This is a genomic window from Streptococcus hyointestinalis, assembly GCF_011039275.1.
Taxonomy (GTDB): Bacteria; Bacillota; Bacilli; order Lactobacillales; family Streptococcaceae; genus Streptococcus; species Streptococcus hyointestinalis_A.
In genome coordinates this window covers 861,641-919,311 of record NZ_JAAKGB010000001.1, presented here as the reverse complement: position 1 = coordinate 919,311, position 57,671 = coordinate 861,641, and the positions used below count along the sequence as shown (strand labels likewise).

The 57,671-nt window shown below is 42.1% G+C and carries 31 protein-coding genes, 2 tRNA genes and 14 pseudogenes (2 of these 47 running past the window's edge); 3 read left to right on the top strand and 44 right to left on the bottom strand.

The genetic code is table 11. From position 1 onward, the window contains the following. The 21 genes and pseudogenes from G5B60_RS04410 to G5B60_RS04310 all read right to left on the bottom strand — a co-directional run. A protein-coding gene (locus G5B60_RS04410) for a phosphate ABC transporter substrate-binding protein PstS (RefSeq protein ID WP_164682845.1) crosses the window boundary here: on the bottom strand, positions 1-797 show its 5' portion. The gene continues 70 nt to the left of window position 1, outside the view; the window shows 797 of its 867 coding nt (coding positions 1-797); the start codon lies at positions 795-797; its stop codon lies off the left edge, out of view. A 149-nt stretch (positions 798-946) separates the two neighbouring features. Further along, a pseudogene (locus G5B60_RS04405) lies at positions 947-2,257 on the bottom strand (RsmF rRNA methyltransferase first C-terminal domain-containing protein). Positions 2,258-2,349: 92 nt separating this feature from the next. Then, entirely contained in the window at positions 2,350-3,060 is a 711-nt protein-coding gene (locus G5B60_RS04400; protein ID WP_430523646.1) for an LrgB family protein, read from the bottom strand. Continuing rightward, the gene (locus tag G5B60_RS04395) at positions 3,038-3,418 is read right to left on the bottom strand and encodes a CidA/LrgA family protein (protein WP_164682843.1); all 381 of its coding nucleotides are present in this window, start codon (positions 3,416-3,418) and stop codon (positions 3,038-3,040) included. The genes G5B60_RS04400 and G5B60_RS04395 overlap by 23 nt, the downstream gene beginning before the upstream one ends. 72 nt (positions 3,419-3,490) lie before the next feature. Beyond that, on the bottom strand, positions 3,491-4,264 hold the full coding sequence (locus tag G5B60_RS04390; RefSeq protein ID WP_164682841.1) for an inositol monophosphatase family protein: 774 nt from the start codon (positions 4,262-4,264) through the stop codon (positions 3,491-3,493). Beyond that, positions 4,254-4,532 (bottom strand): UPF0223 family protein, encoded by a 279-nt coding sequence (locus G5B60_RS04385; protein WP_164684171.1) that lies wholly within the window; start codon positions 4,530-4,532, stop codon positions 4,254-4,256. Before G5B60_RS04385 ends, G5B60_RS04390 begins: the two co-directional genes overlap by 11 nt. Further along, entirely contained in the window at positions 4,522-4,938 is a 417-nt protein-coding gene (locus tag G5B60_RS04380; RefSeq protein WP_164682839.1) for a Spx/MgsR family RNA polymerase-binding regulatory protein, read from the bottom strand. Before G5B60_RS04380 ends, G5B60_RS04385 begins: the two co-directional genes overlap by 11 nt. 43 nt (positions 4,939-4,981) lie before the next feature. After that, entirely contained in the window at positions 4,982-5,914 is a 933-nt protein-coding gene (locus G5B60_RS04375; RefSeq protein ID WP_164682837.1) for a bifunctional riboflavin kinase/FAD synthetase, read from the bottom strand. A 12-nt stretch (positions 5,915-5,926) separates the two neighbouring features. Beyond that, positions 5,927-6,811, bottom strand: coding sequence for a tRNA pseudouridine(55) synthase TruB (gene truB / locus G5B60_RS04370; protein ID WP_164682835.1), 885 nt, complete (start codon positions 6,809-6,811; stop codon positions 5,927-5,929). 278 nt (positions 6,812-7,089) lie between these two features. Continuing rightward, complete coding sequence (locus G5B60_RS04365) at positions 7,090-8,511, bottom strand: flippase (RefSeq protein ID WP_164682833.1); 1,422 nt, start codon at positions 8,509-8,511, stop codon at positions 7,090-7,092. Next, complete coding sequence (locus G5B60_RS04360; protein ID WP_164682831.1) at positions 8,483-9,544, bottom strand: glycosyltransferase; 1,062 nt, start codon at positions 9,542-9,544, stop codon at positions 8,483-8,485. The genes G5B60_RS04365 and G5B60_RS04360 overlap by 29 nt, the downstream gene beginning before the upstream one ends. After that, entirely contained in the window at positions 9,534-10,760 is a 1,227-nt protein-coding gene (locus G5B60_RS04355) for a hypothetical protein (protein WP_164682829.1), read from the bottom strand. The genes G5B60_RS04360 and G5B60_RS04355 overlap by 11 nt, the downstream gene beginning before the upstream one ends. 32 nt (positions 10,761-10,792) lie before the next feature. Next, positions 10,793-11,761 (bottom strand): glycosyltransferase, encoded by a 969-nt coding sequence (locus G5B60_RS04350; protein ID WP_164682827.1) that lies wholly within the window; start codon positions 11,759-11,761, stop codon positions 10,793-10,795. Then, on the bottom strand, positions 11,748-12,740 hold the full coding sequence (locus G5B60_RS04345) for a stealth family protein (RefSeq protein WP_164682825.1): 993 nt from the start codon (positions 12,738-12,740) through the stop codon (positions 11,748-11,750). Before G5B60_RS04345 ends, G5B60_RS04350 begins: the two co-directional genes overlap by 14 nt. A gap of 92 nt (positions 12,741-12,832) precedes the next feature. Further along, a complete protein-coding gene (locus G5B60_RS04340) occupies positions 12,833-14,125 on the bottom strand; it encodes a glycosyltransferase (protein ID WP_164682823.1) in 1,293 nt (430 codons plus the stop codon). A 1-nt stretch (position 14,126) separates the two neighbouring features. Beyond that, positions 14,127-15,299 carry a beta 1-4 rhamnosyltransferase Cps2T gene (gene cps2T, locus G5B60_RS04335; protein WP_164682820.1) on the bottom strand — a complete coding sequence of 391 codons (1,173 nt, stop codon included), beginning with the start codon at positions 15,297-15,299 and terminating at the stop codon, positions 14,127-14,129. Continuing rightward, positions 15,300-16,682 (bottom strand): sugar transferase, encoded by a 1,383-nt coding sequence (locus G5B60_RS04330; RefSeq protein WP_164682819.1) that lies wholly within the window; start codon positions 16,680-16,682, stop codon positions 15,300-15,302. An 18-nt stretch (positions 16,683-16,700) separates the two neighbouring features. Then, positions 16,701-17,420: a polysaccharide biosynthesis tyrosine autokinase gene (locus G5B60_RS04325; protein ID WP_164682817.1), complete on the bottom strand. Its 720-nt coding sequence runs from the start codon at positions 17,418-17,420 to the stop codon at positions 16,701-16,703. Between the two features lie 13 nt (positions 17,421-17,433). Next, entirely contained in the window at positions 17,434-18,120 is a 687-nt protein-coding gene (locus tag G5B60_RS04320; protein ID WP_164682814.1) for a Wzz/FepE/Etk N-terminal domain-containing protein, read from the bottom strand. 8 nt (positions 18,121-18,128) lie between these two features. Further along, positions 18,129-18,860: a capsular polysaccharide biosynthesis protein Cps4B gene (gene cps4B / locus G5B60_RS04315; protein WP_164682813.1), complete on the bottom strand. Its 732-nt coding sequence runs from the start codon at positions 18,858-18,860 to the stop codon at positions 18,129-18,131. Positions 18,861-18,870: 10 nt separating this feature from the next. Beyond that, positions 18,871-20,346: an LCP family protein gene (locus tag G5B60_RS04310; RefSeq protein WP_164682811.1), complete on the bottom strand. Its 1,476-nt coding sequence runs from the start codon at positions 20,344-20,346 to the stop codon at positions 18,871-18,873. Positions 20,347-20,619: 273 nt separating this feature from the next. Here G5B60_RS04310 and G5B60_RS04305 point away from each other — a divergent pair. Next, positions 20,620-22,308 (top strand): annotated as a pseudogene (locus G5B60_RS04305) (phospho-sugar mutase). Positions 22,309-22,408: 100 nt separating this feature from the next. Here the strand turns inward: G5B60_RS04305 and G5B60_RS04300 are convergent. From G5B60_RS04300 to G5B60_RS04260, 9 genes and pseudogenes are all read right to left on the bottom strand, one after another. Then, a pseudogene (locus tag G5B60_RS04300) lies at positions 22,409-23,146 on the bottom strand (hypothetical protein). A gap of 11 nt (positions 23,147-23,157) precedes the next feature. Continuing rightward, complete coding sequence (locus tag G5B60_RS04295) at positions 23,158-24,069, bottom strand: magnesium transporter CorA family protein (protein ID WP_164682809.1); 912 nt, start codon at positions 24,067-24,069, stop codon at positions 23,158-23,160. A gap of 21 nt (positions 24,070-24,090) precedes the next feature. Continuing rightward, positions 24,091-27,714: pseudogene (gene addA / locus G5B60_RS04290) on the bottom strand (helicase-exonuclease AddAB subunit AddA). Then, a pseudogene (gene rexB / locus G5B60_RS04285) lies at positions 27,704-30,949 on the bottom strand (ATP-dependent nuclease subunit B). The pseudogenes addA and rexB overlap by 11 nt, the downstream one beginning before the upstream one ends. A 117-nt stretch (positions 30,950-31,066) precedes the next feature. After that, positions 31,067-32,926, bottom strand: a pseudogene (locus G5B60_RS04280) (bifunctional homocysteine S-methyltransferase/methylenetetrahydrofolate reductase). Between the two features lie 88 nt (positions 32,927-33,014). Beyond that, positions 33,015-35,255, bottom strand: a pseudogene (gene metE, locus G5B60_RS04275) (5-methyltetrahydropteroyltriglutamate--homocysteine S-methyltransferase). A gap of 218 nt (positions 35,256-35,473) precedes the next feature. Next, positions 35,474-37,450: pseudogene (locus tag G5B60_RS04270) on the bottom strand (PTS fructose transporter subunit IIABC). Further along, positions 37,447-38,358: pseudogene (gene pfkB, locus G5B60_RS04265) on the bottom strand (1-phosphofructokinase). Before pfkB ends, G5B60_RS04270 begins: the two co-directional pseudogenes overlap by 4 nt. Continuing rightward, a pseudogene (locus G5B60_RS04260) lies at positions 38,355-39,098 on the bottom strand (DeoR/GlpR family DNA-binding transcription regulator). The pseudogenes pfkB and G5B60_RS04260 overlap by 4 nt, the downstream one beginning before the upstream one ends. A 246-nt stretch (positions 39,099-39,344) precedes the next feature. Here G5B60_RS04260 and G5B60_RS04255 point away from each other — a divergent pair. After that, positions 39,345-40,467 (top strand): annotated as a pseudogene (locus tag G5B60_RS04255) (ISL3 family transposase). A 42-nt stretch (positions 40,468-40,509) separates the two neighbouring features. Here G5B60_RS04255 and G5B60_RS04250 read toward each other — a convergent pair. The 9 genes and pseudogenes from G5B60_RS04250 to G5B60_RS11605 all read right to left on the bottom strand — a co-directional run bounded on the left by G5B60_RS04250 (position 40,510) and on the right by G5B60_RS11605 (position 54,580). Further along, positions 40,510-41,514 (bottom strand): annotated as a pseudogene (locus tag G5B60_RS04250) (NAD(P)/FAD-dependent oxidoreductase). 24 nt (positions 41,515-41,538) lie between these two features. Further along, positions 41,539-42,005, bottom strand: a pseudogene (locus G5B60_RS04245) (GrpB family protein); the annotation flags it as partial. Positions 42,006-42,055: 50 nt separating this feature from the next. Next, positions 42,056-42,790, bottom strand: a complete 735-nt coding sequence (gene trmD / locus G5B60_RS04240; RefSeq protein ID WP_164682807.1) for a tRNA (guanosine(37)-N1)-methyltransferase TrmD — start codon at positions 42,788-42,790, stop codon at positions 42,056-42,058. Continuing rightward, complete coding sequence (rimM, locus tag G5B60_RS04235) at positions 42,780-43,298, bottom strand: ribosome maturation factor RimM (protein WP_164682805.1); 519 nt, start codon at positions 43,296-43,298, stop codon at positions 42,780-42,782. Before rimM ends, trmD begins: the two co-directional genes overlap by 11 nt. 57 nt (positions 43,299-43,355) lie before the next feature. Further along, positions 43,356-43,427: transfer RNA gene (locus G5B60_RS04230), tRNA-Glu, on the bottom strand. Between the two features lie 12 nt (positions 43,428-43,439). Further along, positions 43,440-43,511, bottom strand: a tRNA-Gln gene (locus tag G5B60_RS04225). Between the two features lie 207 nt (positions 43,512-43,718). Then, complete coding sequence (locus G5B60_RS11615) at positions 43,719-49,847, bottom strand: LPXTG cell wall anchor domain-containing protein (protein WP_164682803.1); 6,129 nt, start codon at positions 49,845-49,847, stop codon at positions 43,719-43,721. 133 nt (positions 49,848-49,980) lie between these two features. Next, entirely contained in the window at positions 49,981-50,163 is a 183-nt protein-coding gene (locus tag G5B60_RS11610) for a hypothetical protein (RefSeq protein ID WP_164682032.1), read from the bottom strand. A 142-nt stretch (positions 50,164-50,305) separates the two neighbouring features. Beyond that, on the bottom strand, positions 50,306-54,580 hold the full coding sequence (locus G5B60_RS11605; RefSeq protein ID WP_277423789.1) for a DUF445 family protein: 4,275 nt from the start codon (positions 54,578-54,580) through the stop codon (positions 50,306-50,308). On the opposite strand from G5B60_RS11605, the gene G5B60_RS11600 reads away from it, so the two are divergent. Further along, positions 54,568-55,329, top strand: a complete 762-nt coding sequence (locus G5B60_RS11600) for a hypothetical protein (protein ID WP_277423788.1) — start codon at positions 54,568-54,570, stop codon at positions 55,327-55,329. The genes G5B60_RS11605 and G5B60_RS11600 overlap by 13 nt on opposite strands. Before the next feature lie 22 nt (positions 55,330-55,351). Here G5B60_RS11600 and G5B60_RS11595 read toward each other — a convergent pair whose 3' ends face one another. The 5 genes and pseudogenes from G5B60_RS11595 to G5B60_RS04205 form a co-directional block, all read right to left on the bottom strand. Beyond that, positions 55,352-55,705 carry a hypothetical protein gene (locus G5B60_RS11595; protein ID WP_277423787.1) on the bottom strand — a complete coding sequence of 118 codons (354 nt, stop codon included), beginning with the start codon at positions 55,703-55,705 and terminating at the stop codon, positions 55,352-55,354. A gap of 144 nt (positions 55,706-55,849) precedes the next feature. Beyond that, positions 55,850-56,200: a hypothetical protein gene (locus tag G5B60_RS11590; protein WP_277423786.1), complete on the bottom strand. Its 351-nt coding sequence runs from the start codon at positions 56,198-56,200 to the stop codon at positions 55,850-55,852. A gap of 186 nt (positions 56,201-56,386) precedes the next feature. Then, a complete protein-coding gene (locus G5B60_RS11585) occupies positions 56,387-57,259 on the bottom strand; it encodes an accessory Sec-dependent serine-rich glycoprotein adhesin (RefSeq protein ID WP_277423803.1) in 873 nt (290 codons plus the stop codon). Beyond that, positions 57,248-57,304 (bottom strand): annotated as a pseudogene (locus G5B60_RS11580) (KxYKxGKxW signal peptide domain-containing protein); the annotation flags it as partial. The gene G5B60_RS11585 and the pseudogene G5B60_RS11580, both read right to left, overlap by 12 nt. Positions 57,305-57,623: 319 nt before the next feature. After that, positions 57,624-57,671: the 3' portion of a transposase gene (locus G5B60_RS04205; RefSeq protein WP_241154502.1), read on the bottom strand. 1,143 nt of this gene lie beyond the right edge of the window; 48 of the gene's 1,191 nt are visible here — the last part of the coding sequence; the start codon falls outside the window, past its right edge — the gene reads right to left on this strand; it ends in the stop codon at positions 57,624-57,626.

The following is a 57,671-nucleotide window of genomic DNA, read 5'->3' as shown; positions in this document are numbered from 1 at the left end:
TTTCTAACGATAGGATTTTGAACTTCATCGCTGAGCATAAAGTCGATGAACTCTTTGGTTAAGCCTTTGGCGGCACCTTTGGTATACATATGCTCATAAGACCATAAAATCCACTTATTGGTCGCAACATTAGCAGCTGTTGGCTCATAACCATTTAACTTCAGTGTCTGAACCGAGTCATCAACATAGGCAAAGGCAAGGTAAGAAATCGCTCCAGGTGTTTGTGAGACGATTGACTTGACCATACCGTTTGAATCTTGCTCTTGGCTACGAATAGCGCTCTTTCCGTCCATGATAGTCGTATCAAAAGTCGCACGTGAACCAGAACTTGCCGCCCGGTTAATGATAGAAATCTCTAAATCTTGTCCACCCAGCTCTTTCCAGTTGGTGATTTTTCCAGTGAAAATATCACGCAACTGCGCGGTTGTTAAATTATCAACCTTGACCTCACTATTGACGATAACAGCAAGACCAGCTACCGCTACTTGGTGGTCTTTGAGGATTTTGGCAGCAATACCCTCTTTTTCTTGGGCAAAGACGTCACTGTTTCCGATTTGAACAGCTCCTGACTGCACTTGAGAAAGACCAGTTCCTGAACCGCCACCTTGGACATTGATGGTTTTGCCGACGTGCTGAGAAGCAAACTCTTCAGCTGCCGCTTCTACTAAGGGTTGGAGAGAAGTTGAGCCAACGCTATTGATGGATTGCCCTTTATCAATCCACTTTGCACAAGCGCTAAGGGACAAAACGGATAAAGCCACTAAAGTCAGTGTCAAAATCTTGTGTCTTTTTTTCATAAACACCAATCCTATTCTAAGTTAAATCATATATATTATCTCAAATGAGATAAGCGAAGATACTCTCATGTTAAAATCTTCTCATGTCACTATATCATAAGAAAACTAGCTTGCCTAGTAGTCTTTTTAAAGATTGTATGCAATAACAGTTAGACCTGAAATCGCAAGCCTTTTGGGTAAAAATTCTTGAGTACGCCACCCGTTACTTTAGCAAAGCCCAAGCCATTCCATTGGCATAAGACTGGGTACCAACCGTTAGGAAGAGACCTGTCTAATTGGACGACATTTCCAGAGACATAGATAGCAAACTGTTCTATAGCAATTGCGATTGTATGGCTAACTTCGTCAGATGATAGAGAAAGTCAAAGTGCAAAAGATGGCTCAAAACGTCCTTTTTTGAAGGTTCCTAAATGAAGCCCGTTGCGAACAAGCTTCACCTTTTTCAGGTCAGGCAAGCCTGCTGGAAGCAGGTACAATTGTTCCCCCAACACCTGCAACACGCCCTCTAGAGGATGTGTTAAGTGCTGCGCCGCAAAGTCTTGCCAGTAGGTCTGCTGTTGCCTAGTCAGATTGCTTTTGGCTTGTTTACAAGTCACCGTCTCTTTTGGACGAGTATCCTGCAATCGTGCAACAAACTGCCCTTCACCCTTAAAATGATGCGGATACATGCGTGCCACCTCTGGCATATCAATCCCTGCGACCATCCCATTTATCTTGGGCACATCCACCAGCTCTAAGTAAGGATATTCTTCTAATAACCAGCTAACAACACCTTCATTTTCCTCTGGTGACAAAGTGCAGGTCGAATAGACGAGACTACCTCCAACAGCTAGCATTTTCAGCGCTTCTTGTAAAATCTCTTTTTGCAGAGTCGCACACTCACTAGGATCGTCACGGTGCCAATACTGCATGGCAGCTGGGTCTTTCCGAACCATCCCTTCACCCGAGCAAGGTCCATCAAATACAATCATGGCAAAATAGGCTGGGAAAGCCTTAGCTAAACGCTCAGAAGATTCGTTCGTCACGATGACATTGCGAGCCCCAAAACGCTCGATATTTTCAGCCCGTACCTTGCTACGCTTGGTTGAGATGTCGTTACTCACTAGGAGGCCTGTATTGTCCAAATAAGAAAGAAAGTGCGTGGACTTACCTCCAGGCGCTGCTGACAAGTCTAGTACCCGCATGCCCTTTTGTGGACTAGCGACCTGTGCTACCATTTGTGCAGCAGGCTCTTGAGAGTAGACGAGACCTGTCGTGTGAGCAGGCGACTTGCCAGAAATCTTGCCATAGTGCCCCCACGGCGTCTGAGGAATGGCTTGATCAAATGCGACTTGTGCTTTTTTGAGGGGATTTGTCCGAAAAGCGGCTACCGCTTCATCGTCAAAACTCGCAAAAAAAGCTGGTGCCTCATCGCCAAGCAATTGCTCGTATTTTTGGATAAAATCTACTGGTAAATTCATAGTTCTATTATACTATAAAATCCCCCTTTTGTGGGTCTTTTCCTTACTCTAATCTGAGCAAAAAAGTCTGTTAGCATGCTAACAGACTTCTCTCAAGTTAATACTAATTGTGCAATCAGTGGGCTGACAATCACATACATAATACCAGTGATACCAATAGCAAGCCCTGCCATAGCTCCCTCGACATAGCCGTATTTAAAAGCAGCGCCCGTCCCGATAGCGTGACCTGTACCGCCTAGTGCTAAGCCGATAGCAACAGGATCGTCAATCTTAAACCAGTTGAGCAGGGTCGGTCCAAGAACACTGGTTAAGATCCCCGTCACAACAACCACAACCAAGGTCACTGTCATAATCCCCCTCATCTTGTCCGTGATACCAATAGCCATGGCAGTAGTGACCGATTTGGGAAATAAAGAAATCGCTAGAAAATACTTCATTCCAAAAAACTTAGCGACCAAGGCAGTATAGAGTGTATTTATCAGCGTTGCTATTGTAATACTAATCAAAATACTTCTAATATGGTGCTTCATCAAGTGAAAGGAGCGGTACAAAGGAATACCCAGCGCCACCGTTGATGGTACTATCAGCATGTTTAGGTAAGCCCCACCGATATAGTAGTCATGGTAGGAAATATGCGTCAGCTTCAAAAAGATGATGAGCGCTATCGTAGCGACCAATAAAGGTGTCGTCAGAGGATGCGGAAACCGTCTAAAGACCAAAAGCCCTACTAAATAGCTCATAATAGACAACATAATCCCCAACATAGGATTGGTCACAAGACTACTCACGACTAGTCCTCCCATCTACATAATCGCCTTCATAACGTCTCTTAATCACTGGTACGACCAAACCAAGGGTTGCGATATTGAGTACAATAGCTCCCAAGGTAATCACGACAATACCGACAAGATTCGGGGCGATAACATCAAACTTATCCATGACCCCAACGGCTGCCGGAAAGAATAAAATCGTCATATTGCTCAGCAAAAACTGACCGACATCATAAATGTGGCGTAGTCTGATGATTTTAAACTGCAAAGAAAGAAAAAGTAAGACTAAGCCGATAATGCTTCCTGGTACGGGCAATGAAAAAGAAGTTGATAGACATTCTCCCAACAGTGAAAAAATCAAAATATACATCAACTGAACGTATAACTTCACAAAAATCCTCCTTGCGTTTGATACCTCTAGTTTACTACTATTTCTATTTTTTTCAAGAGAATTTCAAGTTTTTCACGAATTTTCAGGAGAGCTCATGGTTTTTTTGATGAGTGGTAATTTCACCTTGGGCACAAACATGACCTTTTGACGATGGGTAAAGTCAGGTTCAGTGCCATCTAGCGTCAAAAGGACATAACCAAGTTTATCACCTAAGATTTTAGCAGCCGCATAATCCCCCGGTTGTAGATAAGAAAAGTAGGCCATCAGCTTTCCAGTGAGAACATAGCCCATACTAATCCCTGCACCACCATAGACACGCAAGCCCAAACTTTGCTGGATAAAATCACGAATGCCGTGGTCATTTTGAGCATATATGCCGCTGTTGCCACCAATCAGACTTCTAGAGAGCGGTTTATCCTGATAAGGCGATAAGAGCTCATCGTTCATATAACCATCGAAAATACCGCCGCCGTGGATAAGTCGGTCAGTGATAACATCATAAATCAAGCCAAACTGACCCAAACCATCCTCATAATAAGCAATCAAAATGGCAAAATAATCCCTTTGCACGATGAAATTGACCGTTCCATCAATCGGATCAAGCACCCAAACCTTGCCGTCTGTCACAGAGTGACGGAGGTCATTTTCCTCAGCTAAAATCGCATCTGCTGGGTAGTGCTTGTGAATCTCAGTGACAAGAAAATCCTGCACTTCCTTATCTAGTGAAGTGACAAGGTCATCAAATCGCCCTTTTTCCTCAACCACAAGCTCATCAGACAAATGCTTTAAAATCAACTGCCCAGCTTCTCTAATCAGCTGTTTTGCAAACGCAAATTTACTTTCCAAGAGAAATCAGTCCTTTCCCTTTTGCTTTGGCTGCTTTGACCACTGGGTAGGTTGAGTAGCCACTGGTTTTTTCAAAGTCACGGTCTATTTGCTTTTCCTGTGCTTTGCTTCTAACGATGTGCTTAAAGTCTGCATAGCTGTCTAAAACAGCTTCTGCTTCTACTTTATGTTCATAAGCTTTTTCCACTTGATTTAAAAAAGAAAGCACTGTTGCAATCTCATCAGTGCTCCATGACAAATCAAGGGGATAGGCATAGTTATCTTTCAGTTGCTCCCGCAATTGCTGCTTCTATAGTTGCCTCTTGTAACTCCTGCATACGATAATCTCTAGGTAAAAAGGCTCTGATTTCAGCTTCATTAAAACCAATCTGCATCCGCTTGTTATCCAAAATAATGGGGCGACGCAAAAGACTTGGATTTTCAGAAATAAGGTCAATCAAATCAGAAACTGACAAATCATCCACATCAATCTCTAACCTCTGAAAAACCTTTGAACGCGTCGAAATAATATCCTCTGTGCCATTTTCTGTTAGTGCCAAAATGGACAGTAACTCTTCTTTGGTCAAAGGGCTTGTCACAATATTATGTTCTTTGAACTCGAGATGATGTTTGGTCAGCCAAGCACGTGCTTTACGGCAACTCGTACAACTAGGAGATAGAAATAAAGTAATCATGAAAGCTCCTCTTAATTTTACTCTAAGAATATTATACACAATTTTACGACTTTTGACTATTTTTTTTCCAATTTAGTGTAAATCCTCTATCTTTTTCGAGATGTAGTACTAATTCATCAATTCCTGAAAATTTAATCATTTCACGAATTTTATCCAACCAGATAATCTCGATAGTCTCTCCGTAAATGTCTTCTGAAAAATCAAAGAGATGGGCTTCTAACCTTAACTCTGTCCCACCAAAAGTGACATTTTTTCCGACACTGGTCATAGCGTCATAGAGCTTGCCTGCCACACGCACCTTGGTCACATAAACCCCGTCCGCAGGCAGAAAAGTCCTATAAATCGGCGCTAGATTGGCTGTTGGAAAACCGATAGTACGCCCTCTAGCATCTCCATGCACTACGATACCTCGTGTCGAAAAAGGATAGCCTAGGAGCTTATTTGCCTGTGCGACTTGCCCTTCGGCAATCAACTTTCGGATACGAGTGGAGCTGATCTTGTCCCCGCCCTCTGACACTTGCGGGATAGTGTAGACGTCGCCATCAAAATTTCTAGCCAGATAATCACTATTAGTGCGATTATGTCCAAACTTATAATCAAAGCCCACAACAACAGCCTTAGCATTCAGCCCTTTTATAAACTGCGTGATAAAATCATCTGAGGAAATATGTGAAAAAGCGGTGGTAAAGTCTGTCAGATACAGCCTATCAACACCATACTCTGCGAACTTTTCATAGCGTTTTTCAGGATAGGTCAGATGATTGAGTAAGTCAGGGCGAAACTTGGCAAAAGCTAGCTGAGGACTCTCATGAAAGGTCAGCACAACAATCTTGAGTTGCTCTTTTTGCGCAATCTCCCTTGCCTTAGCAAAAAAAGCCTTATGTCCTCTATGAAGACCATCAAAATAACCAAGCACAAGAACAGTCTCGTCTGCTCCATCAAGCTGACTGTAGTGCGTCACGTTATAAATCTCCATCGTTGCTCTTTTCTATAGCAATACTTTTTTCGGCTTGTACTGCTGACCATCTCTTCTCTCCAAGATGGCGATGACCTTGTCCTTATAAAAAGCCGCTAGCAAGTCAGCTTCCTCAGAAAGCCTAATAGAGCGCCCAAAGGACACATCTTCTTTCTGCGCTTGATTGAGCTCACATCTAGGAAGGTCGAGAACGCCGTACTCTATGGGCAATAAAAAGCTCATGTCATGTTGCTCCACCTTATCTGCTAACTGTGAGAGTGTCAACGCATCCTCTAGGTATAATCCTGCCGAAGCCGTACGAGTCAGGTGTGACATGTGGCTGCTATAGCCTAACTTAGCCCCTAAGTCCACTGCCAAAGTCCTAACGTACGTGCCCTTACTGCAGGCAACTCGGAAACGAAAGAGACAGCACTCACCATCAAACTCTAGCGGGCTTGTGCGGGTAAAGCTGTGAATGGTCACTTGGCGCTGTGGACGCTCAACGGTTTGCCCAGCCCGTGCATACTCATAAAGCTTTTTACCGTTGACCTTAACAGCAGAGTACATGGGAGGAATCTGCGTGATGTCGCCAACCAAAGAAGCAATCGCTTCATCAACTTCTGCTTCTGAGAGTTCCTTTGATACAGGCGTTTTAGCAACGAGCTCACCACTGCTATCTTCTGTGGTCGCTGAAAAACCGAGTGTCGCCTCTCCCTCATAGACTTTTCCACTGTCTGTCATGTACTCTAAAACCCGTGTCGCCTTACCAACAGCAATCGGCAAAACACCCACTACATCAGGATCCAGCGTCCCTCCATGCCCAATCTTTTTTTCCCTTAATAAGCGACGCAAACGAAACACCGCATCATGCGACGTCATCCCCGCTTCTTTCTTTAAAGTGATAATACCTGTAATCATAATTACTATTATAACATATATTACCCAGTAGTCCATATGTTCCAATATATATAAAGATTACTAAAATAATTGACAGATTCTGAGTTTAGTGATAAATTTAAGTTAGTTGATATCTTTGATGATAGGGATATCTATACTTTCCTCTATGCTGGTTTCTACCGCAATGATAGTATCCCTTACCACTTTAATCAGTGGTTAAAAAAGCAATTTTAACTCTATCTAAAATCCCTTAGATTAATCGCTATCTAAGGGATTTTAATATTAGTATATAAGAATTCCTAATTTCTTGATATTACATAATGTAATATATTATGTATAGATTTAGGTCTTAATAGCAGAATAGCTCCACCATAAACTAAACCACCTGTAATAACTTCTACTATAACCTGCAGCAAGTTGCTTAACACGATGCTCCCCACCAATTTACAAGCTATTAACATTATTACACTTGCTATGAAATAGATTGGAACTTCTTCAAAAAGGCGCATAACAGCCGTAAACTTTTTGACATACCATAACTGCACTAAGACAATTGTGAATTCGCCTATAACAGATGAAATAGCTGCTCCTACCGCTCCATATGTAGGAACCAAATACATCGACAAGCATAATGATACAACGACTGAACATACTATTGAAACAGTCAAGCCTTTTGTCCTATTAATAGCCACTAAAAATTGATTTCCTAATACAGATGACCATCCCATAAAGATTAATTCGATTACTAATAAAGCTAATACAATATCGATACCTTTAAAATCACTTCCAAAATATATTGATGAAAATGGGCTACTAATCGCAATAACTCCTGCCACAACTGGAAATGATATTAAAGTGACCATATTAAATGATAAACTGAGGTATTTATGAACCGACTCATGATCTTTTTTAGCAAAACTATTAGCAATTCTAGGAAATATGACCGTTCCAATAGATGTAATGAAAGAAAGTAGAATACGTACAACTTTAGCCGAATTAGCAAAATAGCCCGTTTGTGACAAGGTTGATAAATCTCCTAAAACTATTTTATTCAAAGTCATAAATACACTGGTAGCCAATTGAGGAACAAACAATACCATACCAGGTGATAAATGAGGGATTAAATTTAAATCTTTAAACTGGAACCTAGCAACATATTGACGTAAATAAGTCCAAAGGGTTAAATTTCCCAATAAAGTTGAGACTGCTAACAAAAGTATATATAACCCTAAATCTTTGGGAGAATGAACAAATAAAAAGATAGCGACAGTTGATAAGAGTTTAACAATCATGTTTCTAACAACTGTTTTCTTAAACTCTTCTAAGCCAGCAAAAAACCAAGATATGTCAACTGCTGTTGCTAAAAGTTGTACGGATGGTAGCATGAGGTAGTACTTATAATCCTGATAAATCTGAATAAAAATCATCAAAGCTATAAAGGATAAAAACGCCATTAAAAACTGGATGGCAACAATCTCCCAGAATTTCTGACTTCTCGCTGCTTCTGAATCACGACTATAAGATATAGCTCGATTCCCATATACAGTCATCCCTAAATTAGCAAATAAAACAAAATAAGTCATAATCGAATTAGTATAAGAATTTATACCCACCGATTCAGGACCTAGGGACCTCGAAATATAAGGTACTGTTATTAAAGGGATAATGATAGCTATAATTTGATAAGTTGCATTATAAAAATAATTTTTTAGAAGTTTCAAGAGTCTGAATCCTTTTTATATAATTCTGGTTTCGTCCAAGAGAGTATCTGATGAGAAAGGTAAGAATGGTCGTCCATTGATGTTTTACTAACCAAAGCATAAGATATGTTTTACGAGCTAACTTTGTAATAGGATATTGCTTTAAGACCTCACTAACTACAGAGTCACTGGTAATTTGTTTAATTTCAGTTGACATTGCCTTGAAAGATTTAGAAGTTGGCTTATTAACAACTTGCTGCAAACACTTTTTTACAGTAAACAGATAAAAACGCTGCGAACGTAAAATAGAAGTTTCATTATTTTCAAAACGATTACATAAAAAAATATAATAATCATTTACCTTAGCTAATTTATCCTCATCATATTTTGTTGATGTCGACTCGAGATTCAAGCTATAATTATACGCTGTACTATCTATTAAACAAACCGACTGACAATGTGCGATATAATCTAAATTAAAAACCGTATCTTCTGAAAAAATAGAACGCTCGGATAAAAAAGTAACATGATTTTTTTGTAAAAGTGACCTTTTGTATAGACTATTCCAGACTGTTCCTTTAACACTATCTTGCTTATCTGGTAAGTCTCCTAAAAATCTTAATTGAAAGTGTTCTAGTGAATAGGAACATATGCCTGCACTGTATTTCTCAACATAGGTGATTTCTCCTGTATCCAGTACTTTTTTATATCCACCAATTACCAAATCACTTGATTTACTAAGTCCTAAAACAAGTTGTTCAATAGAATCAATATCATAATAATCATCAGAATCAACAAAAGTTACGTAATCACCAGTTGCTAACTGAATTCCTAAATTCCTACAAATTCCTTGACCTTCATTATCTTTATTAATTACTTTCACTCTAGTATCTTTAGTTGCAAAATTTTGACAAATGGATAAGCTGTTGTCCGTTGAGCCATCATTTATAATAATAATCTCCAAATCTTTATAGGTCTGATTTACAATAGACTCTAAGCACTGTTCCAAATAATCTTCAACATTATAACCAGGGATAATAATACTAATTAACATCGTACACCTCACTTTTATTCGTATCTAGCAGCATCACACTTAGAACAAGTAGAGGAATATAAAAATAATTAACTACATTTCCAATCCCAAACATAGTAAACATAGAAAGAAATAAAAGATAACGTCCATTAAAATAACCTAGCATCTTTTTATACAAGGCAAAAATAATACCAACACCTAATAAACCTATATCTGCAAAAATTTTAAACACTTCATTATCTAAACTATAGCGAGTCACTTGATTAAAATATACTAATCGACTACTAAAATTTTGACCAAATATAATCGTTATCGGATTAAAACTTAGATTTTTCATAAAGTAAACTAAGCCTTCGAATCGAGACAGTAAGGTGTCAAATTCAGAAAAAATACTAATAATATATACCGTCCCTGCTGAAAATAATAGTAAACCTTGTAAAGTAATACCAACAGTAAACCAACATGTTTTCATAAACGGAAGTAATCGTGTCAATTCTAACCTAGCAAGAAATAGAGTAATAAAATAAAGTATAACAATCAACCAGACTACACGTGTAACTGAATAATAGATAGAAAGTAAGTAAATAGATGTTAAAAGGTATGAAAGAAATTTATGTTTCAGCTGACTAACCAATAGTATCCCTAAAAAAGCAAATAGACCTAATGTCAGACCGGAATCTGTCATCCCAAATGCTCGTACCTCAGCACCTAAATCTAGGAAATAAGGATTTTTAGAACTTATACCATTAAGATAATAAATTGTATTTACAATAGATTTTCCTGTACTATCCACAACAGGAACAATCGGACTTCTTGCCACATGCTGATAAATTCCTAGAAGCGATTGGCATAAAGTAAAGATAATAATTAGGACTCTTGCTTCCTTTTTGTACTTTAACCTCATACCCAGCATGTTAACTACACACAGCAAGAGAACTCCTACATAGGCAAACAGAAGGTTCCTAAGTTCAATCAATAAACTGAGTCCGCTAGGTGAAAAAGCTACACTAATCAATACCCCTAAAAGGAATAAAAAGAGAATAAACGCACAATTCCCGTTGACGGATTGCTGGTTGATAAAACGAATCAATACTAGCCAGAGAAATAATACGATGATAAAAATATATAATACCGTAGAAGATACAATAGACTTGTTGCCAAAAATAATATGTAATTCATCCATCATTTTTTTTGACATCAGCATCAGAATAGAAAAGACAAAAAGCATTTCAACCATAAAGCGATTGCTAAAGTAATCGTATCTTAATTTCAGGACTTTCTTCCCCTTAAAAGAAGTAGCCCATCTGCCAAATAGGTCTTTTTAGATGGGTAGTAGGTTATATTACGTATATTTTTAAACCAATCCGCTAGACTATGATTAGTCAAGTAATTCTCTCGATTGTTGGACACTTGTAAAAAACGTTCAGCATTTAATGTTTTATGAAGAATATTTTTATTCTGTACATCTGAAACAAATTGATATTTCTCACGATAAATAGCAATCCCTTTGACACGTCGGCTGACAGTTGATATACGCTTTTTTTCTTGAGTAAGAGCAACATGGTGACCTGTATAACGGCTATAAGTCAAAACTTGATTTGATGTATAGAAACCATCTAAAAGACATCCAATGTAAGCAATCACCCAATCATGGGTTGGGAAAACAATCCCTTGTTCAATAAAACGACTTAAATATTCTTCAACTGCTTCACGTCTAAAACACATAGACATCCCTGGATAATTGACTTTAGTAACTAGTTCTTCTAACGTTAGTCTACGACTAAACATATCATACTTTTGTAGATTTTTTTCTATAATATCGCCATGAACATCTATCTTAGCAGTATTTGTATGGAGAACTACACAATCAGAATAATCTTTAAAGAACGCTAAACAACGTTCAATCTTATCTTCTTTCCAGATATCGTCTTGGTCACAAAGAAAAACTATCTCACCCGTAGCTTGTTTAATACCATCAAGAAAATTCCGAATATATCCCACATGTTTCTTGCGATAGACCTTTTTTATCTTAATCTCTTTAGGATAAGCAGAATAGGTATCTAAAATATTTCGTTTGCTGTCTAAAGAGCAATCATCTAAGATAATCAGTTCATCTGGCAAGATGGTTTGCTGAAATAGACTATCTAGCTGCTCTATTAAAAACTGTTCGCCATTATAGGTAGCCATGACAATTGATATTTTTATTTGTTTTGTCATAATATAATCACCATGTTTCAAACGTACTCTTCTTACCAAACTTGCTCTCTAAGGCCTCTAACAATAGATGTTTTTTTTCTTCAAATGAAGTCAAATTGTCCCCGTCATTCAAGCATATTAAATTATGCTTAGAAAGCCTTATATCCTCTAAAATAGATGGTAATTCGTCAGAAATATTGTAGTACTTGTCCTTATGTATATTTTTAGGAACAAAGTTACCTGAACATATTTGCCAATATCTTACCAACCAAGGATTCACATCATCTTTTGTTCTAAATTTAGGACTTGAGGTCTCCTTTAAGATGGTAGCCTCGCAAGACCAAATTGTTTCAAAGCTAGACTTATTGTATGAAACGGGGATGTGTGTATCATAAAAACCCAAAATCTTATTCCATGGCAGTACACATATATTCGTAATATTGTACTTTCCATATTTTAAGTTAAATATTTTAGAAAACTCACTTTTCAAGACTTGTCTCATACTGAAGTAATCATTAATAACTTCAATATTATTTAAAAAGGTTGATGCAATTCCTCCTCTTGTTGGTACAAGTGGACTAAATACCCCTGTATCTTTAGGAGTATCATTTTCAAAAAAATAACTAGGAGAAATAGGACTATGTATAAACATGTCATCGCTGAATAAGACAAAATTAGCAGATAATTCTGTAATATTTACTAAGTTCAATTCAATAACATTTGAACTGAAAGTAGGCAAATATTCATTTGGAATATAATCACTATGTTTAACAACTCTTAATTTTTTATTATCCACATCTAACCATGCTGGAAGATGACCTTCTGTAATAAAAAATATTTTATTGACCCATGGCGTGTTCTTTTCTACGGCCCTAAACCAATATCTCAAAAAATCCCAGTCTCTATAACGATCCTCTGTATTTAATAAATCTTCAGATTTACCTTGATACTTATTTTTAGATTTTCGCCACTTTGGATCGTTTCCATTTACCCAAGTTACAACAAAATCAATTGGTTTCAAATTTCTATCCCTCTACATTTTCGATCATCTATACCTATAATTTTTTCAAATATTCCTTTGATAAGTTATAATATTTAACAACTTTAATTCACTTATCCTTTAACTACTTCTGTATAAAACTCAATCATTTCTTTAGTATGTTCATCTATTTTTTTCACATTTACTTTAGTTTGCGAAAAATCAATATCTTTTAATAACATCGAAATTTCTGATAAATCTGTAAAAACTTGATTTTTAGGCAACAAATCTTTAGATCCTACCGTTTCACTAGTAAATACCATTTTACCATAAGATAGGGCCTCTATTACAATAAAACCAAAGGTTTCTTTCCATTTACTTGGCACCACGATAGCATCTATATTTTTATAAACATCATCAACTTGCATATAACTAAAACGACCATGTTGTTGGATTTTATCGGACAATTCATCTCTTGGTGGATAGCCGTAAGTATGAAACTCCAATTTATCGTCCGTACAATTCTCTGCAAAAGTGATAAAATCAAAAAAACCTTTAAAATCTTTATCTGGACCAATGTAAGCCACCCTTAACTTAGCAGATGTATTTTGACTTAAGTTATGTTGCTTAACACCAGCATGTGTGATACTTACAACCTTACCATTGGGAGAAAAACATAAAGTGTTCTTATATACCTGTTGAGCTATAGGACTATTAAAATGAAAACTATCTATCATTTTAAATATAGATGGATAATAGGTACGTAATTCGTTATAATTTACATTTACTAGCTTTTCTCCAAAATCTAGCTGCTTATCATTGTGACTATGATCTTGATTTCTTAATCTTGAAATTTTATTTTTGAAATTTCTTATAAGAGGAAAAAAAGGTAGTTGAAAAAGACGAAGAGACTTAGTTGGCAGAGCAAGGCTGGACATAATATTCCAAGTTTCATTTGTATTTTCCATATCATAAGAATGACCCCAAAAATAAAATTCCGGGACAGGCGACAACCCAAAGTAATCATGGCTAGTAAATACAACCTGAATTCCAAGTTGTCTTGCCATCTTAAAAAATTCTGTATGTAGTCCCATTAGGGAATGAACATGTACCACATCCGGGCTTAAATCTTTCAAAAATACTTTATAAACAATTTCATCAGTTTTTACCATAAAATCTGACGGTTGTCTTATGCCTCTAATAAAAGGTAAGGGAAGGCTATTAATAAGGTGGTAAGTTTTAATACCTTCTCTATCTTCCCCTTTCTGTATTTTTACCTTTTTATTAAGTGAACTTATTGTTGTTGGATATAGAGTAAATACTTCATGATTTTGATGAATCTGCTCCAACATCAAATCTTTTGCATAAGTCACTAAACCGCCTGTTCGTTCAGGCGCAAAACCAATTGTATAGTGTAAAATTTTCATATTATTTCCTAAACAAGTCTTCATAGGCCGCAACGATCGTGCCCCAATTGTAGGCGTCTGCTACACGTTGATAAGCTTTATCTTTCATCGTTGCTAGCGTTTCTTCTGACAGCTCTTCTGCCTGCTCTATGGTTTGTGTGAGTTTATCTTTTGCCCAATAGAGGGCGCCCTCTTCACCCACCTCACGGTTAAAACCAACATCCAAAAGTAAGTTTAAAGGCGTAGACGCTAGCGCTTCTAAAAGTGAGGGGTTAGTGCCTCCCACCTCATGCCCATGAAAATAAGCAAAAGCCTGCTCACGAATGTACTTGAGCAAGTCTTGGTCGTAGACCGTCCCCACAAACTTGACACGTGGGTCCTTGTAAAAGCCTGTTTCTCTACGCAGCTTGTCATAAAAAGCACTGTGCTCGACAGTGGTAATCAAGACAAAATCCTTCTGAGAGTTTGACGCCATAAAGCCCTTGAGCATGGCTTCGTAGTTATTCTCTGGTACAAAACGCCCAACGACAAGATAATAGTTGCCTTCAGTGACCTCTTTGTCGGTGAACCACTGACGCACCTTGTCAGACTCTTGTGTCAAAGAGGATTTAGATAAGTCCGTGCCGTAAGCAATATAGGTCGTCTGTGGACGATACTTCTTGTAGTCAGTCTGGATGTAATTTTCGATGTTCTTACTATCACAGACCAAAAGGTCAGCGTGCTTAACCATCAGCTGCTCAGAAATTTTCCAGTAGCGACGCACAGGCGCTGACCACTTGTCACGCAACCACTCGTGACCGTCTGGATTGACCAAGAGGGTGCCGTTAATAGATTTGATTCTTTTCTTAATGCCTTTGATAAAAGGACCAATCCGACAAGCAAGCACGTAAAAAATCGGCGCCTCATCCTGATTCTCAATTGCCATAGCAATGGCACGATTCAAGGCTTTAATATCATAGGCAATGGCTCTTGCTGGACCAATCTTAGGCACATCAACGTTGAAACAAGTCGCACCGTTATGCTCAAAGACATCTGCTGTGATATGAGACTTAGCTGAGTTTTCACGCACGCAAGCCACATAGTAGTGGATAGATGTGTCTTTTTGGTGTTCCGTCAACTTTTCCACAAAGGTTTCAAAACCTCCATACTTAGCAGGTATGCCTTTAGAACCTACAATATAAACCGATTGAGGCATTTACTTACTCCCTTCTTTCACTAAAACGACTTTGATGGTTTTGAGAAAAATTTTGATGTCGAGCCAGACCGACCAATTTTTGATGTAGGACAAATCAAGGGCAACGACTTCTTCAAAGTCCGTGATGTTACTGCGCCCACTGACCTGCCACATGCCTGTGATACCTGGTTTCATGGCTAAGCGCTTAAAGTGATGTAACTCATAATTTTCGTATTCATTCAAGGTTGGCGGACGTGTGCCGATAAGTGACATGTCGCCCTTTAAAACATGGATAAACTGCGGCAGCTCATCCAGAGACCAGTTGCGCATTTTCTGCCCAAAGGGAAAGATACGAGGGTCATTGTCCATCTTGAACATCAAATCAGAGGTCAGCTCATTTTGCGCCATCAGCTCTTTTTTGCGTTCCTCAGCGTCCAAGTACATGCTGCGAAACTTATAGATTTCAAAGACCTTGCCATTCTTGCCCACCCGCTTTTGCTTAAAGATAAGCGGACCCTTAGACTGCATTTGTACAATAGGATAGAGGATGATAGCGACAAGCCCTGTAAGCACCAGCCCAATCAGGCTAAAAAAAATATCACACAAGCGCTTAAAAAAGAGACTACGGTAGCGGATAGGATTGAGCGAGGAGGGGAGTGCTGCAATCGTTCCGACTTTATGAAAAGTCAAGGCAGAAAGATTACCTTCTACATTCTCATCAAAGGCGAGACTCACAGGTATAACGAGAGCACTGAAGTAATCACGTTCACGGTTGAAATCACTAAAAGCGTCACTGGTGACAAAAACTTCCTGCACCTCATTGTGCGATAAGAGATAACGTATCTGCTCAAAATCGTGTAAGACAGGCACTTCAAGAAAAGTCGACACTGGATTTTGGTGACTAAAGTAAGCTAAGACACGATAGCCATTTTGGTGAAGCTGGGTCACTAATTCTGCTTCATTCGTAAAGTTGGTTAATAGGATAACATTTGACGTTTCAATGAAAAGCTCTTTCGTCAAGCCTTTAACCAAATAACGGCCTAAAAGGAGTAAAGCTGTTGACCAGATCAGTTGACTCAGTAAATACCGTCCACCTAAATTTAAAATTTCAAAATTTCCTAAAAAACGACCGGCACAGATAATAAGAATACTAATAACAAGTAGCTCTACCGAAAAAAAAATGACTGGCTTTATTTCTTCTCTGTAAGTTCTTGATAAAACATCCGAGTAGTGATCAAACCATACGGCATATAAGGCGCTACAAAAAACGACGGCAAATAGAAATTTAGGATTGCGCAAGAAAGGATAGATAAAGAAACGAGATAGTATCAAAAAAGTGAAAACAATTGCTAAACTATCTACGATAAGGTAAAGGCTCTTTTTGATAGAGGTTTCACTGTGCATCGCATTTCCTTACTAAAACTACTTTTTCCTACGAGATTTCTTCTGAGTTTTCTTCTCTTGCTGTCCATACTCCCCATAGTTACCATAACCACCATAACTGCCCACACTATTTGCAGCTTTGTTGAGAATGACCCCTAAAAACTGGGTGCCGCTGTGTTCGAGCTGCTCCTTGGCTTTGAGGACAAAGCGGCGTTTAATGGCGCCAGACTCGGTCACGATAATGGCACCATCACAGCTCTTGGCGATAATAGCCGCATCCACGACCAAGCCAATCGGTGGCGCATCGATAATCACATAATCAAACAACTGCTTGGTCATCTCCATCATGTGGGTAAAAGTGGTATTTTGTAAGAGGTGAGTAGGATTTGGTGGCACCTGCCCGGCCGGGATGACCATGAGGTTTGGGATATCGGGCTCACAGATGGCTTCTGCCAACTCGGCATTGCCAGACAGATAGATGGTCAAACCCACCACACTGCCCGCTGCTCGGAAAGTTCCTGACAGCACAGAGTTTCTGGTATCCGCATCAATCAAAAGGGTCTTAAAGCCCACCTTAGCCATGGAAATGGCAAGATTGACTGCTGTTGTGGTCTTGCCTTCGTTGGGTTGCACAGAGGTCAACACGATACTCTTAATATCGCTACCGCTAAACCGGATAGTGGTACGGATAGAGTTGTAATACTCCTCGGCTTTCTCGTATAAGCTGTGCTTTTTAGAAGCAATCATCAAACGTGTCATCAATCGTATCTCCTTATAGTTTACTCATAGCAGGGACAGTGCCTAGGAGGGTGAGCTCCAGTCTGTTTTCCACATCTTCGGCTGACTTGACAAGGTCATCGAGCACTTCTGCTAGGATGACAGCTGCCATAGAGAGGAAAGCACCGACTAAAAAGCCAAGAAGCGTATGGCGCTTGGTGTTTGGTGAGGATGGGGTATTTGAGACCTTAGCGACTTCAAGCGTCGTCACATCCTCCACCTTAGTTACTTCCTGAATCTTTGTCGTCGCCGCTTCACGAACGGCATTGGCTAGACGAGCGGCTTCTTTGGCGTTGCTATCTTCCACAGAGATGGAAATGACACGGGTATCCGTTGGGATAGTGACCGCTACTTTCTGAGACAATTCGCTTGGTGTCAAGGACAAGTTTTCCTTGTAAATGACTTGGTTCATGACATCCGCTGAGGTGATGATTTCCTTGTAGTCATTGACCAAGTAGCTACCAGCTTGCAGGTCTGGATTGGTGATGTTGTTATCGGTACGATTGACCACATAAATCCGTGTCGCTGAAGTATATTCCTTTTGTAAGAGGAAAGTTGAGCCTAAAAAGGCGAGTGCAGCGACAAGCAAGGACACAAAAAGAATCAAGAACTTTTTCTGCCACAAGCTCTGAAGCAAGACAATAACATCAATTTCAATGGTTGAAGTTTCCTTAGCGTTCATACGGTCTCCTATAATAATTGGTTACTAAGGATTTTCTCAAGGTTGCCCGTGAATAAGGCATGCGCCTTATGGCGCCCAGAATCTTTAAAGATAGTTTCATAAGCTGCTTGCATGTAAGGCGGGCGCTTATCCAGATTGTGCATGTCACTGGCAACGCAGTGGACTAAGTCTTCCTTTAGAAAATAGCGAGCACGCTTCTTAAAGAGCTTCTCGCTATCACCAAAGAGCTTAGGTTTGAGCACATGGGTACTGTTGATTTGAGTGTAACAGCCCATGTCAATCAACTCCCGCACCCGATCCGCCTTGTACTCAAGAGCATGGTAGCGCTCAATGTGGGCGACCACCGGGGTGATGCCTAACATCAAGACCTTGGTGAGGGCTGAGTGGATGTCTCGCCATGGGGTGAGCATACTAAACTCAATCAGCGCATAGCGAGTACCGTTTAGTGTGGGCACTTTTCCTTTTTCCAACTTTTGGCGCAAGTCCTCGGTGTAAAAGAGCTCACCGCCACAGAGAATGGTGAGGTCTTCATAGCGCTCTTCTGCCGCTTCCTTGACCACTCGGAAGTGCTCATGAATGGTGCGCTCAGGCGTTTCAAACATGCCCTTGCGCCGATGTGAGGTCGAGATGATGGTGCGCACCCCTTGTTGGTAGCTCACGCCAATAAGGGCTAAGCTCTCCTCTAGGGTCTTTGGACCATCATCAACATCAAAAACAATGTGTGAATGAATAGCAATCATACCCGTTCCTTTAGTTGGCATTTAGTGTGGCATGGATGGCTGCCTTGGCTTTATCAATGCTGTCTTGGTTGAGTTGCATCATGTAGAGACTGGCTGATGGCATGGCATAAGAGGTCAATTCCCCTGTTGAGCCTGTTCCTGTCACAGCTTGTGAAGTCACGGTGAACTTGTCATTTGAGGACAACTGGGAGTTGGCGATTTCCATGATGTCAGACAGTGGCATATTGGTCCGGATAGAGTCTTGTAAGTTAGAGACAATGGGTGATAGATTGGTTAGTGAGTTGAGAGAGACTAACTTATTGACAATGGCGGAGATGACTTTTTCTTGGTTCTTACCCCGGTCATTGTCCCCAGTTTCTAGCGAATAGCGCTCACGAACAAAGGCGAGTGCTCCAGCAGAGTCCAGAGTGACATTGCCCACTTCAAAACTGTAGTTTTTATTGGTGTAAGAGGTAAAGGCTTGGTCGCTGTAGACCGTAATGCCACCAATAGCGTCAATCAACTTCAGGAAGGAGGGGAAATTGAGGCGGACATAGTAGTCAATGGTAATGCCGTAGAGGTTTTCTAGGGTCTTACGAGAGGTATCGACGCCACAGATACCCGCATGGGTCAGTTTGTCGTATGGATTGTTGCCACCATCCGGGATTTGCACGTAGCTGTCTCGCGGGGTCGTCGTCAGTAAAATCTTGTGGGTCTTGAGATTGACCGTCAGGATGATATTGACGTCTGAGCGAGACAAGGTGCTAATAGAACCGTAGGTATCAATTCCTGACACACAGATGTTAAAGCTGTCCTTAGCTGTCGAAGTTGCCGTGGACTTGGTCGCTTTTTTAACTTTGTAAGTGTAGAGGGTCTTGAGATTTGATGAGAAGTCCTTGTCCTGCAGCTCGAGGAGACTCGAGTAGGCACTGTTTAAGACCATAGATTGGGAGCTACCGCTCATGAGATTGGTGTAGGCTTTTTGGTAAGAGTCCACTTCTGTCGTCTGGAGGCTAACCCCTTTGTCTGACTTGACCTTGTCGAGAAGCGCTGTGATGTTCTCTGAATCGCTAGAGGTTGGTGCGTCAACCGTCGTCACTTGGTCAATAGAGGTGATGGTGCTGTCCTTTGGCACCACCACACTCATCTCCACTTCTGAGTAAAAGGTGGACTTGTTTAGGCTCTCTCCGAGGTTAATGGCAGAGCGAAAGGCAAACAAAATCGCACAGGTAACCACTGAAAACAGCGCCAGAAGCGTTGTGGTCGTCTTTGGCGCACGCCTTAGTAGCAACAAGACCAAACTCACCACCAGAACCACTAGCAAGACAACCGTCAGCAAGACGTTGACATAACGAAAGGCCAGGAAATGGTAGCTGTACATGGGGTAAAGGGTATAAAGGGATAACACCCCAGAAACCACTAATAAAACACTATTGACAATAGTCAATACAGACCTAGGATTTTTACTTTCTCGTCTATTGCGACGATTATGACTAGAACGAGTCATGGAAACTCCTTTTTTCATTAAAAATACATCTAATGTAATTTTACCCTTTTTGTATACAAAATGTCAATATGTCTCCAGTTATTTTTCAATACTTTGGTGTGTTAGACTTTCTTATCTTTTCATCATTTTTGTTATATATATGAGAAATGAATTTCAATTTAACAAATAAATAATGAAAAATCTTCTCAGATTTTCCCTCAAAAGGCGTGCCTTTTTGCGGAAACAGTGTTATAATGAAAACGGTTGTATATTTTCCTAAGGATATGTTAGGATTTGCATTTTAGATTAAGGAGTGATTTACCTAGGTCTTACAAGGAAAGTTGTAAAAAATGGCTGGATTTTAAAGGTTTGCCTGATTAGCTACGTGATGAAATCATCGCTAGGGATGACAAAACAAAAGAAGATGCCTTCTACACAAACCTAGAGTGTGGTACTGCTGGTATGCGTGGACTTATCGGTGCTGGGACAAACCGTATCAATAGCTACGTTGTCCGCCAAGCAACCGAAGGGCTTGCTCAACGGATTGAATCTAAAGGCGACGAAGCTAAAAAACGTGGTGTCGCTATTGCTTACGACTCACGCCACTTTTCTCAAGAGTGTGCTTTTGAGTCCGCACAGGTTTTAGCTAATCATGGTATCAAGGCTTATGTCTTTGAAAGCCTACGGCCTACACCTGAGCTTTCTTTTGCTGTGCGTCACTCGCACACATTTGCGGGTATCATGGTAACCGCAAGCCACAACCCAGCACCGTTTAACGGCTACAAGGTCTATGGTGAAGACGGTGGACAAATGCCACCTGCTGATGCGGATGCATGGACAGACTATATCCGTGCTATTGACAATCCTTTTGAGATTGTTCTTGCTGACCGTGAAGAAGCTAAAGCTGCTGGTCTTATCGAGGTTATCGGTGAGGCGGTTGATAGCGAATACCTCAAGGAAGTCGTTGATGTCAATAGCAATAAAGACTGGATTGAGCAGTATGGTAAGGACATGAAGATCGTCTACACACCACTGCATGGTACAGGGGAAATGCTAGCTCGTCGTGCGCTTGCCAATGCAGGCTTTGCCTCTGTACAGGTCGCTGAAGCGCAAGCAACGCCAGACCCAGACTTCTCAACAGTCAAATCACCAAACCCTGAAAGTCAAGCTGCTTTTGCACTTGCTGAAGAATTGGGACGGCAAGTGGACGCAGATGTCTTGGTCGCTACTGACCCTGACGCTGACCGCCTTGGTGTTGAGATTCGTCAAGCAGATGGTTCTTACAAGAACCTCTCTGGTAACCAAATTGGAGCTATCATAGCCAAATACATCCCTGAAGCCCACAAAACAGCTGGTACATTGCCAGAAAATGCTGCACTTGCCAAATCAATCGTCTCAACTGAGCTTGTAACTAAGATTGCTGAAAGCTACGGTGCAACTATGTTTAACGTCTTGACCGGCTTTAAGCTTATCGCAGAGAAAATCCAAGAGTGTGAAGAAAAACACAATCACACTTACATGTTTGGTTTTGAAGAAAGCTTTGGCTACCCTATCAAGCCATTCGTTCGTGATAAAGACGCTAGCCAAGCCGTGCTTATCGTAGCGGAAATCGCAGCCTACTACCGCTCACGTGGTATGACGTTAGCTGATGGTATCGAGGAAATCTACAAAGAATACGGCTACTACGCTGAAAAGACTATCTCAGTTACCCTCTCTGGTGTCGATGGTGCTGCGCAAAGCAAAGCGATTATGGACAAGTTCCGTGACAATGCGCCAACGCAATTTAACAAGACAGACATCGTGCTCTGAGAAGACTTTGAAAAACAAACAGCAATTAGCAAAGACGGTAGTGTGACCCAACTCACAACACCACCTAGCAATGTCTTGAAATATCTCTTAGCTGATGATTCTTGGTTTGCTGTTCGCCCAGCTGGAACAGAGCCTAAAATCAAATTCTACATCGCAACTGTCGGTAGCAGCTGAGAAGACGCAGAAGAAAAAATCGCCAATAGCGAAAAAGAAATCAACGCTTTTGTTGGTTAATCACAAAAAGAACTCTGAAAATCAGAGTTCTTTTTTATGCTCAACTTAGCAACTGACTCTCAGAAATGCCATAGTCAGCTAATAACGCCACAATCCTATCAAAATGCAGGCGGAAATGCTCTAGCCTGTGCCCATCTGAGCCGATAGAGTAGCGTGTACAGCCGAGATTTTTCAGCAAAGCAAGTGCATAGCAGTAGAGATGTTCATGCTCATACAAACACATAGACTTGGCGTTTAGCTCAAAAGCGAGATTGTGCTCTATCATCTTTTGAAAAATCCGAACAAGCTGCTCTTCATAGAGCTTGAGCTCCTCAACGCTAATCTAAAAAAGGCGAAAGCCATAATCAAAATGGGCAAGGACATCTGCTTCCACCCGACCGATAGCATACTCAAGTCTATCAAGATAGTCTTTGATGACAACAGCCTTATCCACAGATGCCACCTCACCGTCTAGGTAGTCATTGACACCATTATGGTGAACCGATAGCAGCTGGAGGTCAAAGTCCTTTCCAGCTAGATAAGCCTTGATGTCAGCTTCACGTGGCTGATAGTAGCCAATCTCAATGCCTTTTTTGATACGATTGTCATAGAGACTGTTGAGTCGTGTGATTTCACGGCAATAGCTCTCATAGTCCGGGATGTCGTCTTGCTTGCTGTAAGGATTGGACAGGTCAAAGTGCTCCGTTGTCACAATTTCACCAGAGTAAGCCTGTAAATACTCCTCAAACTGCGCCTTGGAATCATAGGAAAAATGGGTATGTAAAGGATTGTCACGCATAATTAGTCTCCTTATCGTCTGAATTGTAAAAAGCGTTTGAGCACTTGAGCGATGATGAACCACAAGACAGCAGACACCACAATCACACCGACCCAAGCCCAACGCGAATGCGTCAAAGGTAAGGGTATGTTCATACCAAAGTACCCTGTGATGGCTGCAACAATGGCTAGATTGACCGAGATGATATTGAGTGCGGTCAGATTGTCATGGAGGTTGTTATTGAGGACGTTGTTGAAGGTGTCAGAGAGCTGCGAGAGGATTTGGCTGTTGAGCTGTGTCATATTAGCGAGCTGTCTCGCCTCGATAATAGCGTCCATCAGCTGTTCTTCTTCATTGTCGCTCAATTGTCGCTGGTGCGGATGTTCTTTTAATTGCGCCAAGACAAAGACGTTTTGGTTGGCAGCTGACTTGAGATAAACAAGACCCGTCTCCAAGTCACTCATGGCTAGAAGCCCTTTTTTACTGGTTTGCTGGCGCAATTGCCGATTGAGCTCATCGGGCTCACGCGCAATCTGCGACACAATCTTGAAATACTGCTTGGTGATGATGGTAAGAGCTAAAAAGAGAAACTGCTTTTGACTCATCTGAACTTCCTCTTGGTCAAGCGCTTCTTTTAGCAATTCAATGATATAGTGATTGCGCTGGTTGGATACCGTAAGAAGCCTATCCTCTAAGACATAAAAGGTCATGGGCACCGTCTCATAGTGACCATCCACGGTCCGCCTGTCAATGACATGAAAGACAACCGTCAGCCCAATAGGATGATTGACCTTGCTTACCTCGAGAAAGGCACGCTCATCCTCGTCAGTCGCATAGTCCGCAAGCTCCCGCGGGATGTCCCAAGCAAGTGCCTTAACAGCTTTTGCGACATCTTCTTCTTTGGCATGGATATTGTACCAATTGAGTTCTTTGTTGAGTAACATTATTTTCCTGTCTCCTTAGGTTTAGGGAATGCTGACAACCTCTAGTGTTTTTCCTCCCAATAACACCAGGTACTTATCAATAGTTGTCATGTGATAGGACTGACTGAGCGCTTCAGCGTAGAGTGCCAGCTGTCCTTTATAGCGCTCAACCAGCTCGCTACTGTCTGTGTACTTAGCAGTTTTGTAGTCAAATAAAACAATCCTATCCTCAAAAACCAAGTAACCATCAACAATCCCACGCACGACAAACTGCTCTTGGCTAGCTGGGTCTGTCTTTAGCATGGCAAAGGGCGCTTCACGATAGAGCTTGTCGCTAGGCTCTTGAATGAGACACCCAAGCTCACTTTCTGTAAAGAAAGCAAGCACACGCTCAAGATTAAGGCGGGCTTTGACATTAGCAGGAGCGGACAGGTCACTAAGAGCTTTTGTGATAGCTTGCATGGTGACTTTTTGGGTCACGTCTAGGCGTTGCATAAGCTCGTGCATGGCTGATCCGATAGCAGTAGCCTCTACTTTTTCTTTTCCAGATAAGTCCGGCAATGAAAACTGCTGCTTTTTCTGATAAGAGTCGATGACTGCCACGCCCTCACTGTCCACAATCGGCTCGTAAAACTTTTTAATCTGGCTCGGTGTCCGCACACTTGGGAGATGAATAGCTGCTTGGTAGCGCGGATTGAGTTTCTCCACCTGCTCCAGCATATCGAGAGCCTTTTCAATGTCATCTGACTGGCGGTTATGGGCTGGATTGTCAGGATCAAAAGGCAACTCTTGTGAGATAACACCGATTTTGTCAGCTGTCAGCTCTTCATCTTGGACAAAGCGCAGGGAAAAAGGCAGGTTTTCTTTAGATGAAGCTGCGTAAATAGCTAAAAACCAATCTTGGAAGGTCTTGTACTGCTTACGCTCAGAAAGTGCTAGGCGCCCCTCTTGAAAATGCCCTTCATACTTGTCAAGAGCCTTGCTGGAGCTGGCTTTTCCGACGAGATAGAGCCTTTTCTCGCTTCGTGTCATAGCGACATAGAGCAGGCGCATTTGCTCAGAAAGAGTGGCCAGTAAAAGCGAGCGCTTATTGAGCTGGTAAGGTAGCGTATCGAGACTAACTTTAAGACTAGGCAGCAAGGTCTCGCCGACCTCATCTTTCATATCCGCCAGATACTTTATCCCAATCCCCAGCTCACGGTTTAAACTAACTGGAGCGTTGAGATCCACCATGCTGAATTTTTTATCAAGATTAAGGATGAAAACATACTTGAACTCGAGCCCTTTACTCTTATGAATGGTCATGAGATTGACAGCATTTTTAGGAACAGCGACCTCAACATCGGCTAAGTCGTTTTGATTTTCAAGGGTCTTGTCAATCATACGGATAAAGCGTGGCAAGCCCTTAAAGCCTGACTGCTCAAACTGTTCTGCACGTAGAGCAAGCGCATAGAGATTTGCCTGACGTTGCTCAGCTTTTGGAAGATTGCCAACATAGTCATAGTAAAACCGGTCATTGTAAATCTTCCAGATGAGGTCATAAAGAGCGTGAGTCTTGGCATAAAGCCGCCAAGTATCAAAGGTCTCTTTAAACAACGCCAACTTCTGATAAAGACCATTTGTGATAAGCTCTGGGTGCTCTCCTGTCTTTGCGAGAGCTTTTAGGAGCTTGTCAAAGAAAGCGAGATTTGATGAGGAGGACTGAACGGCTAATCTAGCCAGCTCATCCTCGTCAAACGGAAACATGGCAGAGCGTAAAAGAGCGACTAGAGCATAGTCATTGAGCGGATTGTCAATGGCTCTTAGGGTATCGAGCATGACCATGACCTCAACAGACTGGAGGTAGTGCTGCTCACCGCCAGCTGTCACAAGGGGAATGCCATACTGGTCAAAAGCACGTAGGACACCGTCATTTCGTGTCAGTGATGAGACGAGTAAAGTTATATCGCTAAAGGGAACGCCTTCTTCTTGGTGCAGGCGGATGATTTCCTTTGCGACGAGACGGACCTCGCCTGGTGAGAGCTGAGTGTCATCCTCTTCTGCCACTTCGTCTGACTGGTCAGTATCTAATAGCAAGAGCTGCGTTTTATTCTCAGGATGTGGCTCTTTTGGCCTATCGCTTCCTGCTTTTAGCTTGTGACTCTCATCGTAGACAATCTCGCCGACCTCCTCATCCATGAGGCGAGCAAAGACACCATTGGTGCTGTCGATGACCTCTGACTGGCTACGGAAGTTTTCCTTGAGAATGATAAGCTTGCCATGCTCTGGGTGTTTTTGATAATCGGTAAAGTTCTGATTGAAAATCTGCGGGTCAGCCTGACGAAAACGGTAAAGGGACTGCTTGATGTCGCCCACCATAAAGCGATTGTGCCCATTGGATAAAAGCTCTAGCAGGCGTTCTTGCATGTGGTTATTATCTTGGTATTCGTCTACCATAACCTAGTGGTAGCGCTCCACATAAAGCGCTCGGATGGCAGGATTTTCCTCCAATAGCTGGATAGCAAAGTGGTTGATGTCTGAAAACTCAAAGGCACTTTCTTGAAGTTTGGCTTGTAAATATTGCGCCGAAAAGTCCTCTACAAAAGACCGCAAAAGCTCTAGCATAGGAAGGCTCTCTTTTGGGTACTTAAATACCAAATCTAAGTGCTTAAACAATCCTAGTTGTGCTTGCAGTCCAGAAAAGACTGCATAGCGCTCTCCAGCTACCGTGACATAGCTGCTCTTTGGAATCAACGCTGCAATATCCTTTGCCAAGCGGTCAATTGCCTGAACACCGTAGAGCGTCTCAAAGTGTAAAGACCACTCCCGCAGCTGCTCGATGATTGCTGAGTGCTTTTTATAGGCTGCGGTGGGGGCATTTTTAGCAGTGACTTTTTTGTAGCCTTCAAGAGCTGTCACATCCCGCAATTTATCAGCAGTCCCTTGCATGGAAGCCAGTAAAAGCTCGATGTCTGCTAGTGGAATCGCCTCATAGCTGTTGGCACTTCTAGCGCCCTTTAGAAAATGCTCCTTTAGCCACATTTTGGGATTTGCCGTAGACTGACTAAAGTCATAAATCTGATAAACAATGGCTCTAAAGGGATCTGTATTTTTACTGCGCCCCGCAAAGTTCTGGACGAGACGAGTGAGGAGCTCTGCTTTATTTCCCGTAGCATAGTCCGCAAACAAATCTGAGAAGATTTCATTTTTCAGTAAATCCTGCTCGTTTTTGTCCTGCATTAGCCGAAAAGTCGGTGAGATACCCAGCGTATAGCCGTACTGGCTGACCAGCTTTTGTGTGAAAGCGTCCAGGGTACCGATATCAGCGGTCCGCACAGCAGCCAACTGCTCACTTAAAAAGAGCTTAGTGTCAGTGTCTGTGCTTTCTTTTATCTTTTCGCTCAGCTTTTTTTCTAAGCGTTCTTTTAGCTCACCTGCTGCCTTGACCGTAAAGGTCGAGATAAAGAGCCGCTCAATCGGAATCCCTCGTAAAAGCTGATCCACAATCCGCTCAACCATGACAAAGGTCTTTCCAGAACCTGCTGAAGCTGACACGAGGAGATTGGTCCCACTCGCATAAATCGCCTCAATCCGCTCAGCTGCGCGCTTTTGTGTCTTGCTTGAGCGCGCTTCTGTCTCTTGTAGCTGCTTGATGTCGCTAGCTGTCAAAAAAGGCTTACACTTCATCACTATCGTCCTCCTCGCTTTGTGCCATCAAGGTCAAGAAGCCTTGACGTTTTTCCTTTCTCGGTAAAGGGTAGAGTCCGCGGCTACGCGGCATGTGGCTGTCCGCTTCAAACCCTGTGATTGCCTTTAGCTGCTCTCCTAGAACCACCTTGCCGTCTTTGGGGTAGGGATTGATGAGAAAGCGTCCGCTTCTAATCACATCCTGTGCTTTTGGGTAGAGGTGCTCACTGTATCGAAGCATAATGGCGAGCTCTTCTGCGCTAAAAAGTGTGTCTAGCTTGTAGTTGCCATTAGCGAGGCGCGCTTTTTCCTCCTCCAAAAATAGCCCTCTATAGACAATTTCCTGACGAGCTTTTGCTTGCAATTCTTCAAGAGACGCGACCCTATCCAGCGAGAGCTTAGGCTCCTGCATGTGCAGATACATAGCGCCAAAGAGTGGATTGAGAGAAAGATGGTAGCGAGATTGCAAGGCAGAGAGATAGGTTACCAGCTGAGGGCTCAAGCCGTTAAAGAAAGCTTCAATAGCAAAGACTTGCTTGCTGGACTTGTAGTCAACGACACCGTAGCTATCATCCGACAGGCGATCCACCCGGTCAATGATACCGTTGACAATAATATTGTCAGACAAGACCAACTCAAACTGCTCCTCCTCGCTCTCGATACGATTGCTCACGTCAGGACGGTTGAAAATCGTCGCCGTTGCCCTAGCAATATCCTCTAAGACACCGAGCGTATAGCGCCCCTGTGCGTCTGAACTGTAGAGTGCTTGGAAGGTTTCCTCGCTATTTGTCCTTGTGATAGCACGCTCTAGCTTCTCATCAAAAGGCTTAGCTGACTGATCTTTCATAACCAACTCAAAGACTCTGTGCAGATAAGTCCCATGATTTCTTGCGTCTGGGTGAATGCTGTCCTGCTCTTTTAAGCCCAAAACATAGCGCAGGAAATACTGGTATTGATTATTATAAAAAGTGGTAAGGGCTGATGAGGACAGGGGTAGCGCCTTCTCTGCTGGAAAACGAGCGGTCATAACCTCTTGTGAGACAGGCTGGGTCAGCACAGAGTCCTTCAAGAGTGGCATGCGAAGCCCTTCTTTGGCTAGTTTTTGACGAAGATGGCGAACCAGCACTGACCAAAAGGTCTCTTCTTGCTTGTCCAACTCCGCATAAAGAGCGGGGCTGTCGCTAGAAAAGTCCACCAAGCGTGACAACAGCGCCTTGTAGGTGCCAATGCTTGCGATAGCTGCTGCAAAGGGCGGCTGTCCCTTAGCTAAAAAGGGCACGCCCATAGCAATCAATTCTCGGAGGTAAGTGGACATGTCGTCCTCATTTTCATTGAGAATCTGGGGTTGGCTAAGTACCAGCTGGCTTGTGGCAGCGTTGAACAGCGACAACGCTGTAAAATGATTTCTCTGGATATGCTCACGGCTGACAATAGCAAAATGCCCACCTGTCTCTTTTTGCTCATTGATGAGCTGACGCTCCTCATCAGAGACGAGGCTTTTATTTTGCGCTAGCTTTGGAAAATGTGACTGGGTCATGCCAATAGAAAACACAAAGGGCTTTGAGTGCGGCTCTACCAGATTATAATATTTGACCGACACCACATCAACCGTCGCAGGGATCATGCGGTACTCCGCCTGTAATAAACCGTTACTAATCAAGGATAGACACTCATCTAGTGTCAGTTTTTCGTCCCCAAAAATGGGTTGAAATCGCTGCAGGATAGAGGTAAAGGTTTTCCATACCTGCTCCTCTTTTTCACGCTCAATCTCTGACAGAGACGCTGAAAAACGCTCCATATTGCTCGTTAGAGAAATGTCTGTGAAAAAACTAAAGAGCTTTTTCAGTAAGCCATTTCCAGACTGCTTGCGGGCTTTGACAAGCGTCTCTAGAGGCTGCATGACCTTTTCTCGGATACGATTGAGACGCTCAAGGTTAAAAGAATGCCCTTTTGACGCTGTGAAATCCGTCAAAAAGCCCTTTTGCCCCTTGATGTCAGCGTAAGCGATATATTTGTCAAACTAATCCAAATCCGCCTGAGCCATCCTACCGTAGAGCCCAGACTTGAGGAGGTTCATGACGTCTTCTGAGCGAAAATGGTAGCGCTTAATACGCTCCAAGCTCTCGATGAGATTGATGAGCGGGTGCGCACTCATGCTTTCTGCTTTTCCTAGATAAAAGGGAATATCATACCGCTCAAAAATCTGCTCAATCCGCAAGTGATAGCTCTCGACATCCCCCAGAAGAACCAGCATATCCTTGTAGCGATGTCCTTAGTGGAGCTTTTGACGAATGGCACGTGCCACCTGCTCAATTTCCTCCTGCTGATTGACACACTCCCAAATCTCAATAGCATCCTTGGCTGCAGCGCTAATCTTCTCACCACTGGCTGTAAAGTCAGGGTTACTCTCAAAGAGCTGCGACACTTCTTTAAAGGCTTCCTGCCCCTGCCAAACGGACTCAACATACATGGGCTTGACCCTGTATTGACTGGCTAGGTCACGGATAAAGTCAAGGCTTGCTGGGTAGACATTTCCCGTTGAAAAGCTAGCTCTCTGCGCCTTTTTACTAAGATAAGTGCCGACGACAATCTCCGCACAGCGCTCCTCCAAAAGACGGATGAGCTCTTCCTCTTCTGCAGAAAAGCGGGTAAAGCCATCAATGACCAAAACCACATTTTCTAGAGTCTTGTCAAGCTGACCTGTTTTGAGCTGCGTAGCTAAAAAGGCAAGCTTTGAGTGATTGTCGTATTGTCCTTTTTGGAGCAATGCCTCCACCTGTGAAAAAATCGTGACCAAGTCATCGTATTTTTCCTTAGAATGCAAAAGCTCAAGGTCTAAAACACTCAGCTGCGCTGCTTGCAATTCCTTGTACAGCTCTACCAGCTGGCTGATAAACTGACGATTACGCTTTAATCTGGCATAGACACGCAGATTTTTATCGTCTAGCTGTCCCAAGGCACAATAAAAAATCATTGCCAAACCAGCATCATCTAGCGTCTCCTTAGGATTTGGACTATTTAGGACAAAGTAGCGAGCCAGCTGCGCAAAACGTGTCACCGTGATGGCAAAAGACGCCTGCTCGCTCAAGCGCTCAAGCACCTCTCTCTCCTTTTCAAAAGAAAGCGAGTTTGGCGCAATGTAGAAAACCCGCTTGCCGTTTTTAGCTGCCTGCGTCGCTTTCTCCACCAAAAGCTCTGTCATATCATAACGAATAGCTGTATATAGTAACTCCATATCATCCCATCCTTATCTCATTAGTAGCATTATATCAAATATTGACACACCGCTCACCGATACTCCTACTAGCTGGTCAAAGACACTTAAAAATCCTCTCAAAGGAGAGGATTTTTGTCAGCTAATCTCTTTTTGGCGATTTTCTTTTTCTTGGATGTAGTCAATCAGCTCACCGGTCAAGTCATAGCGCATAAAAGGTGTGACCAGATAAATGCCATTGAAGTGCTCAAGTGCTTCATCAATTAGCTTCTTGCTTTCAGCAAGTGCCAAGCGTTGGCAAGCTGCTTTATCATCCTTAACCGCTTCTAGCCGTGCTAAAAAGTCATCTGACAGATGAATTCCCGGAACCTCATTGTGGAGAAAAATAGCGTTGTTGTAGCTAGTTATTGGCATAATGCCGATGAAAAAAGGAATAGGCGAAGTTTTAACGGTGAGGGCTAGCTCTTTAATGGGTTGGATGTTAAAGATGGGCTGGGTGATAAAGCAATCCGCTCCAGCGGCTACTTTTTTATCAATCAAGCGCCCTGTTCGTGAGAGATTAGGGACATTTGGGTTAAAGGCAGCACCAACTGTAAAGTTAGTAGCTTTCTGGATACTAGCGCCGCTATAGCCCTGCCCTGGATTGAGCTGCTTGATGAGCTGTAAGAGCTTAAAGCTGGTCGCATCATAGACACTTGTCGCCCCTGGAAAATCACCCATCTTGGAAGGGTCACCAGTGATGGCTAGGAGATTCTCAACCCCTAGAACCTCCATCCCTAAAAGACGGGACTGCAGACCAATCATATTGTGGTCACGACAGGATAGGGGAAGAAGAAAAGGCGTATTGGTGCTTTCCTTTAGCAGGGCTGCTAGGCTAAGATTGCAGACACGGGTCCTTGCTAAAGAGTTAGCTGCTAGCGTGATGGCTGCAATGCCCTTAGCGTCAAGCGCCTTAATTCCACTCTTGAAGCGCTCAATAGCAAGGGTCTTTGGCGGGTCAAGCTCAGCAATGATAGTCACTTCACGCTTGACCCTATCCACTAAAGTATCTTTTTTGAGCGTTTTTTGGATGAAATCCTCTTCATCAAGGAGCGGTGTCACACGTTTATGGGTCACTGGTTTCAAACGCTTAGCAGCACGCTTCATAGCCCTGACATGATCAGGCGTTGTCCAGCAACAACCACCTAGAAAACGCACCCCTTCTTCTACTAAAAAGGTCGCACTCTTTTCAAACTAACTAGCGTTCTGACTAAAACTATAATGCCCACCGTCGCTGTCAGACTCATAAGATAGCAAGCTAGCGTTGGGAGAAGCTGCCAAGTAAGCCTGAGCAAAGAGCGGAATTTGCTTGAGCGACTTTATCATGTGATAAGGTCCCAAAGGACAGTTGAGCCCGACCACATCAGCCCCCAGCATGACCAGCTGACTAAAGGCTTCCACTAAGGGACGACCATTTTCAGTGATACCCGCTTCATGAAGAGCAATATTAGTGATAATAGGAAAAGCTGTCAGTGGACGTAGTGCCGTAAGAACAGCCGTCAGCTCCTCAACATCATAATAAGTCTCAAGCAACAAACCATCCAACTCACCAGTCTCTAGGAGATAGACTGCCTGCTCCAAGGTCTCCTCCACAATGGAGTCTAAACTGAGTTCACATTGGCGAAGCCCTCTAGAAGCACCGATGGTGCCTAACACATAAACATCACTACCCGCTTCTCTCCTAGAAATAGCTACCGCTGCTGGGTTAACGCGCTTCACCTCATCCTCATGACCGTAGACTGCCAAGCGGTGACGTTGTGCTCCGTAAGTATTGGTCTGGACGACATCAGCTCCAGCTTCAAGGTAAGCCTTATGAATGGCTGCAATTTCCTTTGGGTGACTGAGATTGTAGTATTCATGACAAGTATCTAAACCATTGGCATATAATAGCGTTCCCATAGCTCCATCAGCCACTAAAAGCGACAAGGATAAACGCTCTAATAACGGTTCTCTTACCATAAACTCTCTCTTTCTATTGTTGTGTGAGAAAGACTTGCTTTTTAGGGCACGTCCTTTTTACACATTTCTAACGAGGTAACTTTTCTTTTTACTCATATCCTAATTTGTGACGGACTTTCTTCGTCGCAGATACCAAAACTTCAAGTGCTGCGATGGTCTCAGGCTCACGGCGTGTCTTAAGTCCACAGTCAGGGTTGACCCAGAATGGTTTTGGTGACAATCGCTTGAGGGAGCGCTCGATATTAGCGACAACCTCCTCTTCGGTCGGTACACGTGGTGAGTGAATATCGTACACACCAAGACCGATACCTAGTGGGTAAACCATCGTCTCAAAGGACTCGATGATATCCCCGTGACTACGGCTAGTCTCAATAGAGACAACATCCGCGTCCAATTGACGAATCGCATCGATAATCTCATCGAACTTAGAATAGCACATACGCGTGTGAATTTGCGTCTCATCCTGGACAGAAGACGTCGCAATGTGGAAAGCACTAACCGCATCATCCAGATAAGCTTTTTGCTTAGCTTTTCGTAGTGGCAAGCCCTCACGAAGCGCTGCTTCATCCACTTGGATAATGGCAATGCCTGCATCCTCTAGCAATTTAATTTCGTCCTGGATAGCAAGACCAATTGGATTGAACAAATCGCTACGCTTGATATCGGTACGCTCAAATGACCAGTTGGTGATAGTGATAGGTCCTGTCAACATGCCCTTAACAGGACGGTCTGTTAAACTTTGTGTATAGACTGTCTCATCCACTGTCAATGGCTGAATGTGCTGGACATCACCGTAGATGATTGGCGGTTTCACCGCACGTGAACCGTAAGACTGCACCCAACCGAGCTTGGTCGTTGTAAAGCCAGCTAGCTTTTGTCCAAAGAACTCAACCATGTCCACACGCTCAAACTAACCATGTACCAAGAAGTCAATGTCTAGGTCTTCTTGGATAGTCACCCAGCGAGCAATTTCAGAGCGGATGAAGTCCTTGTACTCTTTATCAGTAATATCGCCACGTTTCCAAGCAAGAAGTGTGCGGCGCACTTCTGGTGATCGCGGGAAAGAACCGATAGTAGTCGTTGGAAGGAGTGGCAATGGTAAGCGCTCTTGTTGCACTTTTTGACGAATGTCGTAAGTAGACTCCCTAGCTGTTCGGACTTGGCTGAGGTCCTCTAACTAAACATTACGGAAGGCCGCTGCTGGAAGAGCGTCATAGGCTGCGACATGCTCGTCGTAGCGAGGATTTGCCACGCCGTCCAAGTGCTCCGCTAGAAGTTTGATTTCCTCTAATTTTTCATCAGCAAAGGCAAGACCATTTTTCAAACCAGGGTCTAAGTCTGTCTCGTTTTTAGTCGTCACAGGGACATGTAGAAGCGAGCAAGATGGCTGTACGACAAGACTAGCTGTATTGTCCGCCAAGACTTCTAACAGTTTTGATGTTTCCTGGAAATCGCTCTCCCAGACATTGCGCCCGTCAACCACACCAGCAAAGACTTCCTTGTCCTTAAACAAACCAGCTTTGACAGCTTCCAGATTTTCCTCCAAACCATGCACAAAATCAAGACCAAAGGCAGCTACTGGGATGTCAGACAACTCCTCGGCGTCAATCAAGGCTTCAAAGCAAGTTTGGAAAACCAACTTCGCCTCTGGTACTTGCTTAGCAAAGTAGCCATATACTGCCTTAGCAGCTTCGAGGTAGTCAGCTCCCTCGTCTGTCACAAAGATCGGCTCATCCACTTGGATGTAAGTCGCACCCGCCTCAACCAACTCAGTAAAGACTTGCTTGTAGAGTGGAAGCAAGCGCTTAACCGCCGCTGTAAAAGCTGTCACACCTGACGACAATGCTACAAAAGTGATTGGTCCTGTAAGGACAGGTTTTGCTCTGTCACCAACCACTTGGCGAGCCTCTTTGTACAAGTCAAGCAAACGACTGTTGGTCAATTGTGGGCGTTTTTTCGTCCACTCTGGTACGATGTAGTGGTAGTTAGTGTTGAACCACTTTTTCATGCTGGACGCGACATTGTCTTTATTACCACGTGCCAGCGCAAAGTACAAATCCAAGTCAACGTCTTGGTCGCTAAAGCGCTTTGGAATAATGCCGAACTGCACAGACAAATCTAAGATATGGTCATACAGTGAGAAGTCTCCCACTGGAATTAAATCCACACCAGCGTCCGCCTGTTTTTGTAAAAAGGAAAGACGCAAAGCACGCGCTTCTTTTTCAAGCGCTTCCTTACTAATCTTAGCTGCCCAATAACTCTCAATCAAATGTTTCCACTCACGCTGCTCTCCTAAACGTGGATACCCCAAATTGGAAACTCTTGTCATAGCTGCCTCCTATACCTTTCAATGCTTAAAACTATAGCTTGTTTTTTTGTTATGTCTAGTATTGTACAAGCAAAAGCCTATTAAATAAATACTTTTAGACATATTATCTTCTTATGTCTTGGTATAGTTTTTAACTAATCCACTAAGTCTAGATATAGTTTTTAGCTATAACTAGACAGAAAAAAAGAAACTAAGCAAAGCTTAGTTTCTTATGATTTTTAGTAATCTTCAGCTGGTTTTCTAAGTGCTCCAAAGAGGACACCTGAGACGATAGACCCGATACATACAAAGAGGAGATATAGGAATGGATCGCTTGTTAGGGCAATAACGAAGATACCTCAGTGTGGTGCCATGAGTTTGATACCTGCCCATCCAACAAGGGCACCCGCAAGTGCTGAACCTACCATGAAGATTGGGATCGCACGTGCTGGGTCAGCTGCACCAAATGGAATAGCACCTTCTGCGATGAATGAGAGACCCATGACGATGTTAGTCAAACCAGAGTTGCGTTCTTCTTCTGTGAATTTGTTTTGGAAGAGAAGGGTTGCTACAAAGACTGCAAGTGGTGGTACCATACAACCAGCCATAACGGCTGCCATGACAACTGAACCACCGTCAACGACGCTTGCTGCAAGTGTTCCTGTACCAAAGACATAAGCGGCTTTGTTGAAAGGTCCACCCATATCAATCGCCATCATACCACCAAGGACAAGTCCCATAAGGACAGCGGAGCTACCTGACAAGCTTTCAAGGAAGTTGTTAAGCCCTGTATTGATAGCTGCCATTGGGAGATTGACAAAGAGCATGAGGAAACCAGTGACAAAGACACCAAGCAATGGGTAGAGCAAGATAGACTTGATACCTTCAAGGGAGCGAGGTAGACCCGCTAGAACTTTCTTAAGGACAAGGATAACCCCACCAGCTAGGAAACCACCAACCAAGGCGCCAAGGAAACCTGAAGGCACACCTGAGAGACCAAGTGTGGCTTCACAACCAGCAGAGTATGGCACTTTACCCCAAGCAAGACCAGTTGCTGCGATAGAACCTGCTACGAAACCCGCTACAAGACCTGGTTTTTCAGCAATTGAGTAAGCAATATATCCTGCAAGAACAGGAAGCATGAAGTTAAAGGCAACGTTACCAACGTTTTGGAAAAGCGCTGCCAGCTCATGATAAGACCCTAAGTTGCTCACCTGGTCTTTGGGCACACCCATGATATTATCAATCAAGAAGGCAATGGCAATCATGATACCACCACCGATAACGAATGGCAACATTTGAGAAACACCGCTCATGAGGTGTTCGTAGAAGGCTCCACCAAGGCTCATTTTTTCAGAAGAACCTTCTGATGAGCTGCTGTCTGCAGATGAGACATAGACGTCTGCCTTGTCATCAAGAATGATGTTGATGAGTTCTTCAGATTTTTTAATCCCGTCTGAAACTGGACGTGAGACAAGTGGCTTACCGTTGAAGCGTGGCATATCAACCGCTTTAGCCGCTGCGATGATAACACCTTTAGCACGCTTGATGTCTTCTGCTGTCAGTTTATTGCCGACACCTGACGCACCGTTGGTTTCGACTTTGATCGCGACACCCATTTCTTCGGCTTGTTTTTTCAGTGCTTCTTCAGCCATGTAGGTGTGGGCGATACCTGTCGTACAAGCAGTGACCGCTACGATGAAGTCTTGACCGTCTTTAGGTTTGCTGTTAGCTTCTTCGGATGCTTCTGCTTCTTTGGTTTCTTCTTCAGCGTCGTTAAAGGTCGCAATAACTTGGTCTGGCGTTGTGGCTTTTTTGAGCTGGTCAGCAAAACCAGGTTTTAGCAAATACTTAGACAATTCCGCAAGAGCGGCTAAGTGCGTGTCATTAGCACCGTCTGGAGCTGCAATCATAAAGAAGAGGTAACCAGGCTGACAGTCTAACGCTTCATAATCCACACCAGCGCTGGATTTGGCAACCAGCACCGTTGGCTCTTTAACAGCGGCATTTTTGCTGTGAGGCTTAGCGATACCGTCACCAAGACCTGTTGATGTTCGCGCTTCACGGTTCATGATACCTGTCTTGAACATGTCAAAATCAGTAACCACACCATTTTCAACAAGGCTTGTGATCATTTCATCGATGGCAGCTTCTTTTGTTGTGGCCTTCAAATCCATAATCATCACATTTTTATTGAGCAAATCTTGAATTTTCATAATTTTTCTACCTCGACTTTTTCATAGATGTCATTGATGTATTCAGCAGTTGCTAAATCGTCTGAGAAAGTGGTTGCTGTTCCGCAGGCAACGCCCCACTTAAAGGCTTCAACAGCGTCGTGTGTATTAGCGTATTGGCCTGTAAAGCCTGCAACCATCGAATCACCAGCACCAACGGAGTTTTTCACAGTGCCTTTGATTGGTTTTGCAAAGCAAGCTGCTTCTTTTGTCACGAGAAGGGCACCGTCACCTGCCATAGAGACGATGACATTTTGTGCGCCTTTAGCAAGCAATTCGCGAGCGTAAGTCTCAATAGCTGCTAGGCTTTTCAATTCAACCCCAAAGACGTCTGCGAGTTAGTGGTTATTTGGCTTGACCAGTACAGGCTGGTAATCCAACGCATCTAAAAGCGTTTGTCCTTCAAAATCACAAACAACCCCTGCTCCTGTCTCTTTGACGAGGGGGATGAGTTTTTTATAGACTTGGTTGCCAAGGTTTGCTGGCGCTGACCCCGCAAAGACAACGATATCATCACGGGTAAGCTTAGATAAGATAGCTTCTAGCTCTGCTAATCGCTTGTCTGTGATAACAGGACCCGCACCGTTGATTTCTGTTTCGCTTCGCGCTTTGATTTTGACATTGATACGTGTATCTTGGTCTACTTGTACAAAATCGGTCGCAAGGCCTTCAGCATCTAAACCCCCTGTCACAAAACGCCCTGTAAACCCACCGATAAAACCAGTGGCTGTATTATAAATAGCTAAACGTTTTAAGACAAGGCTAACATTGATACCCTTTCCACCGGCGTATTTATCGTCACTAGTCATGCGGTTAACACTGCCTAGCGCCAACTCATCTAAGCGAATGATAAAGTCAATGGATGGATTTAACGTTACTGTATAAATCATACTTCAATCACCCTCGTTTTTTTCTGTAATTCCTGTAAAACAGCTGTCTCACACTTTTCCGTTATAATCGCTACCTTGTCGACCGTATCGACTTTGACAAAAGCTTTTTGACCAAGCTTAGAAGCAGCTGCTAACACAAAGGTCTGCTGGCTATTGGCGATACCTGCTCGCTTGACCGCAGCCTCAGCTAGGTCAGGTGTAGTCAAGAAATCAGCATCAATACCGTTCATACCAAGAAAAGCTTTAGCTAGATTAAGCCGATTGACCCGCTCACCTGCCAGCTGTCCGACACTAGCAGCTGTCGATAGCTTGACCGTCCCTCCGATGATAATGGGCTTAATCCCCTTATCAACCAAAGCTGCAGAGTGGTGGATAGAATTGGTCACAACAGTCACATCCAAATGGTGTAACTTTTCAATGAGAAACTCTGTCGTTGTGCCTGCGTCGATAAAAACCACATCACGCTGGCTAATCATCTGACAGGCAACTTCTGCGATTTTAGCTTTCTCATGAGAGTTTTTGACAGATTTTTGTTGATTGGTCAGCTCATCTGGTAAGCTCTGTCGTAACTCTGCTCCCCCATGCACACGCAGCCGTTTGCCTTCTGCTTCTAACTAGTCTAAATCACGGCGTATCGTTGATTCAGACGTTTCAATCAAGCTCATCAGAGTCTCAAGTGTGACTGTTCGGTCTTTCTCAAGTATCTCCATGATGACTTGCTTACGTTTTGTTTTTAGAATAACGATTACCTCCTGTAAACGATTACAGATATTATTATACCCTTTTTTCTGTCATTGTCAAGCAAATTCTTTCAAAAACTAGTAAAAAAGTTCAAAAAAATAAAATAGCTAAAGGCTATTTTATTTGGCTCTATAATATCTGTAGTGGGTAACTCCACCGCAAATATTATAGGGCTTTTTGAGTGTAAAAAAAAGTCCCATAAGACTTATAAGGAAAAGCGACCAAACCATCATTAGGAAGTACTTATGGAACATATTAAGAATACCACAAAACTCATCGGAATCAAAGACTTAAACATCAAAATAGCACTGGTTCTCAAGCATAAGTCTCACATTGAGGTAAGAGCCAAGCTGGATTATCCCGCTCCAGCCTGTCCTCATTGTCAAGGGAAGACGATGAAATACGACTTTCAAAGACCTTCCACCATCCCAATCTTAGACGTCCAAGGCTTGGCAGCTGTCCTAAAACTCAGAAAGCGACGCTTCCAGTGTAAAGCGTGTCGCAGGGTATCTGTAGCCAAAACCAATCTGGTTAAGAAACATGGCCAAATCTCACAGCCCGTCTGGACAAAAATCACACAGCTCCTCATCGAAAAACAGACCAACACAGACATCGTAAATCGCCTCCAAGTCTCTGTTTCTACCGTTCAAAGACAGCTAAATGCTTTCACTTTGAAAGACAACCTTGAGACCTTGCCTGAGATTTTATCGTGGGAGGAATTCGAAAGAAACAAGGGAAACCTGGCTTTCATTGCGCAAGATTTTAAGACCAAGAAAATCATAGCAGTGCTGGAGAACAATCGTCAAACGACCATCATGAAGCATTTCTACAAGTATTCAAGACAAGCTAGAGAAGCAATCAAAGTGGTCACAGTAGATATGTCTGGTGCCTACATTCCCATCATCAGGAAACTATTTCCAAGGGCTGAGATTGTCCTCGACCGTTTCCACATCGTGCAGCACCTTAGTCGAGCCATGATGACCACTCGTATCGCTATCATGAAGGCTTGTGACAAGACATCTCTGCCTTACAGAGCCATGAAAAAGCACTGGAGAAGCTTGCAACCTGCTCTTTCATTTTTAGGAGAAGCGTGATAAGGTTTTCTTCGGACTGATTCACGACAATATCAATACAGGCAACGCAAGCTTTGCAAGAGTTTTTCGGACTTTTCTAAAGCACGAGACTTATATTACCAAGGCCATGACGCTTCCTTACTCCAACGCCAAATTGGAAGCCACTAACAAGCTTATCGAAGATATCAAACGGCAGGCTTTTGGATTTCGTAACTTTAAGAACTTTAGAACCAAGATTCTCATTACTTTGAACACACAAAGAGAGAGAACAAGAATCGTTCTCTCTCGCACTTAGCTTTTCATCAACCCACTACAGTTGACAAAGAGCCTTTTATTTTTAATCCTCTTTGACAAGTGATGTCGAGTGAACAGCAAGGCTATCTCGCTCTGGGTAGATGTACTTGATGGCTTGGTTGACAGCAAGTGGCGCTTCACCAAATCCTGTCGCAATCAAGGCACGTTTGCCATCATACTCAGCCGCATCACAAATAGCATAGACACCTGCTTGGCTAGTCTCAAGAAGTGAATTGACTAGAAGGCTAGAGCGTTTGTAGTCGATATTCCAATTTTTGAGATTTTTATTGGAAGTGGAAAAGCCAAAACTAACAATGAGAGCATCAAGCGGTAGTTCAATCGTCTCATCAGATTTCACCTTTTGGATGAGAAGGCTTTTAGCGAACTCTCAGTCTCCTTTTAACTCAAGCGGAATATAAGGTGTAAGCACATTGACCTTGGATGGTTTTAGAAGCTCCACGCTGTGCTCATGCGCACGAAAGGCGTCACGGCGGTGCACCAGTGTCACGGATTTGACGATAGGCTCTAGGGGATTTGCCCAGTCTACAGCAGAATCACAACCACCGCAAATGACAACGTCTTTACCAGCAACCTGGTCCAATTTATGAACATTGTAAAAGAGGTTATTATCAGCGTAGTTTTCTTCACCCTCAAGCCCTAGCGTACGTGGAGCAAAAGCGCCATTTCCGCAGGCGATGATGATGGATTTTGACAGGTGCTCACCCTTTGACGTCTCAATCGTAAAGTGCTCACCCGTTTTTTCAAAGCCAAGCACTTCTTCTTTCAGACAGATGGTGACACGATCCTCAAAGCGCTCCACCTGTTCAACCAAGCGCTCAACCAACTCGCCAGCTGGAATAGCTGGAAAGGCTGGAATATCGTAAATCAACTTTTCAGGATAGAGGACAGTAGGCTGTCCACCAAGCTCTGAGAGGCTCTCGATAATTTTAACAGACATCCCACGTAAACCAGCGTAAAAAGCGGCAAAGAGCCCGACTGGACCACCACCGACAATCGTAATATCACATACTGCATTCTTTTCTGACATTTCACCTAACTCCTTATACATTTCTGCGATGATGGAGGACTTATACTCCATATAACGGTCGATATCATTTGGAAATAGCCGCGCTGCCTTTAACTTGAGAGCACCATAAGCTGAGGCTTGCTCAGGATGTTGTTTTAGGTAATCGCGAAAAGCACGGTGTCGCTTCAATTCTTTTGAATCGCTTGGACAGACATAGAGATGGTGTGTGCGCAGATGGTCTTTACCAGAATAGCTAAAGGCTTCTCTGTCTTCAATCCCTAGATTGCCCTCGTGGCTATAGACAATGGTAGCTAAGATCTTCTTAACCTGCGAAAAGCTTTCACGTACAATAACAACATCAATATCAATAATTGGCTTTGCTGCTAGCCCTCTACTGATGTGCTGCCGACATGCTCAAGGCTAAGTGCAAGCTCACCCAACGCCTCCTGCACCTCCCTTGCAATCGCTTGAAAAGCTTCCTTCCACTCTTTCTGATAAGGGAGAACAACTATATCCTTTGTCCGCAGGCTATCTCCTTCTTTCCTAAGTATAAATGACAGCTCTACTTATCCTCTAGCATTTCCCGCTCTGGTAAAAGCTTTTGAAAAATGCTCCTTTCCTCATCAGAAAAAGTGTAATTTTCCAACAAGTCAGGACGTCTAAGATAGGTCTTGCGCAAGCTCTGTTCCAAGCGCCACTTGCGGATATTTTCATGATGACCACTCATCAGCACATCTGGAACTGTCAGCCCACGATAATCGTAGGGTCTCGTATACTGCGGATACTCAAGCAGACCAGACGAAAAAGAGTAGTCCTTGTGACTAGCTTCCTTGCCAATAACGTCTGGTATCAAGCGAACCGTAGCGTCTACAATGGTCAGGGCAGCTAACTCACCACCTGTAAGGACAAAGTCCCCAAGCGACACCTCATCGGTCACAAGCGTTTTTATCCGCTCATCATAGCCTTCATAGTGCCCACAGATAAAGATAAGCTCCTCTTCTTGCGCTAGCTCCTCAGCGTAGCTTTGATCAAAAGCGCGCCCAGCTGGGTCTAAGAGAAGAACACGTGGCTTTTGGGCAGCAATCTTATCCATGGTATCAAAAATAGGATGTACCCTAATAAGCATACCCTGACCGCCACCGTAAGGCTCATCATCGACATGACGAGCTTTTTCAGCGTTTTCTCTAAAGTTGTGGTAGGTAATGTCTATCAGCCCTTTTTCCCGCGCTTTTCCAACGATAGAGTGCTCAAGCGGAGCAAACATCTCTGGAAAGAGGGTGAGAATATCAATCTTCATAGTCTAACCCTTCCATCAGCTCCACTTCCACTCGTCCTCTTGCAAGATCCACATCAAGAACCACTGGTGGGAGGTAAGGTAGAAGCAAGTCCGATTTTCCTTTACGCTTTACAACCCAGACGTCATTGGCACCTGGCTGCAAAAGCTCCTTGATAACACCAATAAAGGTCTCCCCCTCATAAACCTCAAGCCCGATGATGTCATGGTAGTAAAACTCGCCATCCTCAAGCTCTGTTAAATTGTCCTCAGAGATTTTTAGGATATAACCTTTATATTTTTCGATAAGATTGATGTGATACATATCCTTAAACTTGATAATATCAAAGTTTTTATGCTTGCGGTGTCCTGCAATGACCACATCCATCACGAAGTTGTCTTTGGGAGCAAATAAAGCTAGGGTCTTTCCCTTCTTAAAGCGATCCTCAGCAAAGCCTGTCACACTCAAGACACGCAGCTCGCCTTGCAAGCCTTGAGTATTGACAATTTTTCCAACGTTAAAATAATCCATATTTTCTCCATTTACGCTAAATAAGGAAAGACCAGCTGCAAAAGCACCTGGTCGCGATAGTCCGTACGGGATTCGAACCCGTGTTACCGCCGTGAAAAGGCGGTGTATTAACCCCTTGACCAACGGACCATATCAACTAAACTGGGGTAGCTGGATTCGAACCAACGCATGAGGGAGGCAAAGTCCCTTGCCTTACCGCTTGGCTATACCCCAAAGAACAAATATTATTTTACAGGAAAATGAGAAACCTGTCAACAACTTTTTGAAAAAAATTTCAAAAGGTTAGAGTAACCTATCTCTAGCAAACGCATGAGCTGCAGTTTAGACACTAAAACGCCCCTAGAATAATAATTCTAAGGGCGTTTTTTCAATTGAAAATCCCAAACATAGAGATATTTAGTACCTACTACTAGTAATCAACTACTTTGTTTCATCGTCTGTTTTTTTCTTCTTTTTACCAACTAGAAAGGCTCCGGACAAGGCGATGCTACCTAGTAATGTTGCACTTTGTGAGGTATCACCTGTATCTGGTAATTTAACGTTTTGCGTTTTAGCAAGCTTGACTGGCATTTGGAGTGGTGCCTCACTTATACTGTAACTGTCAGAAGAAGATTGGCTTACTGATTCAGAAACTGATTCAGAGACTGACTCACTGGTTGAATCGGTCGTAGACTCAGATTCAGATGTAGATGTTGATTCTGTCTGTGAAAGAGATTCAGAGATTGATTCACTTACTGATTCAGAGATTGACTCAGAGATTGATTCAGAAACTGATTCGCTGACTGACTCACTGATTGATTCAGAAACTGACTCAGAGATTGATTCAGAGACTGACTCGCTGACTGACTCAGAGATTGATTCACTTACTGATTCAGAAACTGATTCAGAGACTGACTCAGAGATTGATTCAGAAACTGATTCAGAAACTGATTCAGAAACTGATTCAGAGATTGATTCAGAAACTGATTCAGAAACTGATTCAGAGACTGACTCACTGATTGATTCAGAAACTGATTCAGAGATTGATTCAGAAACTGATTCGCTGATTGATTCACTTACTGATTCAGAGATTGACTCGCTGACTGACTCAGAGATTGATTCAGAAACTGATTCGCTGATTGATTCACTTACTGATTCAGAGATTGATTCACTTACTGATTCAGAGACTGACTCGCTGACTGACTCAGAGATTGATTCACTTACTGATTCAGAGACTGATTCGCTGATTGATTCAGAAACTGATTCAGAAACTGACTCACTGATTGATTCAGAAACTGATTCAGAAACTGATTCGCTGACTGACTCACTGATTGATTCAGAAACTGATTCAGAGATTGATTCAGAAACTGATTCGCTGACTGATTCAGAAACTGACTCACTGATTGATTCAGAAACTGATTCGCTGATTGATTCACTTACTGATTCAGAGACTGACTCACTGATTGATTCAGAAACTGACTCGCTGACTGATTCAGAGATTGATTCACTTACTGATTCAGAGACTGATTCGCTGATTGATTCACTTACTGATTCAGAGATTGATTCAGAGACTGACTCACTGATTGATTCAGAAACTGATTCGCTGATTGATTCACTTACTGATTCAGAGATTGACTCAGAGATTGATTCAGAAACTGATTCGCTGACTGACTCACTGATTGATTCAGAAACTGATTCGCTGATTGATTCACTTACTGATTCAGAGACTGATTCGCTGACTGACTCAGAGATTGATTCAGAAACTGATTCAGAGATTGATTCACTTACTGATTCAGAGACTGATTCGCTGATTGATTCAGAAACTGATTCAGAGATTGATTCAGAAACTGATTCAGAAACTGATTCAGAGACTGACTCACTGATTGATTCAGAAACTGATTCGCTGACTGATTCACTTACTGATTCAGAGACTGACTCACTGATTGATTCAGAAACTGATTCGCTGATTGATTCACTTACTGATTCAGAGATTGACTCGCTGACTGATTCAGAGATTGATTCAGAAACTGACTCACTGATTGATTCAGAGACTGATTCGCTGATTGATTCAGAAACTGATTCAGAGACTGACTCACTGATTGATTCAGAAACTGACTCGCTGACTGATTCAGAGATTGACTCAGAGATTGATTCAGAAACTGATTCGCTGACTGACTCAGAGATTGATTCAGAAACTGATTCGCTGATTGATTCACTTACTGATTCAGAGACTGATTCGCTGATTGATTCACTTACTGATTCAGAGACTGACTCACTGATTGATTCAGAAACTGATTCGCTGATTGATTCACTTACTGATTCAGAGATTGACTCGCTGACTGATTCAGAGATTGATTCAGAAACTGACTCACTGATTGATTCAGAGACTGATTCGCTGATTGATTCAGAAACTGATTCAGAGACTGACTCACTGATTGATTCAGAAACTGACTCGCTGACTGATTCAGAGATTGACTCAGAGATTGATTCAGAAACTGATTCGCTGACTGACTCAGAGATTGATTCAGAAACTGATTCGCTGATTGATTCACTTACTGATTCAGAGACTGATTCGCTGATTGATTCACTTACTGATTCAGAAACTGATTCAGAGACTGACTCACTGATTGATTCAGAAACTGATTCGCTGATTGATTCACTTACTGATTCAGAGATTGACTCGCTGACTGATTCAGAGATTGATTCAGAAACTGACTCACTGATTGATTCAGAGACTGATTCGCTGATTGATTCAGAAACTGATTCAGAAACTGATTCGCTGACTGATTCAGAAACTGACTCGCTGACTGATTCGCTGATTGATTCACTTACTGATTCAGAGACTGACTCGCTGACTGATTCAGAGATTGACTCAGAGATTGATTCAGAAACTGATTCGCTGACTGACTCACTGATTGATTCAGAAACTGATTCGCTGATTGATTCACTTACTGATTCAGAGACTGATTCGCTGATTGATTCACTTACTGATTCAGAAACTGATTCAGAGACTGACTCACTGATTGATTCAGAGACTGACTCACTGATTGATTCAGAAACTGATTCGCTGACTGACTCACTGATTGATTCAGAAACTGATTCGCTGACTGATTCAGAGATTGATTCACTTACTGATTCAGAGATTGACTCAGAGATTGATTCAGAAACTGATTCAGAAACTGATTCGCTGATTGATTCAGAAACTGATTCGCTGATTGATTCACTTACTGATTCAGAGACTGACTCACTGATTGATTCAGAGACTGACTCGCTGATTGATTCAGAGACTGACTCACTGATTGATTCAGAAACTGATTCAGAAACTGATTCGCTGATTGATTCAGAAACTGATTCGCTGATTGATTCACTTACTGATTCAGAGACTGACTCACTGATTGATTCAGAGACTGACTCGCTGATTGATTCAGAGACTGACTCGCTGACTGATTCAGAAACTGATTCGCTGACTGACTCAGAGATTGATTCAGAAACTGACTCGCTGACTGATTCAGAGATTGATTCACTTACTGATTCAGAGACTGATTCGCTGATTGATTCACTTACTGATTCAGAGATTGATTCAGAGACTGACTCACTGATTGATTCAGAAACTGATTCGCTGATTGATTCACTTACTGATTCAGAGATTGATTCAGAAACTGATTCGCTGACTGACTCACTGATTGATTCAGAAACTGATTCGCTGATTGATTCAGAAACTGATTCAGAGACTGACTCACTGATTGATTCAGAGATTGATTCACTTACTGATTCAGAAACTGATTCAGAGACTGACTCACTGATTGATTCAGAAACTGACTCGCTGATTGATTCAGAGACTGACTCGCTGACTGATTCAGAAACTGATTCGCTGACTGACTCAGAGATTGATTCAGAAACTGACTCGCTGACTGATTCAGAGATTGATTCACTTACTGATTCAGAGACTGATTCGCTGATTGATTCACTTACTGATTCAGAGATTGATTCAGAGACTGACTCACTGATTGATTCAGAAACTGATTCGCTGACTGACTCACTGATTGATTCAGAAACTGATTCGCTGACTGATTCAGAGACTGATTCAGAAACTGATTCAGAGATTGATTCACTTACTGATTCAGAAACTGATTCGCTGACTGATTCAGAAACTGATTCGCTGACTGATTCAGAAACTGATTCGCTGACTGACTCACTGATTGATTCAGAAACTGATTCAGAGACTGATTCGCTGATTGATTCACTTACTGATTCAGAAACTGATTCAGAGACTGACTCACTGATTGATTCAGAAACTGATTCAGAGACTGATTCGCTGATTGATTCACTTACTGATTCAGAAACTGATTCAGAGACTGACTCACTGATTGATTCAGAAACTGATTCGCTGACTGACTCACTGATTGATTCAGAAACTGACTCGCTGACTGATTCAGAGATTGATTCAGAGACTGATTCGCTGATTGACTCAGAGATTGATTCAGAAACTGACTCACTGATTGATTCAGAAACTGATTCAGAGATTGATTCAGAGACTGACTCACTGATTGATTCAGAAACTGATTCGCTGACTGATTCAGAGATTGACTCAGAGATTGATTCACTTACTGATTCAGAAACTGATTCAGAGATTGATTCACTTACTGATTCAGAAACTGATTCGCTGACTGACTCACTGATTGATTCAGAAACTGATTCGCTGATTGATTCACTTACTGATTCAGAGATTGATTCACTTACTGATTCAGAGATTGATTCAGAGATTGATTCACTTACTGATTCAGAGACTGATTCGCTGATTGATTCAGAAACTGATTCGCTGACTGATTCAGAGATTGATTCACTTACTGATTCAGAAACTGATTCGCTGACTGATTCAGAAACTGATTCGCTGACTGACTCACTGATTGATTCAGAAACTGATTCAGAGACTGATTCGCTGATTGATTCACTTACTGATTCAGAAACTGATTCAGAGACTGACTCGCTGATTGATTCAGAGACTGACTCACTGATTGATTCAGAAACTGATTCAGAAACTGATTCGCTGATTGATTCAGAAACTGATTCGCTGATTGATTCACTTACTGATTCAGAGACTGACTCGCTGATTGATTCAGAGACTGACTCGCTGACTGATTCAGAAACTGATTCGCTGACTGACTCAGAGATTGATTCAGAAACTGACTCGCTGACTGATTCAGAGATTGATTCACTTACTGATTCAGAGACTGATTCGCTGATTGATTCACTTACTGATTCAGAGATTGATTCAGAGACTGACTCACTGATTGATTCAGAAACTGATTCGCTGATTGATTCACTTACTGATTCAGAGATTGATTCAGAAACTGATTCGCTGACTGACTCACTGATTGATTCAGAAACTGATTCGCTGATTGATTCAGAAACTGATTCAGAGACTGACTCACTGATTGATTCAGAGATTGATTCACTTACTGATTCAGAAACTGATTCAGAGACTGACTCACTGATTGATTCAGAAACTGATTCGCTGACTGACTCACTGATTGATTCAGAAACTGACTCGCTGATTGATTCAGAGACTGACTCGCTGACTGATTCAGAAACTGATTCGCTGACTGACTCAGAGATTGATTCAGAAACTGACTCGCTGACTGATTCAGAGATTGATTCACTTACTGATTCAGAGACTGATTCGCTGATTGATTCACTTACTGATTCAGAGATTGATTCAGAGACTGACTCACTGATTGATTCAGAAACTGATTCGCTGATTGATTCACTTACTGATTCAGAAACTGATTCAGAGACTGACTCACTGATTGATTCAGAGACTGACTCACTGATTGATTCAGAAACTGATTCGCTGACTGACTCACTGATTGATTCAGAAACTGATTCGCTGACTGATTCAGAGACTGATTCAGAAACTGATTCAGAGATTGATTCACTTACTGATTCAGAAACTGATTCGCTGACTGATTCAGAAACTGATTCGCTGACTGACTCACTGATTGATTCAGAAACTGATTCAGAGACTGATTCGCTGATTGATTCACTTACTGATTCAGAAACTGATTCAGAGACTGACTCACTGATTGATTCAGAAACTGATTCAGAGACTGATTCGCTGATTGATTCACTTACTGATTCAGAAACTGATTCAGAGACTGACTCACTGATTGATTCAGAAACTGATTCGCTGACTGACTCACTGATTGATTCAGAAACTGACTCGCTGACTGATTCAGAGATTGATTCAGAGACTGATTCGCTGATTGACTCAGAGATTGATTCAGAAACTGACTCACTGATTGATTCAGAAACTGATTCGCTGACTGATTCAGAGATTGACTCAGAGATTGATTCACTTACTGATTCAGAAACTGATTCAGAGATTGATTCACTTACTGATTCAGAAACTGATTCGCTGACTGACTCACTGATTGATTCAGAAACTGATTCGCTGACTGATTCAGAGATTGATTCACTTACTGATTCAGAGATTGACTCAGAGATTGATTCAAACTGATTCAGAAACTGATTCGCTGATTGATTCAGAAACTGATTCGCTGATTGATTCACTTACTGATTCAGAACTGATCCTGATTGATTCAGAACTGATCGCTGACTGACTCACTGATTGATTCAGAAACTGATTCAGAACTGATTCGCTGATTGATTCAGAAACTGATTCGCTGATTGATTCATTACTGATTCAGAGACTGATCGCTGATTGATTCAACTGATTGACTGATTCAGAGACTGACTCCTGATGATTCAGAAACTGATTCGCTGACTGACTCAGAGATTGATTCAGAAACTGACTCGCTGACTGATTCAGAGATTGATTGATTCGACTTACTGATTGATTCAGAGACTGATTCGCTGATTGATTCACTTACTGATTCAGAGATTGATTCAGAAGACTGACGATCACTGATTGATTCCTATGATTCAGAAACTGATTCGCTGATTGATTCACTTACTGATTCAGAGATGATTCATTACTGATTCAGAGATTGATTCAGAGATTGATTCACTTACTGATTCAGAGACTGATTCGCTGATTGATTCAGAAACTGATTCAGAAACTGATCACTGATTGATTCAGAAACTGACTCGCTGACTGATTCAGAGATTGATTCAGAGACTGATTCGCTGACTGACTCAGAGATTGATTCAGAAACTGACTCACTGATTGATTCAGAAACTGATTCAGAGATTGATTCAGAGACTGACTCACTGATTGATTCAGAAACTGATTCGCTGACTGATTCAGAGATTGACTCAGAGATTGATTCACTTACTGATTCAGAAACTGATTCAGAGATTGATTCACTTACTGATTCAGAAACTGATTCGCTGACTGACTCACTGATTGATTCAGAAACTGATTCGCTGATTGATTCACTTACTGATTCAGAGATTGATTCAGAGATTGATTCACTTACTGATTCAGAGACTGATTCGCTGATTGATTCAGAAACTGATTCGCTGACTGACTCACTGATTGATTCAGAAACTGATTCGCTGACTGATTCAGAGACTGATTCAGAAACTGATTCAGAGATTGATTCACTTACTGATTCAGAAACTGATTCGCTGACTGATTCAGAAACTGATTCGCTGACTGACTCACTGATTGATTCAGAAACTGACTCGCTGACTGATTCAGAGATTGACTCAGAGATTGATTCAGAAACTGATTCGCTGACTGACTCACTGATTGATTCAGAAACTGATTCGCTGATTGATTCACTTACTGATTCAGAGACTGACTCACTGATTGATTCAGAAACTGATTCGCTGATTGATTCACTTACTGATTCAGAGACTGATTCAGAGACTGATTCGCTGATTGATTCACTTACTGATTCAGAAACTGATTCAGAGACTGACTCACTGATTGATTCAGAAACTGATTCGCTGATTGATTCAGAAACTGATTCGCTGATTGATTCACTTACTGATTCAGAGACTGACTCGCTGACTGATTCAGAAACTGATTCGCTGACTGACTCAGAGATTGATTCAGAAACTGACTCGCTGACTGATTCAGAGATTGATTCACTTACTGATTCAGAGACTGATTCGCTGATTGATTCACTTACTGATTCAGAGATTGATTCAGAGACTGACTCACTGATTGATTCAGAAACTGATTCGCTGATTGATTCACTTACTGATTCAGAGATTGATTCAGAAACTGATTCGCTGACTGACTCACTGATTGATTCAGAAACTGATTCGCTGATTGATTCACTTACTGATTCAGAAACTGATTCAGAGACTGACTCACTGATTGATTCAGAAACTGATTCGCTGACTGATTCAGAGACTGATTCAGAAACTGATTCAGAGATTGATTCACTTACTGATTCAGAAACTGATTCGCTGACTGATTCAGAAACTGATTCGCTGACTGACTCACTGATTGATTCAGAAACTGATTCAGAGACTGATTCGCTGATTGATTCACTTACTGATTCAGAAACTGATTCAGAGACTGACTCACTGATTGATTCAGAAACTGATTCGCTGACTGACTCACTGATTGATTCAGAAACTGACTCGCTGACTGATTCAGAGATTGATTCAGAGACTGATTCGCTGATTGACTCAGAGATTGATTCAGAAACTGACTCACTGATTGATTCAGAAACTGATTCAGAGATTGATTCAGAGACTGACTCACTGATTGATTCAGAAACTGATTCGCTGACTGATTCAGAGATTGACTCAGAGATTGATTCACTTACTGATTCAGAAACTGATTCAGAGATTGATTCACTTACTGATTCAGAAACTGATTCGCTGACTGACTCACTGATTGATTCAGAAACTGATTCGCTGATTGATTCACTTACTGATTCAGAGATTGATTCACTTACTGATTCAGAGATTGATTCAGAGATTGATTCACTTACTGATTCAGAGACTGATTCGCTGATTGATTCAGAAACTGATTCAGAAACTGACTCACTGATTGATTCACTTACTGATTCAGAAACTGATTCGCTGACTGATTCAGAAACTGATTCGCTGACTGACTCACTGATTGATTCAGAAACTGATTCAGAGACTGATTCGCTGATTGATTCACTTACTGATTCAGAAACTGATTCAGAGACTGACTCACTGATTGATTCAGAAACTGATTCAGAGACTGATTCGCTGATTGATTCACTTACTGATTCAGAAACTGATTCAGAGACTGACTCACTGATTGATTCAGAAACTGATTCGCTGACTGACTCACTGATTGATTCAGAAACTGACTCGCTGACTGATTCAGAGATTGATTCAGAGACTGATTCGCTGATTGACTCAGAGATTGATTCAGAAACTGACTCACTGATTGATTCAGAAACTGATTCAGAGATTGATTCAGAGACTGACTCACTGATTGATTCAGAAACTGATTCGCTGACTGATTCAGAGATTGACTCAGAGATTGATTCACTTACTGATTCAGAAACTGATTCAGAGATTGATTCACTTACTGATTCAGAAACTGATTCGCTGACTGACTCACTGATTGATTCAGAAACTGATTCGCTGATTGATTCACTTACTGATTCAGAGATTGATTCACTTACTGATTCAGAGATTGATTCAGAGATTGATTCACTTACTGATTCAGAGACTGATTCGCTGATTGATTCAGAAACTGATTCAGAAACTGACTCACTGATTGATTCACTTACTGATTCAGAAACTGATTCAGAGACTGATTCGCTGATTGATTCAGAAACTGATTCGCTGATTGATTCACTTACTGATTCAGAGATTGATTCACTTACTGATTCAGAGACTGACTCGCTGACTGACTCAGAGATTGATTCACTTACTGATTCAGAGACTGATTCGCTGATTGATTCAGAAACTGATTCAGAAACTGACTCACTGATTGATTCAGAAACTGATTCAGAAACTGATTCGCTGACTGACTCACTGATTGATTCAGAAACTGATTCAGAGATTGATTCAGAAACTGATTCGCTGACTGATTCAGAAACTGACTCACTGATTGATTCAGAAACTGATTCGCTGATTGATTCACTTACTGATTCAGAGATTGATTCACTTATTGATTCAGAGACTGACTCGCTGACTGATTCAGAAACTGATTCGCTGACTGACTCAGAGATTGATTCAGAAACTGACTCGCTGACTGATTCAGAGATTGATTCACTTACTGATTCAGAGACTGATTCGCTGATTGATTCACTTACTGATTCAGAGATTGATTCAGAGACTGACTCACTGATTGATTCAGAAACTGATTCGCTGATTGATTCAGAAACTGATTCAGAGACTGACTCACTGATTGATTCAGAAACTGACTCGCTGACTGATTCAGAGATTGACTCAGAGATTGATTCAGAAACTGATTCGCTGACTGACTCACTGATTGATTCAGAAACTGATTCGCTGACTGACTCAGAGATTGATTCAGAAACTGATTCAGAGATTGATTCACTTACTGATTCAGAAACTGATTCAGAGACTGACTCACTGATTGATTCAGAAACTGACTCGCTGACTGATTCAGAGATTGACTCAGAGATTGATTCAGAAACTGATTCGCTGACTGACTCACTGATTGATTCAGAAACTGATTCGCTGATTGATTCACTTACTGATTCAGAGACTGATTCGCTGATTGATTCACTTACTGATTCAGAGATTGATTCAGAGACTGACTCACTGATTGATTCAGAAACTGATTCGCTGATTGATTCACTTACTGACTCAGAGATTGATTCAGAAACTGATTCGCTGACTGACTCACTGATTGATTCAGAGACTGACTCACTGATTGATTCAGAAACTGACTCGCTGACTGATTCAGAGATTGACTCAGAGATTGATTCAGAAACTGATTCGCTGACTGACTCACTGATTGATTCAGAAACTGATTCGCTGATTGATTCAGAAACTGATTCAGAGACTGACTCACTGATTGATTCAGAAACTGACTCGCTGACTGACTCAGAGATTGATTCAGAAACTGATTCGCTGATTGATTCACTTACTGATTCAGAAACTGATTCAGAGACTGACTCACTGATTGATTCAGAAACTGATTCAGAAACTGATTCGCTGACTGACTCACTGATTGATTCAGAAACTGATTCAGAGACTGACTCACTGATTGATTCAGAAACTGATTCAGAAACTGATTCGCTGACTGACTCACTGATTGATTCAGAAACTGATTCAGAAACTGATTCGCTGACTGACTCACTGATTGATTCAGAAACTGACTCACTGATTGATTCAGAAACTGATTCAGAGATTGATTCACTCACTGATCGCGATCTACTGGTTGACTCGCTCACTGATCGCGATCTACTGGTTGACTCACTCACTGATCGCGATCTACTGGTTGACTCGCTCACTGATCGTGATCTACTGGTTGACTCACTCACTGATCGCGATCTACTGGTTGATTCACTCACTGATCGCGATCTACTGGTTGATTCACTCACTGATCGCGATCTACTGGTTGATTCACTCACTGATCGCGATCTACTGGTTGACTCGCTCACTGATCGTGATCTACTGGTTGACTCGCTCACTGATCGTGATCTACTGGTTGACTCGCTCACTGATCGTGATCTACTGGTTGACTCACTCACTGATCGCGATCTACTGGTTGATTCACTCACTGATCGCGATCTACTGGTTGATTCACTCACTGATCGCGATCTACTGGTTGACTCGCTCACTGATCGTGATCTACTGGTTGACTCGCTCACTGATCGTGATCTACTGGTTGACTCGCTCACTGATCGCGATCTACTGGTTGACTCACTCACTGATCGTGATCTACTGGTTGACTCGCTCACTGATCGCGATCTACTGGTTGACTCACTCACCGACCGCGATCTACTGGTTGACTCACTCACTGATCGCGATCTACTGGTTGACTCGCTCACTGATCGCGATCTACTGGTTGACTCGCTCACTGATCGCGATCTACTGGTTGACTCGCTCACTGATCGTGATCTACTGGTTGACTCACTCACTGATCGCGATCTACTGGTTGACTCACTAGCAGAAGCTGAACGAGATGTGGATTAACTGGTTGAAATAATTGGCTTAACTGAATCAGGTTTTACCCCATTTAAATTAAACATGCTGATAGCCGTCCCCTCACCATTGGAGCGGATATACCAACCATTATTACGCCCAGTTTGTATTATTAGTCCATCTTCCAATAACGTGTTACTTCGAGATGTAGAACCCACTATCTTCAACTTAACATTTTGTAACTCACTAAGGGTACCCTCGTAACTAGTTGTCAAAGAAATAGTATGTGCTCTTGGGGTAGAGGTCGTTGTTGAAACAAACTGATTATTCTTTTTAGGGTTAGAATTTTTTGTAGTTGTTGTCCTATTGCCAGCAATCAAAACATTAGTAGGTTTCCCCATACCACCACCGGTTTCGATATAAATCCCTGTGTATGATGGAGTGGTTCGCCAATCACGAGAAGGCAAAATACTCGTTGGATCATAAGTTACAGTCCAAGTGATGGTTTTAGTAACAGTATCATACTCCCCGCGTAAATTGCTTAATCAAAGAATTGGCGTGGTATTCTGAACGCCCCCACTCCAGCCATAGCTCGTTGTCCCATTTGAATCATTGGCAAAAGCAGAAATCGTAAAGGTAATTCTTTGCCCTGTTGTTGTCTCACTTACGATCGCAAGTCTAAACCGTCCTATAGGGCTTAATCCTTCCTCTAACGTTTTAATTTCAGAGACAGAGGAAGGCAAATTAACCGACTTATTACCTTCGCTGTCTATGTCTATTTTATAAGTATGACCATCAACATAAACATAATTCGACGTTTCTACTGACGAAAAACTATCATTCTTAATCAATTGTTCTTGAATCGATCGCTCACTAGTTATAATAGCATTCTTCAAAGCTTCCAATTGGGCGATACTGGTAGCCCCATTATTTAGCTGTGCATTTGCCTGTGAAATAAGTGATCTTGCTCCCTCTAATCCTTTAATATTTAAAGTTTGAGCAGTCTCAACTGTCTTTTCAAGTGAAGATAGGGCATCTTTTAATTTATTAGACGCATCATTGCGTGAAGAAGTATGAAGCTTTTATTGAGCGATAACCTCCTGCAGCTTCTTAGCCAAAACATTGGCACGCCGTGATAAATTATCATATCGCGATTGAGTAATTGTGGCTGTTGCTAGGAAGTTGTCCAGCTGATTTAAGAGATTTCTAGCTTCCCTTTTTACTTCTTCATACTCTATACGTTCTGTTTCCGTCATGAAACTTGTATCTGTAGCCACAACCTCATTAAGAGTTGTGTATAGCTCTTCTTTAGTTTCGGTTAACTCACCTTTTAAGCTCTTTTCATCTATTTTTTCTGTTTCTCTTTCTGAACTTACAACTTCAGAATCACATTGGGATTCTGAAGTATTCGCAATAATCCTTACCGATTCTGACACTGACTCAGAGACAGAAACTGACTCCGAAGTAGATTGATACAATGATTCAGAAGCCGAGACAGATTCTGAAGTAGATTCAGAAAGCGACAGGCTCATTGATTCAGAGGTGGATACAGATTCGGAAATAGATTCGGAAATAGATTCAGACACTGATTCAGAAATAGAGGCCGACATAAACGTGAAATCTGATTCTGAAACATTTTCCACAATCTCTGTTACAGAAAGTGGTTGAGTCTTTAAAGTAGTACTGTCATTATTTGATGGTAATGTTACCACATCAGTAGTGGATAAATTATCCGTCGCTTTAACACTATCCGCAGCTAGCGTGACAGCTCTTTCCTCTGTATCCGCCATAGCTGTTCCTGTAACACCGCCAGCAGCAATCGCACTAAGAGTTGCAGCCCCTTTCAAAATATTACGTGACAATGACAAATGGTAGTTTATTCCTTCATTTTCGCTAACTATAATCTCTTTTGAAGAAATTCCTTTAAACAAATGAATCAAGCCAATGGATGACATGACTGTACGTACCCAGTGTTTACCGGATTTATGCATCTTAACTCTGGACTTACGCGATGATTAACCAAAAATCTTTTTCTTCTTACTCCCCATAAATAATTTCCTTCCTGTGATTCAGCATAACTGTCGGAGCTCTCTCACTCATTTTTGTGTAAAAATCCCCATTATATTATATTATATTATATTATTACTTTAATTTCAACTAGTATATGTTGTATTTTTCAAAACCCGTTCCTTTTTCTAACAATAATCTTTGGTTTAACTCTCTTAAACTCAAGAATTTTCCTCCACTGATGGATTGAGATAGATCGAAAACTAAAAAAAGGGCGCACTGCCCCCTTGGTTTTTGAACTATTTTTTATTTTTAGACTACCCAACTGGCTAAATGAGTATTCTGGCCTGGTTTGAGTTT

What these genes read in the sequence shown, in the direction of transcription:
- G5B60_RS04400 (WP_430523646.1), bottom strand. Translation starts at nt 3,060, where the DNA reads ATGGGAGGACTAGTCGTGAGTAGTCTTGTGACCAATCCTATGTTGGGG.
- G5B60_RS04380 (WP_164682839.1), bottom strand. Translation starts at nt 4,938, where the DNA reads ATGATTACTTTATTTCTATCTCCTAGTTGTACGAGTTGCCGTAAAGCA.
- G5B60_RS04375 (WP_164682837.1), bottom strand. Translation starts at nt 5,914, where the DNA reads ATGGAGATTTATAACGTGACGCACTACAGTCAGCTTGATGGAGCAGAC.
- truB (WP_164682835.1), bottom strand. Translation starts at nt 6,811, where the DNA reads ATGATTACAGGTATTATCACTTTAAAGAAAGAAGCGGGGATGACGTCG.
- G5B60_RS04360 (WP_164682831.1), bottom strand. Translation starts at nt 9,544, where the DNA reads ATGTTAATTAGTATTATTATCCCTGGTTATAATGTTGAAGATTATTTG.
- G5B60_RS04355 (WP_164682829.1), bottom strand. Translation starts at nt 10,760, where the DNA reads ATGGTTGAAATGCTTTTTGTCTTTTCTATTCTGATGCTGATGTCAAAA.
- G5B60_RS04340 (WP_164682823.1), bottom strand. Translation starts at nt 14,125, where the DNA reads ATGAAAATTTTACACTATACAATTGGTTTTGCGCCTGAACGAACAGGC.
- cps2T (WP_164682820.1), bottom strand. Translation starts at nt 15,299, where the DNA reads ATGCCTCAATCGGTTTATATTGTAGGTTCTAAAGGCATACCTGCTAAG.
- G5B60_RS04330 (WP_164682819.1), bottom strand. Translation starts at nt 16,682, where the DNA reads ATGCACAGTGAAACCTCTATCAAAAAGAGCCTTTACCTTATCGTAGAT.
- G5B60_RS04325 (WP_164682817.1), bottom strand. Translation starts at nt 17,420, where the DNA reads ATGACACGTTTGATGATTGCTTCTAAAAAGCACAGCTTATACGAGAAA.
- G5B60_RS04320 (WP_164682814.1), bottom strand. Translation starts at nt 18,120, where the DNA reads ATGAACGCTAAGGAAACTTCAACCATTGAAATTGATGTTATTGTCTTG.
- cps4B (WP_164682813.1), bottom strand. Translation starts at nt 18,860, where the DNA reads ATGATTGCTATTCATTCACACATTGTTTTTGATGTTGATGATGGTCCA.
- G5B60_RS04310 (WP_164682811.1), bottom strand. Translation starts at nt 20,346, where the DNA reads ATGACTCGTTCTAGTCATAATCGTCGCAATAGACGAGAAAGTAAAAAT.
- G5B60_RS04295 (WP_164682809.1), bottom strand. Translation starts at nt 24,069, where the DNA reads ATGTTACTCAACAAAGAACTCAATTGGTACAATATCCATGCCAAAGAA.
- trmD (WP_164682807.1), bottom strand. Translation starts at nt 42,790, where the DNA reads ATGAAGATTGATATTCTCACCCTCTTTCCAGAGATGTTTGCTCCGCTT.
- rimM (WP_164682805.1), bottom strand. Translation starts at nt 43,298, where the DNA reads ATGGATTATTTTAACGTTGGAAAAATTGTCAATACTCAAGGCTTGCAA.
- G5B60_RS11595 (WP_277423787.1), bottom strand. Translation starts at nt 55,705, where the DNA reads ATGGGGAAACCTACTAATGTTTTGATTGCTGGCAATAGGACAACAACT.
- G5B60_RS11585 (WP_277423803.1), bottom strand. Translation starts at nt 57,259, where the DNA reads ATGTCATCCATTGGCTTGATTCATTTGTTTAAAGGAATTTCTTCAAAA.